The 57,671-nt window shown below is 41.3% G+C and carries 58 protein-coding genes and 3 pseudogenes (2 of these 61 running past the window's edge); 6 read left to right on the top strand and 55 right to left on the bottom strand.

From position 1 onward, the window contains the following. From AABM38_RS14795 to AABM38_RS14815, 5 genes are all read right to left on the bottom strand, one after another. Window positions 1-663, bottom strand: the 5' portion of a protein-coding gene (locus AABM38_RS14795) for a CoA transferase subunit A (RefSeq protein ID WP_423410752.1). 30 nt of this gene lie to the left of the window's left edge; only the first 663 of its 693 coding nucleotides appear in the window; its start codon is at window positions 661-663; its stop codon lies beyond the left edge, outside the window. Window position 664: 1 nt separating this feature from the next. Continuing rightward, on the bottom strand, window positions 665-2,026 hold the full coding sequence (locus AABM38_RS14800) for an aspartate aminotransferase family protein (RefSeq protein WP_423410753.1): 1,362 nt from the start codon (window positions 2,024-2,026) through the stop codon (window positions 665-667). Window positions 2,027-2,250: 224 nt separating this feature from the next. Further along, a complete protein-coding gene (locus AABM38_RS14805) occupies window positions 2,251-3,231 on the bottom strand; it encodes a S66 family peptidase (protein WP_423407124.1) in 981 nt (326 codons plus the stop codon). Between the two features lie 66 nt (window positions 3,232-3,297). Then, window positions 3,298-4,764 (bottom strand): NAD(P)/FAD-dependent oxidoreductase, encoded by a 1,467-nt coding sequence (locus AABM38_RS14810; protein WP_423407125.1) that lies wholly within the window; start codon window positions 4,762-4,764, stop codon window positions 3,298-3,300. A gap of 227 nt (window positions 4,765-4,991) precedes the next feature. Continuing rightward, the gene (locus AABM38_RS14815; RefSeq protein WP_423407126.1) at window positions 4,992-5,177 is read right to left on the bottom strand and encodes a YjcZ family sporulation protein; all 186 of its coding nucleotides are present in this window, start codon (window positions 5,175-5,177) and stop codon (window positions 4,992-4,994) included. 187 nt (window positions 5,178-5,364) lie between these two features. Between AABM38_RS14815 and AABM38_RS14820 the strand changes: the two genes are divergently transcribed. After that, the gene (locus AABM38_RS14820) at window positions 5,365-6,456 is read left to right on the top strand and encodes a GDSL-type esterase/lipase family protein (protein WP_423407127.1); all 1,092 of its coding nucleotides are present in this window, start codon (window positions 5,365-5,367) and stop codon (window positions 6,454-6,456) included. Window positions 6,457-6,527: 71 nt separating this feature from the next. Beyond that, window positions 6,528-7,133 carry a DUF502 domain-containing protein gene (locus tag AABM38_RS14825; RefSeq protein WP_423407128.1) on the top strand — a complete coding sequence of 202 codons (606 nt, stop codon included), beginning with the start codon at window positions 6,528-6,530 and terminating at the stop codon, window positions 7,131-7,133. A gap of 43 nt (window positions 7,134-7,176) precedes the next feature. Here the strand turns inward: AABM38_RS14825 and AABM38_RS14830 are convergent, their stop codons facing one another. The 4 genes and pseudogenes from AABM38_RS14830 to rsgA form a co-directional block, all read right to left on the bottom strand. Continuing rightward, a complete protein-coding gene (locus AABM38_RS14830; protein WP_423410754.1) occupies window positions 7,177-7,677 on the bottom strand; it encodes a PTS sugar transporter subunit IIA in 501 nt (166 codons plus the stop codon). Between the two features lie 21 nt (window positions 7,678-7,698). Then, window positions 7,699-8,142: a peptide-methionine (R)-S-oxide reductase MsrB gene (msrB, locus tag AABM38_RS14835; RefSeq protein ID WP_423407129.1), complete on the bottom strand. Its 444-nt coding sequence runs from the start codon at window positions 8,140-8,142 to the stop codon at window positions 7,699-7,701. Beyond that, window positions 8,142-8,680 (bottom strand): annotated as a pseudogene (gene msrA / locus AABM38_RS14840) (peptide-methionine (S)-S-oxide reductase MsrA). Before msrA ends, msrB begins: the two are co-directional and overlap by 1 nt. A 493-nt stretch (window positions 8,681-9,173) precedes the next feature. Further along, window positions 9,174-10,244: a ribosome small subunit-dependent GTPase A gene (gene rsgA / locus AABM38_RS14845; RefSeq protein WP_423410755.1), complete on the bottom strand. Its 1,071-nt coding sequence runs from the start codon at window positions 10,242-10,244 to the stop codon at window positions 9,174-9,176. A gap of 335 nt (window positions 10,245-10,579) precedes the next feature. Here rsgA and AABM38_RS14850 point away from each other — a divergent pair, with 335 nt between their 5' ends. Continuing rightward, entirely contained in the window at window positions 10,580-11,344 is a 765-nt protein-coding gene (locus AABM38_RS14850) for a DUF4397 domain-containing protein (RefSeq protein WP_423407130.1), read from the top strand. A 98-nt stretch (window positions 11,345-11,442) separates the two neighbouring features. Here the strand turns inward: AABM38_RS14850 and AABM38_RS14855 are convergent, their stop codons facing one another. From AABM38_RS14855 to ilvA, 17 genes are all read right to left on the bottom strand, one after another. Further along, a complete protein-coding gene (locus AABM38_RS14855) occupies window positions 11,443-12,024 on the bottom strand; it encodes a YpmS family protein (RefSeq protein WP_423407131.1) in 582 nt (193 codons plus the stop codon). Between the two features lie 35 nt (window positions 12,025-12,059). Beyond that, the gene (locus AABM38_RS14860; protein WP_423407132.1) at window positions 12,060-12,866 is read right to left on the bottom strand and encodes an SGNH/GDSL hydrolase family protein; all 807 of its coding nucleotides are present in this window, start codon (window positions 12,864-12,866) and stop codon (window positions 12,060-12,062) included. 125 nt (window positions 12,867-12,991) lie between these two features. Then, on the bottom strand, window positions 12,992-13,570 hold the full coding sequence (locus tag AABM38_RS14865) for an SCO family protein (RefSeq protein WP_423407133.1): 579 nt from the start codon (window positions 13,568-13,570) through the stop codon (window positions 12,992-12,994). Between the two features lie 106 nt (window positions 13,571-13,676). Further along, window positions 13,677-14,651 (bottom strand): nucleoside hydrolase, encoded by a 975-nt coding sequence (locus AABM38_RS14870; protein WP_423407134.1) that lies wholly within the window; start codon window positions 14,649-14,651, stop codon window positions 13,677-13,679. Between the two features lie 71 nt (window positions 14,652-14,722). Next, a complete protein-coding gene (locus AABM38_RS14875; RefSeq protein ID WP_423410756.1) occupies window positions 14,723-14,938 on the bottom strand; it encodes an ATP-binding protein in 216 nt (71 codons plus the stop codon). Continuing rightward, complete coding sequence (locus AABM38_RS14880; protein WP_423407135.1) at window positions 14,911-16,347, bottom strand: histidine kinase dimerization/phospho-acceptor domain-containing protein; 1,437 nt, start codon at window positions 16,345-16,347, stop codon at window positions 14,911-14,913. Before AABM38_RS14880 ends, AABM38_RS14875 begins: the two co-directional genes overlap by 28 nt. 221 nt (window positions 16,348-16,568) lie before the next feature. Then, complete coding sequence (locus tag AABM38_RS14885) at window positions 16,569-17,411, bottom strand: DegV family protein (protein WP_423407136.1); 843 nt, start codon at window positions 17,409-17,411, stop codon at window positions 16,569-16,571. A gap of 278 nt (window positions 17,412-17,689) precedes the next feature. Beyond that, complete coding sequence (locus AABM38_RS14890) at window positions 17,690-17,941, bottom strand: DUF2535 family protein (RefSeq protein ID WP_207499688.1); 252 nt, start codon at window positions 17,939-17,941, stop codon at window positions 17,690-17,692. Window positions 17,942-18,102: 161 nt separating this feature from the next. Next, on the bottom strand, window positions 18,103-19,104 hold the full coding sequence (hypE, locus tag AABM38_RS14895) for a hydrogenase expression/formation protein HypE (RefSeq protein WP_423407137.1): 1,002 nt from the start codon (window positions 19,102-19,104) through the stop codon (window positions 18,103-18,105). A 2-nt stretch (window positions 19,105-19,106) separates the two neighbouring features. Continuing rightward, complete coding sequence (gene hypD, locus AABM38_RS14900; protein WP_423407138.1) at window positions 19,107-20,216, bottom strand: hydrogenase formation protein HypD; 1,110 nt, start codon at window positions 20,214-20,216, stop codon at window positions 19,107-19,109. Then, on the bottom strand, window positions 20,200-20,424 hold the full coding sequence (locus tag AABM38_RS14905) for a HypC/HybG/HupF family hydrogenase formation chaperone (protein ID WP_423407139.1): 225 nt from the start codon (window positions 20,422-20,424) through the stop codon (window positions 20,200-20,202). The genes hypD and AABM38_RS14905 overlap by 17 nt, the downstream gene beginning before the upstream one ends. Before the next feature lie 2 nt (window positions 20,425-20,426). Continuing rightward, window positions 20,427-22,709 carry a carbamoyltransferase HypF gene (hypF, locus tag AABM38_RS14910; RefSeq protein WP_423410757.1) on the bottom strand — a complete coding sequence of 761 codons (2,283 nt, stop codon included), beginning with the start codon at window positions 22,707-22,709 and terminating at the stop codon, window positions 20,427-20,429. Beyond that, on the bottom strand, window positions 22,694-23,353 hold the full coding sequence (gene hypB / locus AABM38_RS14915) for a hydrogenase nickel incorporation protein HypB (protein WP_423407140.1): 660 nt from the start codon (window positions 23,351-23,353) through the stop codon (window positions 22,694-22,696). Before hypB ends, hypF begins: the two co-directional genes overlap by 16 nt. Beyond that, entirely contained in the window at window positions 23,316-23,723 is a 408-nt protein-coding gene (locus AABM38_RS14920; protein WP_423407141.1) for a hydrogenase maturation nickel metallochaperone HypA, read from the bottom strand. Before AABM38_RS14920 ends, hypB begins: the two co-directional genes overlap by 38 nt. A gap of 428 nt (window positions 23,724-24,151) precedes the next feature. Beyond that, entirely contained in the window at window positions 24,152-24,907 is a 756-nt protein-coding gene (gene tatC / locus AABM38_RS14925) for a twin-arginine translocase subunit TatC (RefSeq protein WP_423407142.1), read from the bottom strand. Window positions 24,908-25,035: 128 nt separating this feature from the next. Next, a complete protein-coding gene (locus AABM38_RS14930; RefSeq protein ID WP_335375584.1) occupies window positions 25,036-25,239 on the bottom strand; it encodes a twin-arginine translocase TatA/TatE family subunit in 204 nt (67 codons plus the stop codon). Between the two features lie 171 nt (window positions 25,240-25,410). Then, window positions 25,411-26,679: a threonine ammonia-lyase IlvA gene (ilvA, locus tag AABM38_RS14935; protein ID WP_423407143.1), complete on the bottom strand. Its 1,269-nt coding sequence runs from the start codon at window positions 26,677-26,679 to the stop codon at window positions 25,411-25,413. Between the two features lie 164 nt (window positions 26,680-26,843). On the opposite strand from ilvA, the gene AABM38_RS14940 reads away from it, so the two are divergent. After that, a complete protein-coding gene (locus tag AABM38_RS14940) occupies window positions 26,844-27,065 on the top strand; it encodes a hypothetical protein (RefSeq protein ID WP_335431584.1) in 222 nt (73 codons plus the stop codon). A 108-nt stretch (window positions 27,066-27,173) separates the two neighbouring features. Here AABM38_RS14940 and AABM38_RS14945 read toward each other — a convergent pair whose 3' ends face one another. The 25 genes and pseudogenes from AABM38_RS14945 to AABM38_RS15065 all read right to left on the bottom strand — a co-directional run bounded on the left by AABM38_RS14945 (window position 27,174) and on the right by AABM38_RS15065 (window position 52,843). Next, entirely contained in the window at window positions 27,174-27,905 is a 732-nt protein-coding gene (locus tag AABM38_RS14945; protein ID WP_423407144.1) for a lysophospholipid acyltransferase family protein, read from the bottom strand. 115 nt (window positions 27,906-28,020) lie between these two features. Continuing rightward, window positions 28,021-28,506, bottom strand: coding sequence for a dihydrofolate reductase (locus AABM38_RS14950; protein ID WP_423407145.1), 486 nt, complete (start codon window positions 28,504-28,506; stop codon window positions 28,021-28,023). After that, complete coding sequence (locus AABM38_RS14955) at window positions 28,503-29,297, bottom strand: thymidylate synthase (RefSeq protein ID WP_423407146.1); 795 nt, start codon at window positions 29,295-29,297, stop codon at window positions 28,503-28,505. The genes AABM38_RS14950 and AABM38_RS14955 overlap by 4 nt, the downstream gene beginning before the upstream one ends. A gap of 147 nt (window positions 29,298-29,444) precedes the next feature. Continuing rightward, window positions 29,445-30,146 (bottom strand): anthrax toxin lethal factor-related metalloendopeptidase, encoded by a 702-nt coding sequence (locus tag AABM38_RS14960; protein ID WP_423407147.1) that lies wholly within the window; start codon window positions 30,144-30,146, stop codon window positions 29,445-29,447. Window positions 30,147-30,364: 218 nt separating this feature from the next. After that, window positions 30,365-30,943, bottom strand: a complete 579-nt coding sequence (locus AABM38_RS14965; protein WP_335375591.1) for a TerD family protein — start codon at window positions 30,941-30,943, stop codon at window positions 30,365-30,367. A gap of 50 nt (window positions 30,944-30,993) precedes the next feature. Next, a complete protein-coding gene (locus AABM38_RS14970; protein WP_423407148.1) occupies window positions 30,994-31,611 on the bottom strand; it encodes a TerD family protein in 618 nt (205 codons plus the stop codon). Window positions 31,612-31,720: 109 nt separating this feature from the next. Next, window positions 31,721-32,824 carry a toxic anion resistance protein gene (locus tag AABM38_RS14975; RefSeq protein ID WP_423407149.1) on the bottom strand — a complete coding sequence of 368 codons (1,104 nt, stop codon included), beginning with the start codon at window positions 32,822-32,824 and terminating at the stop codon, window positions 31,721-31,723. 4 nt (window positions 32,825-32,828) lie between these two features. Then, window positions 32,829-34,466: a YceG family protein gene (locus AABM38_RS14980; protein ID WP_423407150.1), complete on the bottom strand. Its 1,638-nt coding sequence runs from the start codon at window positions 34,464-34,466 to the stop codon at window positions 32,829-32,831. Window positions 34,467-34,991: 525 nt separating this feature from the next. Further along, entirely contained in the window at window positions 34,992-35,792 is an 801-nt protein-coding gene (locus tag AABM38_RS14985; protein ID WP_423407151.1) for an HAD family hydrolase, read from the bottom strand. 6 nt (window positions 35,793-35,798) lie between these two features. After that, window positions 35,799-36,896, bottom strand: a complete 1,098-nt coding sequence (locus AABM38_RS14990) for a cysteine protease StiP family protein (RefSeq protein WP_423407152.1) — start codon at window positions 36,894-36,896, stop codon at window positions 35,799-35,801. Continuing rightward, window positions 36,889-38,253, bottom strand: a complete 1,365-nt coding sequence (locus tag AABM38_RS14995; RefSeq protein WP_423407153.1) for a phosphoribosyltransferase family protein — start codon at window positions 38,251-38,253, stop codon at window positions 36,889-36,891. Before AABM38_RS14995 ends, AABM38_RS14990 begins: the two co-directional genes overlap by 8 nt. Further along, window positions 38,198-39,394, bottom strand: a complete 1,197-nt coding sequence (locus AABM38_RS15000) for an HpcH/HpaI aldolase/citrate lyase family protein (RefSeq protein ID WP_423407154.1) — start codon at window positions 39,392-39,394, stop codon at window positions 38,198-38,200. Before AABM38_RS15000 ends, AABM38_RS14995 begins: the two co-directional genes overlap by 56 nt. A gap of 80 nt (window positions 39,395-39,474) precedes the next feature. After that, window positions 39,475-40,263, bottom strand: coding sequence for a TerC family protein (locus AABM38_RS15005; protein WP_423407155.1), 789 nt, complete (start codon window positions 40,261-40,263; stop codon window positions 39,475-39,477). An 88-nt stretch (window positions 40,264-40,351) separates the two neighbouring features. Beyond that, window positions 40,352-40,933 carry a TerD family protein gene (locus AABM38_RS15010; RefSeq protein ID WP_335375601.1) on the bottom strand — a complete coding sequence of 194 codons (582 nt, stop codon included), beginning with the start codon at window positions 40,931-40,933 and terminating at the stop codon, window positions 40,352-40,354. A gap of 109 nt (window positions 40,934-41,042) precedes the next feature. Continuing rightward, entirely contained in the window at window positions 41,043-41,621 is a 579-nt protein-coding gene (locus AABM38_RS15015; protein WP_423407156.1) for a YpjP family protein, read from the bottom strand. A 353-nt stretch (window positions 41,622-41,974) separates the two neighbouring features. Next, complete coding sequence (locus AABM38_RS15020) at window positions 41,975-42,751, bottom strand: class I SAM-dependent methyltransferase (protein WP_423407157.1); 777 nt, start codon at window positions 42,749-42,751, stop codon at window positions 41,975-41,977. An 85-nt stretch (window positions 42,752-42,836) separates the two neighbouring features. Then, the gene (locus AABM38_RS15025) at window positions 42,837-43,271 is read right to left on the bottom strand and encodes a BrxA/BrxB family bacilliredoxin (RefSeq protein WP_423407158.1); all 435 of its coding nucleotides are present in this window, start codon (window positions 43,269-43,271) and stop codon (window positions 42,837-42,839) included. Window positions 43,272-43,346: 75 nt separating this feature from the next. After that, window positions 43,347-45,059 (bottom strand): dihydroxy-acid dehydratase, encoded by a 1,713-nt coding sequence (gene ilvD / locus AABM38_RS15030; protein WP_423407159.1) that lies wholly within the window; start codon window positions 45,057-45,059, stop codon window positions 43,347-43,349. A gap of 247 nt (window positions 45,060-45,306) precedes the next feature. Then, entirely contained in the window at window positions 45,307-46,434 is a 1,128-nt protein-coding gene (locus AABM38_RS15035) for a conserved virulence factor C family protein (protein WP_423407160.1), read from the bottom strand. Window positions 46,435-46,662: 228 nt separating this feature from the next. Then, window positions 46,663-48,545: pseudogene (locus AABM38_RS15040) on the bottom strand (ABC-F family ATP-binding cassette domain-containing protein). Beyond that, entirely contained in the window at window positions 48,542-49,186 is a 645-nt protein-coding gene (locus AABM38_RS15045) for an HD domain-containing protein (RefSeq protein WP_423407161.1), read from the bottom strand. Before AABM38_RS15045 ends, AABM38_RS15040 begins: the two are co-directional and overlap by 4 nt. A 302-nt stretch (window positions 49,187-49,488) precedes the next feature. After that, window positions 49,489-50,127, bottom strand: coding sequence for a DegV family protein (locus AABM38_RS15050; protein WP_423407162.1), 639 nt, complete (start codon window positions 50,125-50,127; stop codon window positions 49,489-49,491). Between the two features lie 52 nt (window positions 50,128-50,179). Next, window positions 50,180-50,338: a DegV family protein gene (locus tag AABM38_RS15055; RefSeq protein WP_423407163.1), complete on the bottom strand. Its 159-nt coding sequence runs from the start codon at window positions 50,336-50,338 to the stop codon at window positions 50,180-50,182. Between the two features lie 264 nt (window positions 50,339-50,602). Next, window positions 50,603-51,133: a hypothetical protein gene (locus AABM38_RS15060; protein ID WP_423407164.1), complete on the bottom strand. Its 531-nt coding sequence runs from the start codon at window positions 51,131-51,133 to the stop codon at window positions 50,603-50,605. A 21-nt stretch (window positions 51,134-51,154) separates the two neighbouring features. Further along, on the bottom strand, window positions 51,155-52,843 hold the full coding sequence (locus tag AABM38_RS15065; RefSeq protein WP_423407165.1) for a formate--tetrahydrofolate ligase: 1,689 nt from the start codon (window positions 52,841-52,843) through the stop codon (window positions 51,155-51,157). A gap of 184 nt (window positions 52,844-53,027) precedes the next feature. Here AABM38_RS15065 and metA point away from each other — a divergent pair, with 184 nt between their 5' ends. Beyond that, the gene (metA, locus tag AABM38_RS15070) at window positions 53,028-53,936 is read left to right on the top strand and encodes a homoserine O-acetyltransferase MetA (protein ID WP_423407166.1); all 909 of its coding nucleotides are present in this window, start codon (window positions 53,028-53,030) and stop codon (window positions 53,934-53,936) included. 39 nt (window positions 53,937-53,975) lie between these two features. Here the strand turns inward: metA and AABM38_RS15075 are convergent, their stop codons facing one another. Further along, a complete protein-coding gene (locus AABM38_RS15075; protein ID WP_423407167.1) occupies window positions 53,976-54,668 on the bottom strand; it encodes an AIM24 family protein in 693 nt (230 codons plus the stop codon). Window positions 54,669-54,681: 13 nt separating this feature from the next. Then, entirely contained in the window at window positions 54,682-55,359 is a 678-nt protein-coding gene (locus AABM38_RS15080; protein ID WP_423407168.1) for a class I SAM-dependent methyltransferase, read from the bottom strand. 130 nt (window positions 55,360-55,489) lie between these two features. On the opposite strand from AABM38_RS15080, the gene AABM38_RS15085 reads away from it, so the two are divergent. Continuing rightward, on the top strand, window positions 55,490-55,708 hold the full coding sequence (locus AABM38_RS15085; protein ID WP_423407169.1) for a DUF3892 domain-containing protein: 219 nt from the start codon (window positions 55,490-55,492) through the stop codon (window positions 55,706-55,708). 29 nt (window positions 55,709-55,737) lie between these two features. On the opposite strand, the gene mntR is transcribed toward AABM38_RS15085, so the two are convergent. Next, window positions 55,738-56,160 (bottom strand): transcriptional regulator MntR, encoded by a 423-nt coding sequence (gene mntR, locus AABM38_RS15090; RefSeq protein ID WP_423407170.1) that lies wholly within the window; start codon window positions 56,158-56,160, stop codon window positions 55,738-55,740. 70 nt (window positions 56,161-56,230) lie between these two features. Further along, a pseudogene (locus AABM38_RS15095) lies at window positions 56,231-57,671 on the bottom strand (DNA topoisomerase III); it runs 736 nt beyond the window's last position.

The following is a 57,671-nucleotide window of genomic DNA, read 5'->3' on the forward strand; positions in this document are numbered from 1 at the left end:
TTCTGAAGGAATAACCATATCGACAAAAACTCCAGGTGTCACAATTTCCTCGGGATCAAGGCTGCCAAGTGGCACGATTTCCTCAGCCTCAGCTATAGTGAAATTCCCTGCCATAGCGACAAGCGGGTTGGTATTTCGTGCACTTTTATCAAATACAAGATTTCCATACGGGTCAGCCTTCTTCGCATAGACGATTGAAACTTCTGCAGTCAGAGCTGTTTCGACCAAATAGTCCCTGCCGTTCAGATTCATTGTCTTTTTGCCTTTTGAAACAAAATCATGGTCGACACCTACATCGGTTAAAATAGCACCAAGGCCCATTCCCCCAGCCCTGATTCTTTCTGTCAATGTTCCCTGAGGCGAAAACTCCACTTCCAATTTCCCGTTAGTCATCAGCTCGCCGGCCACTGGGTTAGAACCAATATGGGAAGCGATGATCCTCTTAGCCCTTCCCCGGCTGACAACTTTTCCAATTCCGATTTCAGGGAAACCAGTATCATTACCAATCAGTACTAGGTTTTTAATATTTTTGTCAAGAATACCGTCAATAAGGCTCGGCGGTGAACCGACTCCTCCAAATCCACCAAACATCAATGTCATACCATCGTGAAAGTGTTCCATCGCCTGCTCCAGTGTTCCAATTTTACCAAATGGGTTTTCCATGTTAATTTTCAACTCCATTTCCTTCTGGCAATCCTAGTATTTTATATGCTTCAGCAAAAGTGGATTTCAATAGCGAAACCAATTCATCAATTTCTCGTTTTGTAATTGTAAGAGGTGGTGAGATGATAATCGCATCCCCAGACAGGCCATCGAGCCCTGCACCAGCCGGATAAAGCAGTATCCCTTTATCTCTTCCGGCTTTTACGAGCATGTCGGTTAGTTTCACGCTTCTTTCGAACGGTAACCTTGCTTCAGGAACCTTGACGAATTCCAGTCCAATCAGCAATCCCTTCCCCCTTACTTCACCGATAAAAGGGAACTGTGACTTCAGTTTTTTAAGTTTATTTTTCAAATACACCGCTTTTGAATCTACATTTTTAAAAATCTCGTTTTTTTCCAAATACTCAAGTACGGCAAGCGCGGCTGCGCACGATTGCGGATTGGCACTGAGTGTATGACCGCTCATCACAATTTTTGAACCGTTAATTATCGGTTCCATGACACGGTCGCTCGCCATTGTCGCTGCGATTGGCGCATATCCAGCTCCCATTCCTTTTCCCAGGGCCACGATATCAGGAATGACACCCCACTGTTCGCAGGCAAGCATCGTTCCCGTCCTTCCGAATCCTGTCATTACTTCATCAGCAATGAACAAAATATTGTTTTCATCACATATTCTTTTAATTGTTTTATAGTAGCCTTCCGGCGGGGAAATTGCGCCGCCTGCAGCCCCGATGACAGGCTCGGCGATGAAGGCAGCTATATGGTCAGCTCCAATTCTTTTAATGGCAGCTTCAAGTTCACTCGCACACATATAACCACATTCTGGAGGAGTGCTTTGATAAGGGCAGCGGTAGCAATATGGTGGTGATATAGAAGGGAATTCTTCAAGCAGGGGAACAAACCTCGCCCTTCTTCCGGGATGCCCTGACATCGACAAAGCTCCCAGAGTAATTCCATGGTAGCTGATCCACCTTGACAAGATTTTTGTTTTTGACTTGATCCCCTGTTCCTGCCAGTATTGAATGGCAATTTTCAATGCCGTTTCAGTAGCCTCTGATCCGCTGTTTACAAAGAAACTCCAATTCAGGTCGCTCGGCATGCTATCTGCGAGTTTTTGTGCCAGCCTTTCTGCGGGCTCACTTGTGAATTGTGACCTGTACACAAATGAAACTTTCTTTGACTGTTCATGCATAGCTAAAATGATTTCTTCCACCCCATGTCCGATATTTGCTGTAACAGCCCCGGAAGAAGCATCAAGATATTGTTTTCCATCTTTGTCAAAAAGGTAGACTCCTTTGCCATAGTCAATTTCTGGGTAGCTTTCATCCAGGGCAGGTTTGATCAAGTAGGACGGCTTCATATTCTCACTCCATTTCACCGCAATCGAATTCAAAAAGTTTGGACATTCTGTAAATTGTATGAAATGAAAGCCTAAATCTTTCATAGAGATCAAAAATTTAGCGATGACATGCAGGATTAAAACCTTTTTAAAGGCTCCATGAGAAAACCTCGTTCCTTGGATAAAAACATATAAACCCAAACGCAAAAAGACACCTTCAAAAGGTGCCTCAGCTTTGTTTAGGATTATTCTTTTTGCTCAATAAAAATTTCAGTCTCCCTATCGTATGCTTTTACCGAAGCAAAAGCTCCAATTGGTACTGTTGCGAAAGGTTGGACATGGCCAAAATTCACGTTTGCAATTACAGGAATATTCTTCAATTCTTCCTTGCTTGTGATTATCTTTTTTAACGCTTCCTCTGTGATATTAGAATTCTTTTGGAATCGTCCGATTAACAAAGCCTTTATGGATCCTGCATCAGGAAGGTGCAGCAATGATTGAAGATCTCTGTCAAAGCTCCGTGAATGGCTTTCTTCGTCATCCTCAATAAACAGGATGCTGTCTTTAAGCGAAGGCATGAATTCAGTTCCCTGCAGGAGGTTCATTGTACAAAGGTTCCCCCCGATAATCTTTCCCTCGGCTTCGCCCTCTTGAAGGATTGTATACCCGCTTTGTTCGTGAAAGACCCGATTTTCCTGGTCGAGATACCATGCGTCGTCAGACCAAACTGCTGAAGGATTTAATTCATAAGGAGCATCATTGGTAACAGCATCCAAAAATGATTCAAGCGTGTATTCAAATCCATGTTTTACGCCAAAGCTGGACAGGTGAGGACCTGAATAAGTCACCAGTCGTGTTTTTTTAAAGATAGCCAGCTGTAAAGCAGTTATATCGCTGAATCCGCAGAAGACTTTTGGGTTTGAAGCGATCAGGCCATAATCTAAATATTTTAAAAGCTGGTTGCAATTGTAGCCGCCAATCGCTGTTAAAATACCTTTTACATTTTTATCAGCAAATGCCTCATGCAAATCCTCAATTCTTTCTGAAATCGACGAACTGAAAAACTCATCATGTGCCTCTGCATTTTTTCCGAAAGTCACCTTGAATCCCAGATTCGTTAACCGGTCTACTGCCAGGTTAATTTGGGCTTCCTTTAATATGATCATGCTTGTCGATGGTGCAATAATCCTGATTTCATCCCCGGGTGATAATTTAGGTGCAAACATTGTTACCCCGCCTCTTCTCTTTTTATATAGTAATTTTACCAAAGAAGAGGCAAGGTGTAAGTAAGTTTAAACCAGGACTGGTTCCATCCGCTTATTTGTTTTTGACTTTTCAATAATATCTGTCGCGATCCATACACCGCATGCACTTGCCTGAGCCAGACCTCTTGTAATTCCTGCTCCGTCCCCTCCAACATACAGGCCATTTATTTCTGTTTCGAACCTGTCATTGAGCTTTGGTCTGGCAGAATAGAATTTTGCTTCCACACCATAGAACAAAGTGTGTTCTGATGCGAGACCAGGAGTGACTTGATTCAATGCTTCAGTCATTTCAATCAAGCTCTTAAGTGTATTATAAGGAAGGACAAGCCCTAAATCTCCTGGAACAGCTTCCTTCATCGTCGGCTCTAAAAATCCCTCTTTGATTCTCTTTTCTGTGGACCTGCGTCCCTTTAAAATGTCGCCATATTTCTGGACAATCAGCCCGCCATTTGAAAGACTGTTGGCCAAACGTGAAATTTCGTGAGCATACTCATTCGGCTTATCAAATGGTTCAGAGAATGTGTGCGAAACGAGCAGCGCAAAATTAGTATTTTGGCTGCCTAATTTGGGGTCTTTATAAGCGTGTCCATTAGCCAGCATGATTCCTGAATGATTTTCTACTACTACATGGCCAGAAGGATTGCTGCAGAAAGTCCTGACCGTGGTCCCAACAGATGTATTAAAAATGAACTTGCCTTCATATAAATGCTCATTAATTTCTTCCATAACTACATTTGATGTTTCAACCCTAACCCCGATATCGACCTGGTTGTTGATCATCTTTAAGCGTCTTTTTTTGAGTATCTGCGTCAGCCACTTTGATCCGTCTCTACCTGGTGCAATAACGACTTTATCCGCAAAGATTTTTTCTCCATTCTTGAGTTCAACACCCAAGACCTTGTGACCGTCCTGAGTTTGTTCAGTAATAAGGTCCTCAATCTCTGTCTTGAAGGCCATTTCGACTTTTTCTTTTAAGTATTCAAAAATATTCTTTAAAATTTCAAGATTTTGTTCGGTTCCGAGATGGCGCACCTGAGCCCTTAGCAGCTTCAATCCTGCAGCATACCCCCTGCGTTCAATATCACGGACTTTGTCTGTCATTGGATCTGTTATGTTTTCTGTAGCTCCATGTTTAAGATTGATTTGGTCTACGTATTTAATTAGTTCAACAACCTTTGAATCAGGAAGATAATCCGTCATCCAGCCGCCAAACTCGCTTGTTATATTAAATTTACCATCAGAATAAGCACCTGCTCCGCCAAATCCATTCGTAATTGAACAAGCTGGCAAACAGCCCGCAAAATCCTTTTTCCCTGCAGGCGGCGGGCATTTTTCAATTTTCTTTTGTAGAATCGGGCAGTTTCTTTTATAAATATCGTGTCCTTTATCGATAAGCAAAACGTTTGCTCCAGGCATTTTTAATGTTAATTCGTAGCATGTAAAAATTCCTGCTGGTCCTGCTCCAACGACGATTACATCATAGTTCGTATTCATTTAAGTATCCCCCGCCTAATTGTTTTTTGCTTAACCCTTGGTAAATATAACAAAAACGCTGTATATAGTCAACGCAAATCACGAACTTTTAACAAAACCAAGGTTTGAACGTTCGTGTTTTATGAGGAAAACTTTATATTCTTAAAACTAAAAAAAGACTGCCCGTAGCTGCGGCAGTCTCTCATGATCAAAATGATTCTATATAGTTTTTTCAGCGTTCTGCCGAATTACCAGATGTGGGTGCAGCAGGCGCCGATGATGATTAACAAAATGAACAATACTACGATTAAAGCAAAACCACCATAACCATAGCCGCATCCAACTCCAGCTACTCCTGCATAAGGGTAACCTCCATGGCACATAGTACCTTGCACGCCTTGAACTGGCATAGGGGCATTATCGTATCCGTACATTAAAACCACTCCTCGTTTGTTTTTGAATTGCTTTCCCTTTACGTTATGATATGGGTACTTGACCCGATTGTGCATTAGCCTATTTTTTTTAATTTATGAATTGTAAAAATAATTTAAAAAACTCTTTTCTTTAGTAAGGAAATAAGGTAAATATGTGATATGCAGTTTTCGAAGGAGTTATCTCATCATGAAAAGTACTAAAATAAAAATCTTAAGTGTCATGATTCTGACTGTTGTTATCTATATAATGATTTTACAATCTGAACATTATTTATCAGAGGATCTGAACGTATACAAAAAGATTGAGGCAGGGGAACCGTTTAATTACTTAATAATCGGTGACAGCATCGGCAGGGGATCTGGCGCGGAAAGAAAGGAATTGCGATGGTTCAATCAGCTTGAGGTACAAATAAAGGATTATTCGGGCTCAAGAGGCAGGCGCCATTTGGTGGTCCAAAGCGGCGCAACGGCATTCGAAGGACTTTACAAAATGCAAAGCTCCCCAAAACTACAGAATATGGACCTCATTTTTATCGTTTTTGGTGAAAATGACAGAAAATTCATGGATCCAGAGGAATTTACTTTTTTTTATGAAAAGCTTTTAAGGAGTGCAAAAGAGCTTAACAAAGGCGCAGAGATCATTACAATTGTCGAAAGTCCTTTGAAGCAAGAACCCTTTGCGGACGCAATTAAGAGGATTTCTGTACACTACGGGGCTAAATGCCTTGATATGAGAATCCCTTTTAAGGAATCTGGAATGCTTACCGAGCATCTCACTTCCGATATGGTCCACCCAAATGGGAATGGATACCGGTTATATGCCAATTCTGTCTTCGAATTAATCAAAAAGAATATAAGGAACGAAACGGACATTGCGAATTACCCAAAACCTATAACCAAGAATGATTATTTTTATTTGGCAGAAAAAGCAGATGTTGCAGATCAAAAAGGCTTTAAATCTGATATTGGAAGCTATGTCAGCAGAAAGCCTGGAGATTACCTAGAATATGAATTCGATGGTCCAATCATTGGGGTAAATGTAATCCGGAGTGAAATCGGCGGGATGATGAATGTCTACATAGACGGAGAATTTGTCAGAACCCTTTCTACCTGGTGGCCATTTTCGCGGGAACGGCACTTGTATATTGCAAGCGGCCTGGAGGATGGACACCACTTAGTCAGGTTCGAAGCGACTGAAGATGTGTCTATAAGAAACACATCACACAATTCATTGCTGCAAATTATTTCAATCATCGTGGCAAAAGAAAAAGAAAGTTAATAATATTTGAAATTGAAATATACCCTGAAAAAGAGTATGTTACTTCCATAAAAAAGAATAAGGAGAACCACATGAAAAGTTTATTGAAAAATTTTATCAATGGGATTCTGACCATCGTTCCAATCATTCTAGTTGTCTATGTAATATATAAAACCTTCATGTTTTTAGACAGCCTGCTTGGAAATGTGCTGAAGCCACATTTCCAGGATAGTTATATTCCTGGGATCGGTCTCCTGACTACTTTGATCCTGATTACCATTTTAGGATGGCTATCCACCCGCTTCATTACTGGAAGCATTATTAAACTGATTGACAGACTGCTTGAGAAAATCCCTTTTGTTAAAACAGTGTATTCAGTCATAAAAGACACGGTTCATTCTTTTCTTGGTGACAAGAAGTCCTTCTCAAAGGTGGCATTGGTTACTGTTCCAGGAACAAAAATGAAAAGCCTTGGCTTTATCACAACCGAAAATTTGGAATCCTTCTATGAACCATTATCCGAGCATGTAGCTGTGTACATTCCCCAAACATTCCAGGTAGCCGGTTTCACTTTCCTGATCCCGAGGAATGAAATTGAAATTATTGATGTGAAGCCTGAAGATGCAATGAAGTTCATCCTTTCAGGTGGAATGACTTCAAAGAATGCTGAAAACACAAAAAGTGAAAATAGCCGCTGAATGGACAGCGGCTATTTCCTTAATCGGGGATTTTTCGAACCGTTTACTTAAAAGTCACTTCCAAGATCGGAGTGGACCCTCTTTCTACTTTCCCTTCGGTTAATAAGTTTAATGAAGCCGCCTGATCAGTGTTGGTAATGATGATCGGTGTTACAGTGCTTTTCGCCTTCTCACTTATTGTGGCCATATCGAAGCTTACCAGCTTGTCTCCAGCCTTTACAGAATCACCCTGCTGAACATGGGTTTCAAAGCCTTCACCCTTTAACGAGACTGTTTCCAATCCAATGTGAATCAATATTTCCGCACCATTTTTAGCTCTGATGCCAACTGCATGCTTAGTCGGGAAAATCTGCATGATCTCACCATCTACGGGTGATATAACAATGCCTTCTGATGGCTCAATCGCAATGCCATCCCCCATCATTTTTTCAGAGAATACTGGATCTGGTACAGAATCGAGATTGACAGCATTGCCGCTCAGCGGTGCAAGAATCTGTATTGTTTTTACTGGTTCTTCTTTCTTCCCAAACAATTTCTTAAACATGACGTTCATCCTTCCAACTTCCTATTTATCTTGATCCTGGAATAGCCTTAGATACTCCTCATAGCCTTCTTCCGCAAATTTCTCCTTTGGCACAAACCTTAATGCAGCTGAATTGATACAATAACGAAGTCCCGATTCACCTGGACCGTCATCAAAGACATGTCCCAGATGTGAATCAGCCGTTTTGCTTCTCACTTCTGTCCGAACCATAAAATGGCTTAAGTCTTTCTTTTCAATGACTTCTTCCTCTTCGATTGGTTTTGTAAAACTCGGCCATCCGCAGCCTGCATCAAATTTATCACGTGAACTGAATAATGGCTTTCCTGAGACGATGTCAACATAAAGACCCTCTCTTAAGTCATTCCAATATTCATTTCGGAATGGAGGTTCCGTTCCGTTATTTTGGGTTACTTCATACTGCATTGGAGTCAGCCTTTGCTTTAACTCCTCCTGGTTTTTCTTCATTATTCTTTTCCCCCCCAGTGCCTCTGGATAAATGCTTCTCTTCCGGAACCTTTTTGATATGAATTGTACCTTTCCGGATTTTTTTATAAAATCCCTGGTGGTAGGTCTCTGCAGGATAAAATTCTTTAGCTGGTAAAATCTCCGTTACGATCGGCTTTGAGAACCGGCCGCTTTCATTCAGTTTCTTTTTCGATTCTTCAGCTTGCCTCCGCTGCTCTTCACTATGATAAAAAATAGCGGTTTGATACGATTGGCCGCGATCGTAGAACTGGCCTCCTGCATCTGTAGGATCGATTTGCTGCCAAAACAGTTCAAGCAGCTTACCATAAGGATATACAGCTGGATCAAAAGTGATCTGAACTGCTTCATAATGTCCGGTTGTATCTGTACAAACCTCTTCATATGTAGGATTTACTGTCGTGCCGCCAGTGTAGCCGGATTCAACACTTATAATCCCTGGCTGCTGGTCAAATGGTTTAACCATACACCAAAAGCAGCCTCCGGCAAATGTGGCAAGCTCCCGGTTATCCTTTTCCATAATCACACCTCTTCCTTTAAGGCTTCTTTCGTATAATGACGAAAAAGCACTCTACTCAAATACTTATTCCCTATTGTATAACTTTTAAAGCAAAAAACACATTCAGAAGTCTTTTTCTAACACATCAAAAAAACCTCTTCCGTAGAAGAGGATACAGACTGTAGACAAACTCGATTAAAGCGAGCTTGTCTGCAGTTTTTCATATTATGTGGGGAGTATAAAAGGTCTGTTCATTTCCGTTCCGGTCGCTTCGCTTTCCGCGGGGCTGGCGCTGAGCCTCCTCGTCGCTTCGCTCCTGCGGGGTCTCACCTGTCCAGCTGCGCCCGCAGGACATTGAATAGCTTCCTCGAGCCTGCCCACGCACGATGGAAATGCGTTAGCATTTTCGGAGGAGTCTACGCGCCTTCCACTCCAATCAACAGGTTTCAATAACTGATTTGTTACCTGTATCTTTGTCGACAAGCTCAAACATTTTCCGAAGAAGAGGTTAAGTTTATTTTCCTTTGAATTTGGTTTTTTGGCGGATTTCTTTATTGATGTTTTTCCAATGGCGTTTTTCATCGGCTTGTGCCTTTTTATCGACCTTCCTGTCTATATAGGCAAGCTCTTTTTGCAGCTTTTTATAACTGCTGAACCGATTCTCATCCAACACCCCTTCATTGATGGCAGCCCTTATCGCACATCCTGGTTCGTTATTATGGCTGCAGTCACGGAACCTGCAGGAAGAGGAAAATTCTTCAATATCTGCAAAGCTTTCGCTGATTCCCTCATCACTTTGCCAAAGCTGGACTTCCCTCATTCCAGGTGTATCGATAAGCACGGCGCCGCCGGGGAGCTGGATCATTTCGCGGTGTGTAGTCGTATGCTTTCCTTTATCATCGTTAACCCGAATTTCCTGGACTACCTGTTTTTGAAAACCAGTCAGAAAGTTGACCAGACTTGATTTCCCTACACCCGATGACCCGATAAGGGCTACTGTTTTGCCTGGGGATAGGAATTCCTTCAATTCCTCGGTGCCTGTATTCTCCAGCACACTTACGGCTATCACAGGCACACCAAGAGCCACAGCAGCTACCAGTTGGATTTTATCATCGAGCTCAGCTGTTAAATCTGCTTTACTTAATATGATTACTGGATTTGCTCCGCTTTCCCAGGCAAGAAGCAAGTATCTTTCAATTCTTCGCAGGTTCAAGTCATCATTCAATGAATTGACGATAAAAACTGTATCTATATTGGCAGCAACAATTTGCTCTTCTGTTACCATGCCTGCAGCTTTACGTGAAAATTTGCTTTTTCTCGGCAATATCCCGTGGATGGCGCCTTTCTTTTCTCCTGGTGATGTTTTTATCACGACCCAATCCCCAACAGCGGGCAGGTCTTCACGATTTACAGCATCGTAAGTCAGCCTGCCTGCAAGAGTACACAAATATTCACCCTCATCCAGCCATACCCTGTACAAATGCTTATGCTCTAATGCAATCCTCCCAAGCTCATATCCTTTAATCTTAAATTCTTCAAAATGACTTTTAATTTCTTCTGTCAAACCAAATTGTTCAAGTTTCATCATTATTATTTTTTTCCTCCATCATGCTTATAAAATATAAAAAACCACAGGCACACACAGCCCATGGTTTTAAGCATGTAGACAAAAAGACATTAGTCAATTGATCCGCTTAGGTTAGTGGGCTGTGCAATCAGTAATAGTCAGCTTTAAAACAATTGATAATTTTCTCATTGCACTCCACCTGCCTCTCGTTTAATTAATTATAGTATATGGAAATTCATTCCTGTTGTAAAGCCTATTTTTTAATGAAAATTGCGGTTTATGACTCATTCACACCTGACATGCCCATTTTGCATAATTTAGAGTGGAGAACGAACACATTAGGAGTGAGGGGTATGGCTCATAAAAGAAACCAAAATGATTACTTGCATAAAGCTACTATGTATTCATTATTGGCTGACTATTATAAATACCTAGATCCAAATCTGCATGTCATGTATTATCATAAACACCTTCGAAACATGAAGAAAGCAGTCCAATTAATACGCTCAGACACAGTCCCTGCACGACCGGAAACCACAATCCCAGGCAGGCTGCGTTTTTTGCATGCTGCTCCTGACGTGAAATTAGTTGATATCTATATCAATGGAAGCAGAGTTCTGCGCGACTTTGATTATAAAAATAACAGCAGCCACATGCAGCTTGCTCCAGGGAAGTATCAGGTAGATATCTATCCTGCCGGTAAAACGGTATCGACGATCATCAGCAAAAAAATCACAATTGAGCCAGCAAGAATTTATACGGCCGCTATCAGTGGTCCTGACACAAAGTTAAGATTGCTTACTTTTGAAGACCAGCCAATGACACCAATCGGTGAATCAAAGGCAAGGTTTATCCACCTGTCCCCGGATGCGCCAGCAGTGGACATTGCAGGTGAAAATGGAGGAATTATTTTCCCGAATGTTTCATTCAGGCAAGCCACGACATATTTAGGCTTGACTCCAATGACTGTCACACTCGAGGTAAGAGTAGCTGGTACGAAGAACACTGTCATGACGATACCTGATGTTAAGCTAGATCCGAATAACTCATATTCAATAGTGGCTGTCGGGACGGTAAAAGGTGAACCGCCTCTCGAGGTTTTGCTATTACAAGGCTGATTGCCTAAGGCCGGACCACCGGCCTATTTTCATTTCCAATTCCTTTGACAATATAATCACTTTTTTACTATAAAAAAAGACACTCCACACAGGAGCGCCTAATTAGCAGGAACGAACAACGTGAATTTGATGTTGTCTTTTATAAGATCGAATTCATTTACCTTTACCTTAATGTCACTTTTAAGCTTAAGCCTCTGCATAGATACATAAACTCTTTCCTCTTCTGGCTGTATACTGACTGCTTCAGGAAGGTCGTAGCTGTCGCGGACAAATTTAAGCACTGTTGAAACTGGCAGGCGCAGACGGCCAACAGAAATCGATTTCTGATTCAGGACCAGATCCCCGTTTTCCAAAGCTTTTGGTTCAAATGTTAGTCTTAATTCCAATTCTTCACTGAAAAGCGGAAAGGTTCCATAAAGTTCTACTTCATCAGTAAGCAAAACCTGATAATCGATTTTGCTGTTCTTTCCTTCTTCTTCAATATAATGATTGATCACTCTGTTCAAATCACGCTTATTTGTTGCCACTTTGAAAGCGACATCCTCCGAATCCTGGATGTTTTTAACCGGCTCCATCTTTGAATCTTCAGCAGGTGACGCGATCAGGATATACAAAAATAAAATTACTGCGGCGATAAGCCCTAATGATATAAAAAAACCAATCTTCCATTTGTTTTTCATAAAACTATTAACTCCTCTTCCCTATCTATTTGCGGTCAATTCTCTTGGGAATCAACCACTTCCTGACTCAGGATTCCATATACCCTGTCTGCAATCAATTGATAGCCGCGGTCATTTGGATGAAAATAATCAGTATAAAGCAAGTTTTCTTCATTGTTAAGGAAAATATCATGAATATCGACAAAATAGGCATTACCATCCTGATCGACCAATGATTGACTTTGTCTATTCCATTCGTCTACAATCTGGTTCATTTCTTTTACATCAGCAAACCAATTGTAAAACGGATTATAAAGTCCAATCAAAACGATTGGAGCCTCTTGATTCTGCTTTCTGATTAAAGTGAAAATTGATTGCAGCCGCTCCTTAAATATCTGTTGTTCAGCTTTGAAAAGATTCAATTTCAGGCTGGAAAAATTCTCTTTCACCACCTTCATCAAGTCGTTACCGCCGATCGTCAAAATAATCAAGTCAGCATCCTCGATAGAAGCATCTATTTCTTTGCTTTTTAGCCTTTTCAGCAGCTGGTCTGCCCTGTTACCTCTTACTCCAAAATTTTCGAAATTCGCATTCCTGATGGTCTTTTCCTGTTCAAGCTGCTGAGCTAAATAAGGGATATAGCCTCCTGAGTTGGTACTGTCACCCACTCCCTGTGTAAGCGAGTCTCCGGCAGCCACTATATGTAAATCCTTCGGAAAAAATGAAGAAGGCAAGGCATCCTTCAATTCCAATCCAGTTTCCTTAACTTTATTAAGATTCCCTTTTTGCAAGCTCTCAAACGAACTGCAAGAGACTAAAACAACGGCCAGAATAAAATAAAGTAAGGTGAGTTTTTTCTTCAATCCAGTTCACCTGCCTTTAAACGTATTCCTATTATAACAAATACGTCCCAACCTAAAAATTTTTATGGACATTGTTCTTATATTAAACAAAAACAAAAGCAAAAAAAACAGGCCAATTTGATGGCCTATTGCAGTGCTTCTATATCTTCTATGATTTGTTCGAAAGGAACTTCTTTCAGGCCTGTATAATATTTCCTCATGTCACCATTCTGATCTACAAGATAAAAATCAGTTCCATGAATAACCTGGTCACCTGATTGTGGTTTTTTAACAATCGTCTTGAAATTTTCAAGTGCGAATTTTTCTATTTCTTCCTGAGAGTAGCCAGTTAGGAAATGCCAATTCTTGAAATCTACATTAAACTTCTTGCCGTATTCAGTTAAGACCTCCGGCTTATCTACAGTAGGATCCACACTAAATGAGACAATTTCGACATCCTCAAGGCCTTTTTCTTTTATCATGTCTTGAAGCTTTGCCATATTAGCCGTCATCGGAGGACACACGTCCGCACAATTAGTGAAAACAAAATCAGCTACCCAGACTTTCCCTTTAAGATCCTTTTTGCTAAAAGGCTGACCATCCTGGTCGGTAAACTTGAAATCTTCGATCGGATAGTTCTTGGCATCCTTTAGTCCGCTATTTCCACATCCAGCAGCAAGTGCTATCACCGCTGCTAAAACAAAAAATAAAATACCCTTTTTCATACAATCACCTGCATTCTCTCTAATTCTGTCCACAATCATTCTAGCAAACGTTTTTGAGAGAAGAAAGAAAAAGATATGCGAAAACAGTCAAAATAATTGTCGCGACTTAATGATTGCCCTCAGTACTTTTGGAGTTTTTCATCGTTTGGAAAAAATCCTTTATGAATTCAGGATAATTGAAATTAACAGCCACTTTATGAAACGGGAATTCAGCTTTGTCTTCCATGTTCCTGAAATCTCCAATGCTTTGGCCAAATGCTTCGCCAACATTCACGATGACTTTTACTGGTACATCTCTGTATATGATATGATCTTCATTAACAACCGCCCAGAGAGTAAGGACATCATGCAGCGGGGCGCCAGTCAATTTAGGAGTCCTACTTTTATAGAATTTATAGTAGTAATCAAACATCGGTTTTACAAGTTGTCCAACCTTGCTTCCGACAGCGTGATAATAAGCATCAAGCTCATTGATCAAAGCGGGTGTAACAATTGAGCCGCTAGTCACATTGAGAGGAATGATTTTCACCCTTCTTGCTGTCTGATTCAAAACTATATTGGCAGCATACGGATCACCATAAAAATTCGCCTCTGCAACGGGTGTTACATTTCCTGGTTCATTGAATGCGCCGCCCATCAGGTAGAATTCCTTCACTTTTTTCATCGTCTCAGGATACAGGATAAAAGCTGTAGCCAGAGAAGTAAGTCTGCCAACATTCACGATGATGATTTCATTAGGATTTTGTTCGATGACATCCTTGATTCCATGGAAGTTCTCAAGCGAGAGATCTATATCCATTTCCGGTATTATAGGGCCTAAACCTTCTGTCCCATGAACGTCTGGATAAAATTGCGGCGGATTGCCGGTTAGCGGCAATTCTGCACCAGCGAAAACAGGAACATCACGAATGCCAGTAAGTTCTTGGATATAGGCTGCATTCCGAAGGGCGTCCTGTTTGGAAACATTTCCATAATCAGCCACAACACCAACAATTTTAATTTCTTTATTGAAGAACGCATATAAAATGGCTAGATTGTCATCAATCCCAAAATCACTGAAGAACAGCACTTTTTTTACCATAACTGACACCCCCTTTTTATGTATATTGAGGGTAATGAAAAATGATGGCAAAAATTTAAAAGCTCCTGGATTTACTCAGACCCTTCTATTAATAATGGGACCATGATCTCAAAGGTTGTACCTTCACCTTTTTTGCTGGATACCTTAATATGCCCTTTCATCCGTTCAACAATCTGGTAACAGACCATCAATCCCATGCCCGTACCACGTTCCTTCAGAGAATAAAATGCGGTTCCCAGTCTTGAAAGCTCATCCTCCGTCATGCCAATGCCAGTATCCTGAATAATGAAAACACCATATGAACCTTTTTTTCCAAAATCAAACTTAACTTGCCTCCGTTCTTCATCGCCTCTATGCCATTTTTCAGGATATTGATCAGAACCTGCTTTAATTCATTCTTATTGCCCCTGATTTTCATATCTTCTTTAATTTCAGTATGTAAAGAAATATTCTTAGACATCATTGCATATGAGGTCATCAAATCCATCACTTTTTCTGCCATATCCCTGCTATCAATAACCTCCAGCTTGTCAACATCAGGTTTTGCCAGACTCAAATAATCATTTATGATGGTTTCCGCTCTGTTTAACTCCTCTATCATCAGCTTTAAAAACATATGCTCTTCATCACTCATGTCTTTTGCAAGAAAAATTTGCAGAAAGCCTTTGACGACTGTCATCGGATTTCTGATTTCATGTGCGACGGATGCAGCAAGCTGTCCAATCGCATTCATTTTTTCCGCCCTCTGGAGCTCCTGCTGCAGTTTGGTTCTTTCGAAAATATCCTCCATCGTATTAATGGCTTCTTCTAAAAGCAGCGAATCACTTTCATTCATTGATGATTGTCCCAGTTGCTTAGACGCCGCGGAAACCCGTTCAAACAATTGCGAAAGCTGAGCAGCCATTTCATTAAAACGATCACTTAACAAGCTAAGTTCCGACTGGTCTTGAACTGGGAGCCGGACATTGAAATTGCCCGTGCTGATTTCCTTGATTCCATAAAACAAATCATTTACGGGCTTCAGCACCCTTTTCAGTCCCCAATTCAAAGTAATAAAGACCAGAAAAATAATGACAGTCAATTCTATCAGCAAAATTTTCAGTATTTCCGTTTGATTGTTTCTGATGATCGCAGCCTTTGCATCGATGCCAAGAATGGCAACCACATTTCCCTTCTCATCCATAATAGGAGAAAAGGAGGAAATCCATGACCCATATTGATCTTTGAAAATCCCTGTGCTTGTAATCGTTTTTCCTTCCTTTGCTTTTCTGAAGGCATCCATGAATTCGTTCCCCGCATCATAATACATAAGTGATTCGAATGAATACTCTTTGTAAACGTCTGATGCTGCCAGAATATATACTTTATTATTAGGATAAATATCAGGCAAAACCAGATAGGCTCCGAGAAATGAGGCATTGTTGTTATTTACCATTGTAAGAAGTTTCACCAGACGCATACTGGCAGGATTAGCGTTATTTTTCATTTCTGCCGCTATCTTTATATCAGCAGGAGAAAGTGTAGAAGACCAAAGGCCAGCTACTCCTTCTACCCTGTCTTTCATGTGGGATTCCATCTGTTTAGCCTGGAGGTAAAAACTGCTTCCTATGGTCGACACCACTACGAGTGTGGTGATCATAAAGGAGAACAGCAATATTTTATTGAACAATGGCATGTTTTTTATATTAAGCTTCATAAGTGAATTGTCACATTCCATTCGTTTGAAAAATGAATTACTGTGAGTATTCGACGAAATCTTCTATAAATCCTGTTTTCAGCCTCAAAAGAAAAAGGTCCTGAACCCATAATGTTCAGGACCTTGCCGCTTTGGCTTTAAAAAATAATATAATTCTGTTTCAATCTATTACTCATTAACTTTAGCTATGCTATGTATTTATCAAACCGAAATGGAGAACCTTATTCAAAATAATACATAAACCCGATTGCGCCAACACCTGTATGTGTACTTATAATTGGTGTAGTGTCCTCAATGTCTATATCTTCATAACCTGTTGCTTCCTGGATTGCCTCCTTAAGTGTGGCGGCCAACTTCAAACCCTCGGCGTGAACGAGGCCAACACCTTTGATTTTCTTGCCTTTGACATCCTCCGAGAACTGGTTTTTTAGATATTTAACAACCTGCGAGTGGCTCCTCGCCTTGGAAACAGGTGTGTATTCTCCACCTTCAAGCGAAGCAATAGGTTTAATGTTCAATAATGAACCGATCAATGCCTTGCCTTTTCCAATCCTTCCGCCCTTCACTAAATTTTCGAGGGTATCAACCACTACAAAAAGACGAGTCTGTTCCCTGACAGCATCCAACCTGGTAAGTATTTGTTCTACACTCTTACCCGAAGATGCCATTTCAGCTGCCTCGAGCACTTGAAAAGCCAATGCTCTTGAAATAAATCTCGAATCGACTACATTCACTTTGGCAGAAGTCATTTGCGCCGCACTTTCTGCGGAACGAACCGTACCGCTCATCCCGCCAGTCATATGGATTGAAATCACTTCATACCCCTCGCTGCCCAACTGGTCATACACTTTAAGAAATTCCCCAGCAGGTGGCTGTGAACTTTTTGGCAATTCAGGAGAAGCTTTCATTTTTTCGATAAATTCCTTTGGAGTAATATCAACTCTATCTAAATAGTTCTCTCCATTAATGGAAATGGATAAAGGCACTACGGTAATGCCCATTTTTTTAATTAAATCATCACTTAAATCACATGTGGAATCTGTCACAATTTTGATTTTAGTCATAAATTCACATCCCTATCAAAAAACACTATATTTATTATACATTTTCTTTTTAAAAAAATAAAAATATTAGTTGCTATTACATCTATCCCCCGTGCTAACAAGATGTTTTGGGTACAGCCTATTGTCAATTTCCACCTATATCCCTCACTGGATCGTTATACTTTTTGGAAGACTCTTTATCAGATAATCACAAAGTGAATCCTAAGGGGAGAAATTCAGAGAAAAAGTATGCCTATAAAGAATAAAAGCGCCTATCCAGGCGCTTCAAAGGTAAACCATTATGCGTTATTTTTTAATTCGGCCGACTTAAATAACTGTTCGTAATCTGGCCACTTTATTGCTCTTTTTAAATATTCCTTGAATGAATAAAATTTCTTGGCGTTTCGTTCCTGATAGATCGATGTGATGAAAGTTTGCAAACGGACTTGGATCATAAAATAATAGGGGCTCTCTTCCTCCAATACAGGAATATCAACGACTTTAACCTTCTGTCCAACAACGTTTTTGAACTCTAGGCTTTTGAATAGCAAAGTATCAATCCTCTTTTACACCCGTTTGATTATATTATACCCCAAATCACGGTCGAAATGTGTCTGTTTGTGCGGATAATAAAATTTTTTTACTGTCCTTCTGACTTACTTTAAGATATTGATAACGGGGAGCCAGATAACCTGCTTTTTGTTTTCCGACATCAGCATATTCGGGGCAGCATCATCCCAGAAAGCCTGTTAAGAAGCCTTTTTGATCCAATTGGCGTCTCTAACAGGAGACGCCCTCGTTCTATGCCGGTCACTTCACCAATTACAACAGACTCTGCCCCCTCCGGAAATTCTTTTAACATATTCAATATACTGAGTTTCTCCTCATCAGAAACAATTAAGATCGCTTTACCCTCATTAGCTAAATACAATGGGTCAAATCCAACCAGGTCACACATTCCATGCACCTGATCCTTTACAGGTATACTTTCTTCTTTAATGACAATTTCAAGTGAAAAATCTTCAGCAATTTCTACTAGAGTAGTAGCAAGCCCGCCACGTGTTGGATCACGAACAATCCTTACCCCAATGGAATTTTCATATACTTTTGCAAGCATATGGTTTAGAGATGCGCAGTCACTCTCTATCGGGACATTAATTCCAAGTTCACCTCTTGAAGTAAGGACAGCAATTCCATGGTCACCGATTGTTCCAGTAATAATGACAGCATCACCTTCTTTAAAATGAAGGCTGTTGCCGCGTTTTCTATCCATGGCTCCTATGCCTGTAGTATTAATATATACACCGTCAGCGCTTCCTCGTTCCACCACTTTTGTATCACCGGCAATAATTTTCACCCCCGCCTTACAGGCTTCTTCCGCCATATCTACAGTAATTTTCTTAAGGTCGGCAATGGGAAATCCCTCTTCTATCACAAAGCCGCATGTCAGGAATAAGGGAACTGCACCACTTACAGCCAAATCATTGACGGTACCTGCAACAGCAAGCTTTCCGATGGATCCACCCGGAAAGAATAAAGGCTTTATCACAAAAGAATCGGTCGTAACGGAAATATTGCTGCCCGGAATCTCCAGAGTAGAAGCATCGTGCATCGACTCCGTTTTATTCCCAAATGACTTTACAAAGACCTCCTTGATCAATCTATGGCTTAACTCACCGCCATCACCATGAGCTAGACTGATTACTTTTTCCATTATTAACTCTCCCTCATGAATTGATAATGAGCAGAACAGCTTCCTTCAGCCGAAACCATACATGGACCAATCGGGTTCAAAGGCTTGCATGCCTTGCCAAATAAGCTGCATTCATTTGGAGATATCACCCCTCTGATCACTTCTCCGCACCTGCACTTTGTTTTTCTTGGTTCCCCTGGGTTAACCTTGAATCTCCTTTTCGCATCGTATTTGGCGAATTCTTTCTTCAAGTCCAATCCGCTGCCAGGAATGATTCCTATACCTCGCCATGCTTCATCGCTAAATACGAAATACTTTCGCATCCACTCCTGGGCAAGGAGGTTCCCTTTTTTGGTCACAATTGCTTTGTGATCGTTTACGATTTTTATCTCATTGCTGATGGCCAGATTAAGAAGTTTGTAAATTCCACTAAGCAATTCGGCTGGCTCAAATCCCGTAATTACTCCTGATATCCTATATTCCTCCGCTAGATAGCTATAAGAATCCTCCCCTATAACGATAGATACATGTCCTGGAAGGAGAAAGCCGTCGAGCTGAATTTCCCCAAGATCAAGCAAATGACGAAGAATGGGTTCAACAAGCTTTGTTGTCATCCACACACTGAAGTTTTCGAGTCCTTTTGATACAGCTTCTTCAACCAGCAGTGAGAGGATCGGAATCGTCGTCTCAAACCCTACGCCTAAAAAAACAATTTCCTTTTCTGGTCGTTGCTCAGCAATTTTTATTGCATCAGTTGGCGAATACAATACACGGATATCCTTTCCTGCTGTCTTGGCGGACAGCAGTGTTTGTTTAGATCCCGGCACCCTCATCATATCTCCAAAGGTGCAAATGATTCTTCCCTCCCCTTCTGCCAATGCAATCATAGCATCAATAGACTTCTGGTCTGTGACGCAGACAGGGCAGCCTGGGCCGGAGATTAAATTAACTTCATCTGCTATTGCCTGTTTAACCCCTGACCTAGCAAGTGCCATTGTATGTGAACCGCATACTTCCATAAATGCCGGCTTTCTGCCATGTATCCTGAAAAATTCCCTGGCCTTTTCCTTTACAGCTTCAGCCAAAGGCCTGCAAATCTCGGTACTAGAAGATTGCTTAAGGAGTTCTAACATCTATGAGATTCCTCCATTCCGCGACGCTTTGTCTAGCGTATTCCTCATCAATGATTGACATTGCCTGTCCCGCGTGTAAAATGACATATTCACCAAGTTTTACTTCCGGAATAAAAATGATTCCCACCATAGTAGTCGTTCCCAATACATCAACTACCGCAGTAAATTCATTCTTTTCTATCACTCTTGCAGGAACTCCGACACACATGATCATTTCCCCCTCTTTGCAGCCGCCACAATTAATTGCCCTAAACTCAAGCCCCCATCATTACACGGAATATTCCGATGTGAATACACCTCAAATCCCTTTCCTGCAAGTTCAGCCTTCAATCTCGTAAGCAAATATTTGTTGTGGAAACTCCCGCCTGATAAAACAACCTTCCTTGTGCCAGATCCCTGTTTTAATTTCAGCTTTTCCATCCCGGAACTAATTGCCTGGATTATCGTTTCATGAAATCTTATACATATCTCACCGACTTCTTTCCCATTTAGGGAATCACTAGAGATCTGCTTAAGCATCAAGCTAAAGTCATATCTTAATAGCCCATTTATATCTTTAATCTCATAAGGATATACAGAGTCAAAGCCAGTATCCTCTTTGGCAAGCTCTGAAAATTTTATTGCCGCTTCTCCGTCATATGTTGAATATGTGCAAACTCCGCATATTGCGCTAACTGCATCAAACAGCCTGCCGCACGTACCAGCCAGCGGACTATTGATTTCCTTTTTAATCATGGCCTTCAAAATATTCAGCTCATTTTTTTTCTCAGGAAAAAGTTGTCCAGAAATTTCTTCTCCTTCACTACCTAAAAGACTCATTAGCATGGCTGCAGCATTCCTCCATGGTTCTCTTATGGCCTTTTCTCCTCCTGGCAATGGCGTGTAAGCCAGTTGAGCCTTCCTCTCAAACTCTGATTCATTGCCATAAAGAATCTCAAACCCCCAGATCTGTCCATCTGAACCATAGCCGGTACCATCTAGAATTATCCCCAAAACATCTCCATCGAGTTGATTATCAGCCATGCAGCTGACCATATGAGCATGATGATGCTGAACCTCGATGATTTCAGTGAAAGGATAATCTTTTACTAATTTTCTCGTATTAAATCCAGGGTGCAGATCGATGGCTGCAGTTTTAAATGGAATTTGGATCCAGCTTAATAAGTGGTCCAGTTCTGATTTGTAATAATCAATCGTTTCCATATTCTCCAGATTGCCAATATACGGACCAACAAAGATTTGATCGTTCCTGCCAATGGTAAAAGCAGACTTCTGCTGCCCGCCAAATGCAACGATTCCATTTACATTCGCATTAGAACTCAAAGGGTCCGGCACATACCCTCTTGACCTCCTAAGAAAATCTCGCTGCCCTCCTGATATCTGAATTACTGAATCATCAACCGGGTGAAGAATCTCCCTGTTATGGGTTAAATAATAGTCAGCTATTTTATTTAGGTAATTGATCGCTTGGTGATCATGGTATAAAATTGGCTGTCCAGAAGGATTGGCACTGGTTATGACTAAATAATCCAATTCACTATGCTTTAAAATGAGATGATGAAGCGGTGTATATGGCAGCATAACACCTACAGTAGACATTCCTGGCGCAATTCCTTCAGCTAAATAAACACAAGGGCGTTTTCTTAATACAACTATTGGAGCTTCGGGACTTTCAAGGATATTTTTTTCTTCATCGCTGAACATCGCGATTATCTTTATTGCATGCAGATCCCTGGCCATGACTGCAAGAGGTCTTGCTTGGCGCAATTTTCTTTTCCTTAATAGTGCGACGGCTTCCTCATTACCAGCATCACAGCAGAGGTGATAGCCTCCCAGACCCTTGATGGCAATAATCGCGCCTTGCTTTAATAGCTCGGCTGTTTTCCGAAGCGGATCCGCCGAGATCATTTCTCCATCAGAGTTTAAAAGTGTTACTGAAGGTCCGCACTTTTCACATGCGATTGGCTGGGCATGATGCCTTCTATTTATTGGATCCTCGTATTCTCTCTGGCAATCAGGGCACATCGGGAAGGATTTCATTGACGTATATGGCCTGTCATACGGAAGTTCGTTTATGATCGTATAACGCGGTCCACACTGTGTACAATTAATGAACGGATAATGAAATCGTCTGTCATATGGATTATCCAGCTCTTCAAGGCATTCCTCACACACTGCTGAATCCACTGGCAAAACCAGCAAGGAAGACCCAGAACGCTCACTGGGAATAATAAAAAATTCATCGTAGCCAGCTACTGTTGCCGGTTCAACGATTATTTTCTCGATTTTGGAGAGTCTGGGAGATTTGAATTCCATGTCAGATAAAAAAGATAGTATATCCGAATCCTCTCCTTCGATATGAATCTTCACTCCGTCCATATTATTCTGGACTGTCCCTTTTATCCGATGTTTTTTTGCTAATTGAGAAACAAATGGTCTGAATCCGACTCCCTGGACTCTGCCCCTGACTACTGCCTTCAATGCTGATAGCATGATTGATAAGCCTCTTCGATCCAGCCATACCATCGATCGAGCCCTTCTTTTGTTCTTGCCGATACAGGAATGATTTTCGAGTCAGGATTTATCCCTTCCAGATCTCTCACTGCCTCGTCAATTCTAAAATCGAGATAGGGCAGCAGATCTATTTTATTTAATAGAACCAACTCGGTCCTCCTGAACATTACCGGATATTTAGGAATCTTGTCATTGCCCTCTGGCACACTTAATACTGCAACCTTATGCTTCTGCCCAAGGTCATATCCAGATGGACATACAAGGTTTCCTACATTTTCAATAAATAATAAATCGGTATTCTCAAGATCGAACTCAGGAAGTGTTGCTGCAACCATCCTGGCATCAAGATGGCATCCTCCATGTGTATTGATTTGAACTGCTCTGGCACCAAGAGCCCTGATCCTGTCTGCATCTCTCTCAGTAGATAAGTCCCCTTCGATAACGGCTATACGATATCTATCAGATAAAACCCTGATCGTTTCTTCTAATAGCGTTGTTTTACCTGCCCCTGGTGAACTCATTAAATTAATAACTAGCGTTTTAGTGGACATGAACAAATCCCGGTTATATTCCGCTGCGATATTGTTATTTGTCAGAACGTCTGTCCGCAATGTAATTTTCATTACGATTCCTCCCTTCGTATGATAAAACTTGAAGGTTTTCACCAGAGATAATTTTTCCAGAAGGCATGTCACAGTCTGGGCAAAAAGATATCCGATTGTCAGGAACGTACTTTTTCTGACAAACGACACATTCGGCAACAGCCTTTTCGATCTCGATGATAAGCTGGGAACTATCTGAAAGAAAATGCTGATTTTGTACCTTGAATACCTCAAATGCCATCTTCAGGGCATCCGGCATTGCATTGCAGATTTCCCCTACGGTCAGTTCTACCTTTTCAATTTTTATGATTCCATATTTCACCGCATCATCCTGAATCATCTGTAAAATGTCATACATTAAAGACATTTCATGCATAAGATCAACCCTCACAAAGAACCTTCTGTTGCCGATTGGCTCAAAGACGAATCATCCTTAAGTTATAAGTGTTCTTCTTTAAATCCTATGCCTGTTCCTCATTAGAGATGTGAATGTTTCTTTTTATAGAGTACAAAAAAGCTGCCAGATTAAAATCTGACAGCTGAGCTTGTCGACAAAGATAAAGATCACAGATCAGTTATTGAAAACCTGTCGACCTTCGTTTCAGGCGCGAAGACTCCTCCGAGAATGCTAACGCATTTCCATCGTGCGTGGGCAGTTTCGCGGAAGCTAATTAATGTCCTGGGGGCTCAGCGCCAGCCCCGCGGAAAGCGAAGCGCCTGGAACGGAAATCAACAGACCTGTTTTAATTCCCACCTAAGATTAAAAAATGTAGACAAGCTCGCTTTAATCGAGTTTGTCTACATTCTGGCAGCTTGCTTTTATATTTCTTCTTCCATGTCACCATATTGCTCTTGCGATTCATGTTCTTTCTTCAGTTTCCGTCTAAAGACAACCTTAGAAAGGTTAATACTGATTTCGTATAGAAGAAGAAGTGGAATCATCACGAGAAAGTCTGACATGAAATCTGGTGGAGAAATGACAATTGCAATTACGATAAGGACGAAGTACGCATACTTTCGGATTTTAGTCAGCACATAAGGATTGATTACCCCGAGTGAAGTTAAAAACATAACGACGACAGGAAGTTCAAACAGAACACCAAATGGGATTGTCATGTTCATGATGAATTTAAAATATCGGTCGGCCGTAAAGTTCGTTACAAGCATATCTCCGCTTAATTCTACAAGGAAGTTCAAGACATTAGGAAAGATAACGAAATAACCGAATGCGAGACCGACTACAAACAAAATGAATAGTGCTGGAATGTAAGATAATGATATTTTTCTCTCATTCGGCATGAGAGCCGGTTTTACAAACAGCCAAATTTGCAATGCCAAAACCGGTATTGTTCCAGCAATCGCGATAATGGTGGCCAGCATAAAGTAAATCCATATGATATCACTCGGACCTAAAACAATCAGCTTTACATCCAGGTCACGAACAAAGTAATGATAAATATCTTCTACGAAGTAAAAACCCACTCCAAAAAATACAATGAATGCTACCACCGAAATAATGAGCCTATTCCGAAGCTCATCAAGATGATCTACAAGATTTAATTCTTTATCTTCCATACCAATCCCCTGCCAATTCCATTTGCTGCTTTTTTTTAAATTGTTGAAGTAAGGCATAAATTCCAAAAGGACTAGCTTTGTAAAAATGCCTTAAGAAAAAAAGATGTAAGATAAAAACATCTTACACCTTATTTAGTGATTTTCGAAATTTCCTTTTTTTCGTCTTCAAACTCTTCCATAACGTCACTTGTCAATTCACGAGTTGATTTCTTGAATTCGCGAAGAGTCTGGCCAAACGCACGGCCTATCTCAGGAAGCTTTTTTGGTCCAAAAATAATCAATGCTAAGACAAGGATTAAAATTAATCCAGGAACTCCGATGTTTGATAACATATCAACATCTCCTTTTCATATAGTAAATCTACTATGATTATAGTACTTTTAATCCCCAGTTTGGAGAAATGCAGTGAAAGTTCATAAGAATTTCACAAAGTATGCCAAAACCTAATGTTATTTCACAGTTCCTATTTTATATTATCTTTCCTTTATTATCTATTATTAATATTATACCAATAAATTAAACAGCTGATTGTCCTTGTTTAATTCCATGAATGAAAAGCCTTTTCTTTCCATACTGGCAATCAGCCTAGTGTAATCCTTCTTATCTTTCAGTTCGATGCCGACTAGTGCAGGGCCGCTTTCTTTATTATTTTTCTTCGTGTATTCAAATCGTGTAATATCATCTCCAGGGCTTAGAACGTCATCAAGGAATTCTCTTAAAGCACCTGCGCGCTGAGGGAAATTTACAATAAAATAATGAAGAAGGCCTTCATAAAGCAGGGAGCGTTCCTTTATTTCCTGCATTCTGCTGATATCATTATTTCCCCCGCTTATAACACAGACAACTGTTTTCCCCTTGATTTGATCCTTTATCATGTCAAGAGCGGCAATAGGCAATGCTCCTGCTGGCTCAGTTACAATCGCATGTTCATTATATAATTCTAATATAGATGTACAAACCTTGCCTTCAGGAACCTGAACTAGATCTTCGACATTTTCCCGGCAAATCTCATATGTTTTACTGCCGACACACTTAACTGCAGCACCGTCAACGAAGGTGTCAATGTGCTCTAGTGGAAAAACACTATTGTGATCAAAGGCTGCGCGCATCGAAGCTGCTCCGCCTGGTTCGACCCCGATTAACTGTGTAGAGGGAGATACACTTTTTATGTATGTACTCAGGCCTGCCAATAATCCTCCGCCGCCAATGCTGGCAACGACAAAATCTACTGATGCCTGGCAGTCATTCATTATCTCAACTGCAACAGTTCCCTGTCCGGCAATAACTTTTTCATCATCGAAAGGGTGTATAAACTCTCTGTTTTCTCTTTCTGCACAGACTCGTGCCTCCCGGTAAGAATCATCAAAAGTATCACCAGTCAGGACGATGTCTACATACTCACGCCCAAACATTTCTACCTGGCTAACCTTTTGACCTGGAGTTGTTGCTGGCATATAGATCTTCCCATTAATTCCAAGCTGCCGGCAGGCGTATGCTACACCTTGAGCATGATTGCCCGCACTTGCGCAAACCACTCCATTTTGGAGTCCCGATTCCCAAAGAAGTTTCATGGCATAATAAGCGCCACGTAATTTAAAAGATCTCACATGCTGCAAATCTTCGCGTTTCAAATATATTTCTGCTTCGTATTTTTCTGAAAGCCTCTGGTTAAATTGTAACGGTGTATGGGCAACAATGTCTTTAAGATGCCTATAGGCTATTAGAATATCCTCAACATTCACCCATTTTTTCTTTATAGTTTCTTGTTCCATATTGTCACCCTCACTTCTCCAAAAATATTAATTCGTCCATTATAACATGTTTTTTTGAAATCCTGATCGAATTTTTAAAATATTTAAAATCTTACCGTGTCTGATTGAATAGAATGGTAGTAAACTAACATATAATAAGGAAAATTTGTTGGAGGGAATAATGAATGGAATTTTCATTGAACAGTTATGATGGGGCTCTGCCTGTAGAAGTAACGGTGGATGAGGACAATGGGAGGTACATGATCCGCAAAAGTGACACGAGCGGTGAATTCTTCAACAGTCCCGTGGAAATGGTAAAATGGATTCGCGCAAATTTTCGTCCTGATGATTTTTGTATCCCTGCCGAATTTACACAGATGATGGATAGCCTTGCTCAATTCGAATAATTGAACGATGAATTTCATCCAGCCAAATTTCCTTGCACTTAATTAGAAATTAGACGGCAGAAAACCCCTGCATTTATTCATATTTGCAGGGGTTTTTCACTGTGAAAATTATGATGCGATCCGCTTTACCTTCCTCGAGTCGATAATGATATCACGAACAAAACCAGCAAGTTCGATTAACTCTTTATCCTTATATTCATGGCTGTAAATAGGACGGCAAATGGTGACTGTAATTTTCGCTGGTTTAATCAGCCTGCCATTTTTCTCAAAAACATCCGCTGTTCCCTCTATCGAAATAGGAACAATCGGAACACCAGAATCCTTTGCAAGCCTGAAGCCCCCTGCCTTGAAAAGTCCAATGGGCCCGCCCTTGCTTCTTGTTCCTTCAGGAAAAATGACCAGAGAATGTCTATTTTTCAATAATTCTACCCCAGACAAAATCGACCCTGCTGCTTTTTCACGGTTCTTCCGGTCAATAAAAACGCACTGAATAGCTTCCATCCAGGAAGAAAGAATGGGTACCTTCTTAACTTCTACTTTTGAAATAAAGCCAAAAGGTTTATCAATACTGCTAATCAGGACGGGTATATCAAAATCCCCCTCATGATTGCTTGCAAAAAGAACAGGACCATCCGGAATATAGTGGCTCCCTTTAACGTTTACTTCAGCCCCAGCTAATGCCAGGAATGTTTTAGACCAATTTTTAGGTGTCTCATGAATAAGAAGATTTTTTTGTTCAAGCTGCAAATCTGCCGGCAACTTTTTTATTCGTGAAAGCTTGGGTATACTGCAGACGAGATAGCCGCCCATATACAAAAAACACGCAATTAATCGAAGCATTGTTTCCTCCTAAGGTTTTTCTGTAGACATTATAATGGATTTCAGCAGGTAAAACTATATGAATCGGAAAATACTTCATAAAAAAACAGCCCATTTTGCAAGGGCTGTTCATCCATTATTTTCGCGTATAGATCAAGAACTCATAGTCATATGGATTTTTATTATCTTTCAAACCTTTTTCCCTGGTTTCCAGCTGCCATTTATCGATGTCAAATACAGGGAAATATGTATCCCCTTCAAACTGCTCATGAATCATCGTGAGATACAGCCTGTCCGCTTTAGGCAGGACTTCCTTGAAAATTTCTGCACCGCCAATGACAAAAATCTCGTCAGCCTTTTGTCCTGCGTATTCAAAGAATTCATCGATTGAGTTCATTATTACACAGCCCTCAGGACGGAACGACCCATCCCTTGTTATGACGATATTCTCCCTTCCTGGAAGAGGCTTTCCAATTGAATCATACGTTTTTCTGCCCATAGCGATTGGGTGTCCCATCGTTACTCGCTTAAAAAACTTCAGATCCTCAGGAAGTCTCCATGGGAGCTCATTATGAAGTCCGATTACGCGGTTTTCATCCATTGCCCAAATAAGAGAAATCATACACTTACAACCCCTTTAATATGTGGATGTGCTTCATAATTGACCAGCTCAAAATCTTCAAATTTAAAATCAAAGATTGATTGTACATTAGGGTTGATTTTTATCTGTGGCAATGGTTTAGGCTCGCGTGTAAGCTGAAGCTGAACCTGCTCTAGATGATTTGTATAAATATGAGTATCTCCAAATGTGTGGATGAATTCCCCTGGTTCAAGATCGCAAACCTGTGCAATCATCAAAGTAAGCAGTGCATAGGAAGCTATATTGAATGGAACTCCTAAGAATACATCAGCCGACCTCTGATATAGTTGGCAGGAAAGCTTGCCATCCGCAACATAGAACTGGAACATACAGTGACAGGGTGGCAAAGCCATTTTATTAATTTCGGCAACATTCCAGGCATTGACGATCATCCTTCTGGAATCTGGATTTGTTTTGATTGTATGGATTAATTCTGATATTTGGTCAACCGTCTCCCCATCTGCCCCTGCCCATGATCGCCACTGATGGCCATACACAGGTCCAAGGTTCCCATTTTCATCGGCCCAGTCATTCCAAATGCGGACACCATTGTCCTGAAGGTATTTAACATTCGTATCCCCGTCAAGAAACCAAAGTAGCTCATGGATAATAGATTTAACATGTAGTTTTTTTGTGGTAAGCAAAGGAAATCCATCCTGGAGATTAAACCGCATCTGATAACCAAAGGTGCTGATTGTACCGGTACCTGTCCGATCCTCTTTCTTTACACCGGTTTTCAATACATGTTCACATAGTTCTAAATACTGTTTCATGAATTACCCTGCCTTTCAGACAACCATTTATTCCTTCTATTTTAGCAAATATTAATTCGAGTCGAAACCCACTCACTTAAAACAAAATATTTTTTATTGATTAAGCTGATAAAAAAGAAAGACCGCATGAAGGATTTCATACAGCCCTTAATTTAGACTTTTAATATATTGATAGGTTTGGGGTGCGGCCTGCTGTAAAAGCCGGGTTGGCATGCCGCCAATGTAGAACATCGCAAAGCTTTCTGCGAAATACTCTTCCGGATATTCCAGAAAATACGCCCGCCCTGGGAACAACAGGCGGCTTTCTTGTCGCCAAATCTTTAAAAATTGGTCTTCCTCTCTTATTCCTCCATAAACATGGCGGTCAAGCGAATGAGCCAATTCATGCAATTCGAGATTGACAGAGCTGTGTCCCTTACCCTTATCGCTGCTGCCAATTTTCACAAGCACCGTCCTTGATCCGCCAATCCCTGGTACTTGGTCCCAGGTGCGATTAGTTGTGTAGCCTCTGGGAATGACACCCTTCAAATGCCGTGCTGAAGGATTATCCGTCAAATTCCCTTCAAATAATTTGACTCTAATATTATGATTAACAGCTTTTTGCAGCATTGAATCAGGCAGCATCGCAATCCTGTTAATAATGCCAGCAGCCTCTTCCTGGTTAAAATCATCTTCAGGCAGGACGATCATCTGTCCTACGAGACTGACAGTTTCCATATCTATTAAATGAAATAAAATGGAATGTTTCGGGAATTCATTGAGAAAAATGCCATCCATATTTGCGTTTGAGCTTCCGAGCAGAGTAAAGGAAAGTAAGATAACAATGAAAACCTGTGCTATTTTCCGCATTGATTATCTCCCTTTCCTGAGGTGTAATCCAGAGAAGTAAAATAGGGCCCGATTAAGGAAAACCGAGGGTAGTAAACTATTAAAATTATAACATATGGAGCCTTGTCTGTTTGCTGAGAATTTTAGGAAGGGACCTGACACGAAGAAGTCACTAACAGAAATGACTTGTACGCAAAAAAATAAACCCCATTCAATAAAGAATGGAGTTTGTCTATCATTTAAACATCTAGCCCAAAATTCCGGCATAGTGCAGCTAGTCCACCTGAAAAGCCGCTGCCGATTGCGTTAAATTTCCACTCGCTGCCGTGGCGGTATAATTCGCAAATGACAACTGCTGTTTCAACAGAGAAATCTTCACCAAGATCAAACCTCAGAACTTCCTGCCCATCTTCTTCATTTACCACTCTGGCAAATGCGTTTGAGACCTGGCCAAAGTTTTGACTTCTTTGTTCGGCGTCATGGATTGTGACGGCAATGGCAATCCTGTGGACATGCGATGGTACCTTGGAGAAGTCGATCATGATTTGCTCATCGTCCCCGTCGCCTTCACCTGTCCGGTTGTCCCCAGTATGCTCGACACCCCCGCTCGGATGCTGAAGCTGATTATAAAAAATGAAGTCGGAATCCTGCTTGCACTTTCCATTTTCATCTGCTAAAAAAGCGGAGGCATCAAGATCAAAGCTGCTGCCGCCGGTATAGCGATTTGTATCCCATCCCAGGCCCACAATCACACGCGTCAGCCCTGGGTTCGTTTTTGTCAGATCAATCCGTTGACCTTTTGACAGGTTGATTCCCATTCCATTCACCCCTCAATTTAGTAGCAAAATTTTTTCATTAAATAAACATATTAAGTATAAGAACGAACTACTTCGCTTAATCCCGAAGCAGTTGTTCCAGTGCCGACAGCCGCGAACTTCCACTCATTGCCATGACGATAAATTTCACCGACAATCAAGCTTGTCTTGCCGCTGTAGTCTTCAGTTAAGTTGTACTTAATTAATTCCTGATTGCTATTCGGATTCACGACCCTGATAAATGCATTGCGAATCATGCCAAAATGTTGCTTACGCTTTACTGCATCATAAATATTTACGACGAATACTAGCTTTTCAACATGACCGGGAACTCTGCCAAGTTCGATTGACACTTGCTCGTCATCTCCATCGCCATCCCCTGTTAAGTTATCACCGGAGTGAATGACGCTGCCGTCCTTGCTTTTGAGGTTACCGAAGTAGATTACATCGTTATTATTTTGCAATTTATCATTTGCACCAAGCATGATGACAGATGCGTCACAGTCAATGTTCGCTCCGCTGCCTCCGCCTCCGAACAGACCGCCGAACAGACCTCCGCCTCCGCCGCTCTTTTGGACAGGGTCCCAGCCTAGACCTACCATAATTTTAGAAAGTCCCGGATTTCCTTTTGTTAAATCAACGCGCTGACCTTTTTGTAAGTTAATAGCCATTTCCTTCACCTCTTGTAAGTATTTTAGTAGATTTATTTATCAGGCTCTTTTCCGATTTTTTACTTTAATGGGCGATTACGGAAAGAGCCATAAAAATGAGCAGTGATTTTTATTGCTGCTTCATTTTTTTAAAATTTTCCTGGAGCTGCATCAAGCGTTTTGTACCTTCTTCTCTGAGTCGCTTGTTTTCTTCCTCGATGGACTTTGTTTCCTGCATGCCCTTCATGATGATATTCCAGCTTTCTTCGATTGTTTCAATTTTAATGCTCGGAGCACCTGAAAGACGGGCAATATCAACACTTTGGCTAGAGATGTTCTGTGCATTCCTTACAAGCATCTCATTTGTGCGGCGGTCAAGCTCATTCATGGAATCTGCTACAAGTTTCTGTCTTTTGGCTGCCACAGCCTGAATCAAGCCGTTCTTGAAAATAGGAATTGTTGTAACAAACGCTGAATTAATTTTCCCGATCAGCTTTGTGTTACCTCGCTGCAGCAGCCTGATTTGCGGAGCCGTCTGCAAGGCGACCATTTTAGCCATTTCAAGATCATAAATTCTTTGTTCTAGCAGCTCAATTGCATTACGAAGAGTATCAAGCTGCATGGATGCCATCTGGTCACCTGCAGCAGCCTTTGCTTCAAGCTGCGGAAGTTCGTTGGATTTAAGTTCGTTCAGCTTAAGTTCGCCAGCCACAACATACTTTTCAAGCGTCATATAAAATTGATAGTTTTGATCATACATACGTTCCAGCATGGTTGTTGATTCAACCATCTCACTTTGGTATTTGGAGATTTCCACATAAACATTATCAATCTCCCTGCCCATTGTCTGGTACTTGCCGAAAAGCTTTTCAACAAGCTTCTCGCTTTTTTTGAACAGCTTGCCAAACAAACCTCCAGATGTTTTCTCAAAATCCTTCTTATCGAAGCGATCCATGATTTTGCCAAGCTGCTTCAAAAGTTCTCCGGAATCTTCAACCTTAGTCGTCCGCATATTGCCAAGGATCTGGTCAGAAAATCTGGAGATTTCAACTGCTGGCTCTTTACCAAACTCGAGGATTTGAATCTGGTCACGCTCATCAATGCTGCGTGCAAGATTTTGTACCTCCGGCTCGTTTCGGAGGGCAAGCTTTAAATCCGAAACCTTCGCTTCGGATAATCTATCGTCAGGATTCGCAGTTGCAAGGCTGATATCTTGATTCTGTGTTTGGTTCATCAAGTCAATCTCCCCTTAAATTTTTTAATATACCTTGAAAAAGAACTTTCTTTATGATCGATGGTTCTTTGAATTCCTGTTCAAAAACCACATCCTCGAGCCAATGTGAATCAAAAGCACTTCCATCGATAAAATTCTCGATATCATTATGCCCAGGAGGATTGTATATGACCAGGTCAACGCCAAGCTGGTTCATCAATAACAACAGTGCGGCATCAGATCTTGTCATCGTCCCATTAAGTTCATTGTTGTATAAAATCAACTTTGGAATTTCCTGGGAATAATCGAACTTCTGCAGCATCTTTAAAATATTTTCCGGCACCTGCATAGCCTGGGTGAAAAGATAAATTCTTAACTCCTCTTCATTTTCATGATGCAGCGGCTTTATTTTAGGACGAGCGCACAGGTTTTTGATGGCTGCTGCCAGACCCTTCTGGAGACCCGTTGGCAAGTGATTATACTTCCAATAATGAGTGTCAGCCATCTTATCGGGATCTAACAGTCCGTCCATCCCTAATGCATTTCGATAGTGAAAGCGGAAATCACTATTGGCACCTGATGAAAAAGGAAAGCTCTTGATGAGCACTGCATTCTCATATCCCATTAAGGCGTGAAGACGATCCCAATATTCCCGGCGGCTCCTGCTGACGCCATTAATTTTTGAGAAGAGGGCAGGAATTTTGACTGTCCCATTCTTCACTTCAAAATTCGGCCGTATCATTGATTTTTCCCTGGCAAGCAAAAACAGTTCATCATAGGTTGTCTTCAAAGTTACGGAAGATGGCTCATAGTCTCTTAGCTGCCACGGCTTATAAAGGCCCGAGCCCTCATGGTTCAAAATGTTCTCGATTTCTCGGGATGCCCTGTAGGCAACCGTTGCCGTTCGCTTTCTCTTTTCCACTGGAAAGGGCTCAGCAACCTTCTTTTCAGGAAAAGAATGAACAAAAGATTGCTCTTTTTGAGGATCTGAAAGTGAAAACACATCATTTCCTTCAGGAGTGAAAGAAACAATATCACACCCAATTTTCATTAGGAAATAAAGGAAGTACTGATGGCTTTTGTTGAAATTGCCATACCATAGGAAGCCTGGCATGTTGTTCTCAGGATTTACATTCTTTAATGGTGTCTCAAGATGATTGTACGACCACTTAATGACATCAACTAGAATTCTTCGTAACTCTGGGCTCTTCAATCCGCCTTCCTCGGTGCCGGCAAACAATTCGACCATACCGATTGCTGCCTCCCTGATTTTCCTGTGAATAAGCGAATTGCTTGAAGATATAATCAATTTTTCGCCATCCAGGAAGGCGACAAACCGATTTATAGAAAGATTCTGTTCTTTATTGATATTAATAATTTTTTGGATTGACTGGAAATGTGCATTATCAATTGTTTTATCTAGTGAATCTTCACTTAATAAGCTAAGGCCATGTTTTTGCACATAATCAAACAGCTGGTTATAATATTCATCTTCGTCAAGAGGTATGCCAATGAACCTGGCAAGGACCTGGCCAATGTGCAGGGCTGTCCCCTCTTTCCTAAAAAGCTGACGCTCACTTGCCTTTTTCTCGACAATGCTTAACCAATTGTCATATGTAACAGGTAATGTATGTATTTGTAATTGGTTGATTGATGGATACATAAAATCACTTCCTACTAAGAGAGAAAGTCAAATTTCCCATTTATAAACATAGGCCTCTTTTGTTCCCCATTGTTTCCGACTGTGAGAGAACAACAAATAAAAGTTACAGCCTTTATTTACCATCATAACATACATAAAGCTCATTTTTCCCGTTTTGTAATAGCTAGTACGGATGAAACCGTCTAAAAGTTTCATAAACCCTCAGAATTACAGTTTTTTCACCTTTATTCTTGTCCATGCATATAGTTGAGTACCACGATCAGGAAGGTGGACTTCACATGCGTTTCTTATATAAAAGGCCCCCCGCAGAAGAACTGCACATGGAAATCCGGGATGTCCGGCAGGCAATGTGCTCCGGTGGCCTCGTTCTCTTTGACTTGCTCTTCTATTCATTCATATTTGCTCTTTTGATCATGCCGGTGCATGCAGGATTAGTTCATTTTGGCACCTTGTTCTTATTCATGTACGGGTCATTTGCATGTCTGTTTTTTATAGTCCGGAAGGCAATGCATAAGCTCAGCAATTTTAAAAATTACCGTTGATTATGACTCTTATTTTTTCTAGTATTTCCTCTCCAGCTAACGCCCCTCGCTGCTCTGTATCAATATAAGTCAACAATCCATTGTCATTGGCAAGTTCGCCATGAGCAGGGATAAAACTGTGGTCACATTTTACCAGGAGGTCTTCATCCAAAAGGGAGTCTCCTGCACCAATTAATGTGCTTATTCCTTCCCTCTCTTTTACAAAGGATACCGCTTCTCCTTTGCTGATTGGGTTAGGCATAAAATAAAGTTTCCGCCCCTGGTAGGAAACTTTCCAGCCATATGCAGAGGCCGCTCTCTTAAATTCCCATATCTGATGAGGTTCAAGTTTTTCCTCGAGCAGATAATATAGGAACAGGCCCTCTGCAGATTTTAGTTCACCATTGACATGGAAAAAATCCTTTTTTAGTATTTCCTTCAATTCTTCAATAGAAGCACTTTCCTTTTTCAATCTTTCGGAAATTCCTTCACGCCAATCTGGAAGAGGATTTCCTTCATACAAGATCTCGGCTCCATTAAATGTGATTGCATACTTTACAGGAATATGCTCCTCAAATATAAAAATTCGCTTAAACTGATTCGTCGTTCTGGTCGTTACTGGCACAAGCAATAGATCCTGCGAAATTTCTTCGAGCTCCTCAAACGCTTTCTGTGTCATGAAGGCAATAGACTTGCCTTCCTTTTTTTCGACCGCACGCAGTTGGCTATCAATAGATGGACCTAAATCTTCAAGTGCCTTCCTTGAATAAATGATGGTCCTGTCCAGGTCGGTTGCAAACATCATGATGCCTTACCCCTTTAACTGCTTTATTAGGCCGCAGCAGGCATAATCCATATTTGGATAGTGCACGAGCTCGACCTCTTTCTGTTTTGCAAGCAATAATATATGCTTGATATCCGGATTGTGAAAATCCTTGATGAGGATCTTCCAGGGAACTCTTCTCAAAAGCACTCTTGTCGTCTCCCCAACACCAGGCTTAATTAGGTTAATATTTCCAATCCCATACTCATAGGCTATTCTTTTCACAATCTCCAGCCCTGTAAAATCTGCCTTTTTCCGATTCACCATATTCCTCCTTGCTTCTTCTTCCGCAAGAAGGAATATGGAGGGAAACTCCTGATTGATTGTTTCAAGAAAGTCCTTTGAGACATCAATATCTTCAAATTCTTTATAGTATTTTGCTCCATGAAAATCGTCAGGCTTTATGAACTCCTCATTCAGCACTGTCCTGCTGATCAGGCCTGAAACAGTGGAATTCAGGCATGCGCTTGGGAGCAGGAAATCCTCTCTTGTCCCGTAAATGGTTGAGCAGCATCCCGGATCTGCAAGAACAGCGATATTGTCATCAAGAACAACTCCGTTTTTATCCTGAAATTCCTTACAAGATTTTTGCAGCTCACGTGAAATTGCCCCTTTTCCAGTCCAACCATCGATAAACTGAATCTCCATCCCCTGATGCCTCGCCAAGATATAGCGGAGTGCATTTTCATCCACTCCTTTTCCCCTGATTATTGAAATGCTGTAATGAGGGAGGGTATCTCCATATTTATCCAAAATATATCTTTTTATCAATGCGCCAATTGGGGTGCCAGCACGCGCCAATGATACTAGAACAACATTCTTACCCTTGCTATGATAGATTTGCTCAGCCACTATACCTGTATATAATGCAACTCTCTTTTTATGTGATTCGAGCAGGTCCCAGAAAAGGTCCATATATTCCTTGCCCGGCTTCTCTTCAATAGGAAGCGATTCACTGTAATGGCCGCCAGCTTGAATTTGTTTCTCTCTGACCCCTGACGAACCTTCCAGGTTAATGCCAGATAGGTCCTTTAGAAGAAAAGTGACATCTTCTGCTTCATAGGAACCGAACAAAACATCATTCATTATTTTTCACCATCCTGCTGTGAAAGAAGACCAGATTAATCGTTTGGATGCCAGTTCTTTGAAACTCCTTCAGCATAGGTTCCAGCCATTCATCCGGAACCTCTCTTTCGAAGAAAATAAAAACTTCTTCGTACTGGAAGGGAGCGACATTATACAAGTAATGCTGAATCTCTAAATCTTCCGGATTCGGGAATGCCATTCCGTACCTGGCCCCATAACCTTCCTTGTTCACGATGTGGATGGGACTTCTGGTTGTTGACTGGTAGCTTACATCCCCCCGCATCAGTGCAGCCGTTTTCATTGGGAAGTACATAAATTCTCCTGTGCCTATACACAATACCCTTTTTCCTTGTGACATTGGGGAAAGCTTTGCTGCCACATCCAAAAGAATTTCATCAAGTAAATTTCTTGCTGTTTCATCCATTCCAAATCTTCCACTGGAAGCAGCATATGGGATTTCTTTTAGTTTGGCCCCGTGAAATCTTGAGCTTGGCACGGGTCTTATTTGATCGACGTAATGCTTTTTCACCCTTTGTTCAGGTATTCCAAATGTCTCATGGTCTGCATTCAACTCAGATTCTGGTGAATGACCCGATATGGTAAATTTCCCTCTTAATAGACTTACACAATTGATGTTGATTCCTAGTTCATCTTCAAGCTTCTTAAATTTGTGTACATCTTCGTCAGAACGCCAATCAAGAATAGAAACAACTGAGTAGACATCACGCGGAAATTCCGCCTGGATGGAACGGATAATATTAATGGCCGTCTTCCCTGTGGACATTTCATCATCTACCAGGACAATTTCCCTTCTATTATCTAATAGATTCCTTGAAATATAGCAGCGGTGAGAAGTGGCGTGTGAATGCTCTTCTTCGAACGTAATAATAGGATCTTCGTTAGAGATCATCTCCCTTGTGGTGTGAAAATAATCCGCCTTCTTGAATGCGGAAAAGAATGCTTGTCCAAGGGCAGTCGCGGTCTCCGCAAATCCAATGATAACAGGTGACAGCTCTGAAGGTATGAATGCTTCTGGCACATTAGGATTCTCCTCTGCAAATTCCGCCTGAAGATTGAACTCCTTGCTTAGTTCCATACCTGTCGTCTTGGCTGCATATTGTGCTGCAAGGAGCGAGCCAGTTAGCAAACCCTTAGAAGGGATTATAGGCAAATGTTTTCCTAATATTTTGCTCACGAACAAGAAGGAACGTTTTTTATTCCGCCGTGCAGCCATGATAAATAAATCCTCTAACGGGAGGCTATACGGATTTTCATTAATTTCTAGTTCAATCGAAAGGTTATCAAGAATTCGATATGCATATTTCTTGTTTGAGTAAATCGATGTTTGTGATTCCATCTTGAAGCACCCCATATACCTGTGATTTCCGTAAAATCTTTTGTGCCCAGTAATAGTGCGGTTTTATTTCATTCATTTTATTGGCAAAGGCACTTTTCCTAACGCCATTGTGGTTATCTGCCTCATCCACTATACTTTTTGCGTCAATGTATTCTTCGTAGCTGACAGCATTCAATGCATGGACTGTTTTAATGTGACTCGGATGGATAATCGTTTTCCCAGTCAGCCCATTTGCTATGTCCATCAAAATTTCCTGGATCAAGCCATCCATATGCCGGTCGATCAATTCAGCACGCCATTTTAACCCTTCTTGGCCGAATGCAGTTTTAAATGGAGTCTGCCTCAATTGTGGTTTTAACATTCTTTGTGTAGAAGAGAAATACTCCCAAACTGGACCGGAAACAACATATGGACTGTCATAACGGAGGAACACATTCACGATATCTGAAATACAGTCACGGATTACGCCTATGTCCCATACTGTCGTATCTGCATTTCTTCTGATTCCATATAATCCGCTGAAATCCGTTGCACCAATCCTGACATTCAAAATCAGCTCCCGGTAGTCGTCCACCACAGATTTGATGGCAAGCAATTCTTCCAGCCTTGTCTCTTTTTCTATGATTCTTTTTGTTTCCAGGATGGGCATCGCATATAAAAGTGACCCATCAGCATTTAAGTTCTTAATATACTTTAAAATCCCCTTGCCTGAAGCAGGTTCGAATTTAGGTATGACGATGCCAGTGAGCACATTAAATGCATCCCCTGCTAATTCTGCAAGATGTTGAAGTTGTTCCAGACTGCGGATTCTTACAAAAATCAAAGGCAGCTCATCTTCTGAAAAAAAACCTTTGCCAAGTGCTTCTTTAAGGTGCTTCAATTCCGCCACCAATTGCATTTCTGCTTTATCCACTTCATGGTCGGCGATTGAATCTTCAAGACAAATCACCATCGATGCAAGACCATCATGCTTCTTTACCAGCAATTCCTGATGAATATTTTCTCTGGTAGCAGGCATGTAAAGAGTCGCACCAAGGGCAAAGGCTAATACTTCCCGATCTGTATATTTATTAAATTTAGTTGGTTTGATGAAAAACAGGTTTTCCAATTCTTTTTCATATAAATTTGAAAATAATTTCACGGAAAAATTCCCCTTTTGGGCGTTATAGATAAAAAGAAAGGGAGCAGACCTAGGTCAGTTCCCTAAAAAAATAATATTTTTTATTGTACGTTTTTCTGCTGCTCATTTTCTTCCGCTTTTTTCTTATTCATATAGTGGACAACGAATGTTGCTCCGAATGTTACAAGTAAAAGAATGAAGAAGTAAATGTGATCAATATGGAATCCGAAAACGCCTGCAAACATTTTTGCAGCGATGATCAGGATTAAGATGTAAGCAGTCGTTTCCAGCTCAGGTACGCGTTCAATCAATTTCAGGAATACACCGGCAACTCCACGCATCATCAATACGCCAAGCATACCGCCGAGCAATAACACCCAAACTTCCTGGCTGATACCAAATGCCGCGAGAACACTGTCAACAGAGAATGCAATATCCATTATTTCAACAGCTGCGACCGTCCCCCAGAATGTGCCGAATAAACGGATAAGAAGCCCGCCCTGCTTAACACCTTCAACTTCTTCGATATCTGGCTCTTCACCTTTTCTCTTATCCATGAAGTATTTAATTGACAGCCAGGCAAGATAGCCGGCTCCAATTACTTTTACCCACCAGAATTCGATCAAATAAACACCAATGCCAATCGCGATAAAACGGAACGCATAGGCTCCAAGCAAACCGTAAAACAATGCTTTCTTTCGCTGTTTCTCCGGTAAGTGCTTAACCATTACAGCCAAAACAAGTGCATTGTCGGCCGACAATAGACCTTCCAGGATCACCAGCGTACCAATCAATCCCCAGCTGACCGGATCCGTTAGAACTCGAACCCACATATCCCAATCAAAAAACTGGGCATAAGTATCTATAAATCCTTGTAATATTTCAGGCATTCTTGTAGTTCCTCCCACTATGTTGAATATATTCTCTATAGAAAGACCCGGCATCGGCCGGGCCTATCATAATCTCACTTATATAATTTTACCCTACTTGCAGCCCAAAGTCTGTAGCAAGTGCTGCCAATCCGCCTTGGTAACCGCTGCCGATTGCGCTGAATTTCCATTCGTTGTTATGGCGGTAAAGCTCTCCGACAACGATTGCTGTTTCGATTGAGAAATCTTCCCCAAGATCATAGCGGATTATTTCTTCATTCGAGCCAGCGTTCAAAATTCTCACATATGAATTAGACACTTGGCCAAAGTTCTGGCGGCGAGCTTCGCCATCATGGATAGTGATAGTAAAAGCAACGCGTTGAACTTGTGCTGGAACTGCTCCAAGATCTACGGTGACTTGTTCATCATCACCATCTCCAGCTCCGGTACGGTTGTCTCCTGTATGTACGACAGAACCATTTCCGCCAGTCGTATTGTTGTAAAATACAAAGTCAGCTTCAGAAGTCACTTTGCCATTATCTCCCAAAAGGAAAACTGACGTGTCAAGGTCAAAATCATTGCCGCCATCATATTTATTAACATCCCATCCGAGGCCGACTACTACCTTTGTCAAACCAGGGTTTGTTTTAGTCAGATCGACTTTTTGGCCTTTTGATAAACTGATTGCCATTTTTTCTACCTCCAAAAATTTATTTCGTTAGTTTTTACGTTTTAATTAGAAGAAAGGTTTCATTTTGCTATAAATATTTTTTCACAAATCCTTTTTAAATTCAAATATATCAACTTTTCCACTTAGGCGGTGTGTTTTTGGCCCAGAAAATTGTTCCCAGTTCATAATGTGTCTGGAAACTATCATGATAAGTATGGTAATGGAAGTTAAACCAGAAGCCATCTTTTGGCGGCTGGTCTCGCCTTACGTGAAAACGGATGATGTCTTTGCCATTGTCATCAGTAATGTGGAAAATCTTCTCTGATTCCCCTCCACCCGGCATCTCGGTGATTCGAAGAGAATTTAATCTTTCTCCAGGATACTGGACAGCTACCATCTCAATTGCCTTTTCAATATTGGGCAGGATCGTTTGCCGGAACTCGTCCTCAATTACTGGTCCGATCTTTTTGCCAAATTTCTGAAACGATTGCATTTCAGCTTCCTTCATTGCCCTGTCTATAAATTTATCCCTTTCGGCCTCCTCATCAAGAGGAGAATCAAAAGTATCATAGTATGAAGTTTCAGCAGATGCAGATTTTTCAGCCCGGTCTGTTGTTGTCAGGAATCCATTCGCCTGGGCAGGTGAAACCATCCCAAATGTAAAGATAGAAATCAGGACGACTAGCGATTTGCGAAGCCATGCTGGCATGTGGATCACTTCCTTTATGTATTAGAAATTTGATTTTCAGTTAAACTATTTATGCTGTTTTCATTTTAAATTACTGCTATTTAATGTTCTTATAACAAAATATCCGAAAAGAGTAAAAAATATTTATAGCATTATTATAACTTGTTTATACGTAAAATTGGGTAAAGGGTTTCAAATTTTTCAAAAATGGTTATAAGGAAATATTAGGGCATTCTTTTCGTGTATTTATAAGGAGGTTAAATTGATGGAGTGGGGTATTGTTGCAATAAGTTTCATTATGCTTGCCTATTTTGTGTATTTGTCAATAGCAGATTAAAAAAGTAAGGTCATAAAAAAGAGTGAGGGAATTTCCCTCATTCTTTTTCGATAACTCCAAAATGGAATTTTGCTGATTTCCGGCGGTTTACTTTAAAGCCAAATTCATCAAATCTTGTGCTTCGAAAATGATCCTTAAGAATGACACGTTTCTTCGCTACCCGAAGGGCATGATCCATCATCTCTTTAGATAGCCCCTCATAAACGGCAAAATGGCTTAATCCTCTGATTCCGTCTGATTCAAAAATCGATTCATCAAACATGGGATCAAAATAAACACAGTCAAAGCTGTCATCATCCAACTTTTTCAAAAAATCATGTGAATATTCATTTACAACATTTATGTTTGCCATCGCCTGATTAATGGCTTCGTAGCCGGAATCCCAGCTTTTCAAGCCAGTTTTAACAAGATAAGACAGTTCCGGCCGGGCTTCTACTCCCGTTACATAACCTCTCGTTCCAACTGCATAACTAGCTACAATGCTGTCTGACCCAAGACCAAGTGTACAGTCGAGAAAGCTCATTCCTGCTGCCAATTTCCCACTCTGAATGAGAGGATCGTTTTCACCATTCATCAGCCTTTTAATTCGGAACATTGCAGAATTCGGGTGAAAAAAGAATGGCTCTTTTTCTCCGAACGGGTAAAGTTCCAGACGTTCTTTGCTAATAACAAGGCAATGATCAGAGAGCTTTTCTTGTATTGCGAAGATCGATCTTTTCTTTCTTGGAACAAATTCCGCATTTAAATCATCAGCAATTTTTCTGGCGTGGGCAGTTATTTCTTCATTCGTCCTGCCCGCTGTTGTCACAAACACCCTTAACACCTCAAATCATATTAAAAAGACATAATTATCCAGAGGAAAAGAAAAAGGACGTCAAATGACATCCTTTCAGAAAACTTTAGCAGTTCGCTTCAAATGCAGAAATCAAGTTATCCATAATTGCTTCCATCGGCTGGCCTTCGATATCATGGCGTGGAATGAAATGAACGACTTCTTTCCCTTTTAACAATGCCATTGATGGTGATGATGGCTCGATGTCTGTAAAATAGTCACGCATTTTAGCTGTAGCTTCTTTATCCTGACCTGCAAACACTGTTACAAGATGATCAGGCTTCTTTTCACTTCTTAATATTGCCTGTGTAGCTGAAGGACGAGCAAGGCCAGCAGCACATCCGCATACAGAGTTAACCACAACCAGCGTAGTTCCTTCTGTGTTCTCAATGAATTTTTCTACTTCTTCAGCTGTCAGTAATTCTTGAAATCCAGCACGTGTCAGCTCTTCACGCATCGGTTTTACCATTTGTCTCATATATTCTTCATATGCCATTGACATTAAAGGATCCCTCCCTACAATAATACAGTTTTAGCATACTATATTTTCAATGTTCAACGCAATAAAAGAACAATATCAAGAATGGACAGGATGCTCTGCCACTGTTTCTTCAAATGAATCGGTAACTGCTCCTTTTGATGAGCAGGATACTAACCTTGCATACTTTGCCAAAGTACCCCTTGATGGCAATGCTGGAGGGTTCCACGTCTGTTTCCGGACAGCAAGCTCAGCATCACTTAAATCAACGCTTAATAGCTTTTCCTCACTATCTATGGTGATTAGATCTCCATTTTTTATCAGGGCTATCGGTCCGCCTACCTGAGCTTCAGGGGCAATGTGACCGACTACAAGTCCATGGCTTCCTCCTGAAAATCTTCCATCTGTCAGTAGGGCTACACTTTCTCCAAGGCCTTTTCCAACAAGGATGCCAGACAGGGAGAGCATTTCTGGCATTCCCGGTCCCCCTTTAGGTCCCTCATACCGAATAACCAGGACATCCCCAGCGACAATTTGGTTTGCCATAACCGCTTTTGAAGCTGATTCCTCATCATCAAACACTTTGGCAGGCCCCGTCATACTCTTTACCTTTAAGCCTGAAACTTTGGCAACTGCCCCATTAGGAGCCAGATTTCCTTTAAGAACTACTAACGGACCGTCTTTTCTTAAAGGTTCGCCTACTGGGTGGATTACTTGCTGACCTGCTTTTAAATCAGGAAATTCCTTCAAGTTCTCTTCGAGCGTTTTTCCAGTAACGGTCAGACAGTCGCCATGCAGCAAGCCTTCTTTTAATAACAGCTTCATTACCGCAGGGACACCGCCTGCTTCGAATAAATCCTGCATCACATACTTGCCGCTCGGCTTTAAATCAGCAATATGAGGTACTCTTTCTTGTAGTCTATTGAAATCCTCAAGTTTAAGATCAACCTCAGCACAATGGGCAATTGCCATTAAATGGAGGATGGCATTAGTGGATCCGCCCAGTGCCATGACAACTGTAATCGCGTTTTCGAACGCCTTCTTCGTTAAAATCTGTCTTGGACGGATGTCTTGCTCAAGCAGTTGATAGACGGCCTTACCTGCTGTGAAACAATCATCGTGCTTGGCTTCTGTTTCTGCCGGATTGGAGGAGCTGCCTGGCAAGCTCATTCCAAGGGCTTCAATAGCACTCGCCATTGTGTTCGCAGTGTACATTCCGCCACAAGAACCGGAACCTGGACATGCATGGCATTCGATTTTTTGAAGCTGCTCATCGCCAATTGCACCCTTGTTGTATTCACCGACCCCTTCAAAGGCAGAAACAATATCAATATCTTTCCCATCCAATTTCCCTGGTTTGATTGTCCCGCCATAAACGAATACAGATGGCAGGTCAATCCTGGCAATTGCCATCAAGCATCCTGGCATATTCTTATCACAGCCTCCGATTGCAACAAACCCATCAAGACTTTCACCCTGTACAACCGTCTCAATCGAGTCTGCGATCAAATCCCTGCTTGGCAATGAATAACGCATGCCATCTGTACCCATCGATATCCCGTCAGAAACTGTAATTGTATTGAAAATAAGCGGTGCGCCACCTGCTGTTCTTGCACCTTCTTTTGCCTTTAAAGCTAGTTTATCAATATGTATGTTACATGGAGTTACTTCGCTCCAGGTACTTGCAATGCCAATCATTGGCTTTTTAAAGTCCTCTGTACTAAAGCCAACTGCCCTTAACATCGCCCTATTCGGCGCCTTTCTCGCATCATCACTGAATACATGACTCTTTATCCTTAAATCCTTTTCCATTGGATCTACCTCCCGATTTTTTATTCATTACAATAAACCTTTTTAAATTCAATTGCAATAATTTTCGAAAAATTATAATAATGTAAGCGAATTCATTTATATATTAAGAAAAAGTACCTATTAGTTCATTGAAAAAAGCAGATCAAAATTTTAGAAATTAGATCGTCTTTCGTTTTTCTTAGTGACTTACGAAAAATAGCCAGGATGCAAATTGCACCCCGGCTGTTTTGTTTACATAATAATATTATTACTTTCTCGCTTCGGTCATCTGCTTCCATACTGATCCTTTTGCTTCCTCACCCAGTTCAATTCGGACTATTGCCAATTTCACCTGCATGCTAACTTCAAATTCCGGATCATTTTCAGCTTCTTTTAGAGCAGGGAGTGCTCTTTCGTCTCCAACCTCATAGAGGAACATCGCAGCACGCCAGCGTACAAGCTTGCTCGGATCTTTCAATGCCTCCATCATTTCATCCATCGCTTCAGGATGGCCAAGATCAGACAAGCAGTCCCCAGCGGTCCTTCTCACTGTGACAGTTTTATCCTTTAATGCTTTATATAGCAGCGGCAGCGCTTCTTTTTCCTCGATCATACCGAGATAAACTGTTGCCAGCCTGCGAATGGATGCCTTCTCATCATGCAGCGCTTTTTCAAGCAGTTGCAAATCCTCAACAGTTGGATCCTCCATTTGCTCTAGAAGCTGGTACCTTATACGCCAATCTGGATCATCCAAATCGTCTGCTTTAATTCTTATTTTTTTCTTCGCAGATTTTATTTGTGTTTCCTGCGCAGGATTTTGTGCAACCATCACAAGCTCCTTCAGTCTATCAGGAGGATAGGCTGCGAGAAGTTCTTCGACCACTTCATTTCCTACCTGTTCAAATTCGCCGTATCTGACTCCAAGCTCCTTCCACCTGCGGACCATAACGATATTATCCTCAGGAGACTGGACTTCTCCAATGCTCTTTACAAAAAGATCAGGAAGGCCGAAGCGCTTCTCTTCAGTTCCATCTGTTAATTTAACTTGCATCGGAATACCTTTGTACATCTGAACTTGAACTTTAATTTCTCCAAAATGCTCATTTATTTTTGGTGTGCCATCGCTTGACTCCTCAGTTTCCTGACCAAAGGCTTTTCTCACCTCAGGTAAAATAGCCTGCCAGTCAAATTTCGCATTCCTCTCTACTGCAAGGAAATCTGCTACATGGTAAACACCTTTCACACCTTTGATGTCGAGTATATTAACAATAACATCAGGTGCTCCGGCTGCAGCATCCTTCTTGTAATTATTGCTTTTGCCCATAGGAAGCTCTTCATCCAGATTTATTTTCATTGTATTCGGACTCGGTGTTGGTTCAATCGATAAAATTTTCACATTCCCACCCCTTTGTAATTATTAGGAATGAAGCCATTTTAACATAACATAATGTGGATAGCATCGAGAGTCACTTATCATGGGTAAGCAATTTTAAATACACCTTCCAGCTAAATTCAACAATTCCTGTGTTGATGTATTAAATATAGTTACATGTCGTGGATTTCACCCTTGTAACAGAAATACTGACTCAGAAGGTCCCATTCACGACCTTTTGAGTCAGCCTTTTTACTCCTCTTCTGCAAGTTCACTTAAATAACTCCATCTTTCAATCAAATACTCAAGCTTTTCATTCAGCTCAGCCTCTTCATTTACCAAAGCCTGTCCTTTTTCAAAATCGCTGCCGATATTCGCCATCTCACCCTGGATTGCTTCAAGACGATTTTCAGTTTCGGCTATCTTATCATCAATTTCTTCGTACTCTTTTTTATCCTTGTAGCTCATTCTCTTTTTCTTCGGCTTTTCAGCAGGTTCTGCTTTTTCTTTCTTTGAAACAGCAAGATCAGCTGCTGGCTTTGGACGCTTTTCAAGATAATCTGAATAATTGCCAAAATAAAGTGCTGTTCTGCCTTCGCCTTCAAGCACCAATACCTGATCAACAACCTTATCAAGGAAATAGCGGTCATGGGATACACTTATGACAACTCCGGGGAAGTCTTCAAGATAGTCTTCCAATACAGTCAAAGTCTGGGTGTCAAGGTCATTCGTCGGTTCATCCAGGAGCAGGACGTTTGGTTCTTCCATTAATAGTTTTAACAGATACAGCCTGCGCTTTTCTCCGCCTGAAAGTTTCCGGATAGGAGTACCATGAGCATAGGGAGGAAACAGGAATCTTTCAAGCATTTGCGCAGCTGAAATGGTCTTCCCATCAGTCGTATGGACAATCTCCGCCGTTTCTTTCAGGTATTCTATCACTCGCTTATTTTCATCCATATCTTCGTTTTCCTGTGTATAATAAGCTATCTTGACGGTTTGTCCTGTAATGATTTCCCCTGAATCCAAATGAATTCTGCCAGAAAGGATATTCAGCAAAGTTGATTTACCTGTGCCATTTCGGCCAATGATTCCCAATCTGTCGCCACGCTTTACCAGCAAATTGAACTGATCTAGAATGACCTTGCCATCATAATTCTTGGTAGCATCTTTTAATTCCAGCACCTGTTTACCCAGTCTGCTTCCACTAAGTGAGATTTCCAGTTTTTCAGATGACTTCACATTTGAAACCTCGTCGTCAAGCTGATCAAAACGCTGGATCCTTGCCTTTTGTTTGGTCGTTCTGGCTTTGGCTCCCCTTCTGATCCATTCAAGCTCCTGCCTGAATAAGTTCTTCTTTTTTCAAAAGATGCAGCTTCATTTTCTTCCCGGATTGCTTTGGCTTCAAGGAAACTCGCATAGTTCCCTTTATAGCTATATAACGATCCTCCGTCCAACTCAAAAATTCTGTTCGTCACCCTATCCAGGAAATAACGATCATGCGTCACAAGTAAAAGGGATCCTGAATATCTCGATAAGTAGTCTTCAAGCCATTTTACTGTTTCATAATCAAGATGGTTCGTAGGTTCATCAAGTATTAACAAGTCTGGTGATTCTATTAAAACTTGCGCCAGTGCAACACGCTTCTTCTGTCCACCTGATAGCTCATGCATTTTCTTCGAGAAATCAGTGATACCCAGCTGCATTAAAATCGACTTTGCTGCTGTATTTGCATCCCATCCATCTGAGCTGTCCATCTGTCTCTGCAATTCAAAAAGTTTTTCCTGCAGTACATTGTCTTCAGGCTTGCTGACCAAATCAGATAGAACCAACTCATAATCCCTCATCAATTTGAGGATTGGCGCATCCCCGCTGAATACTTGATCAAGGACCGTCCGCCCTGGTTCCATTTCTGGCTGCTGTGAAAGATAGGAAATTTTATAGTCTTTTGCAATTATGATATCTCCTGAATCAGGCTGGTCGATGCCTGCGACAATTTTAAGCAATGAAGATTTTCCTGTACCGTTCACTCCAATAAGACCAACTCTTTCACGCTCACCAATCGTAAAAGAAATCCCTTTGAATAATTCTTTTTCCCCGTATGTTTTCGTCACGTTCTCAATCGTGATCATCTTCATGCCTTACCATTCCATTCACTGTAAAATTGTGCAAGGAAGCTTTCCATGAATGCATGCCTTTCCTCAGCAAGCTTCTTTGCTTGTTCAGTATTCATTTTATCTTTCAGCTTCAATAATTTTTCATAAAAATGATTGATAGAAGAACTATCGCCACTACGATATTCTTCCATGGTCATATCTTCCCTGACAGAAATGCCAGGATCGAAAATCGGGTGTCCTTTCTTGCCCCCATATGCAAATGTCCGGGCAATCCCAATCGCCCCAAGTGCATCCAGGCGGTCTGCATCCTGGACTATTTCAGCTTCAAGGCTGTTAAGTTCAATCTCTCGGCCCCCTTTAAAGGAAACCGTTTCGATACAATTCTTTATTAAATCGGCAATATCGCTCTCAAGCTCAAGTTCTGACAAAAACGAATCCAGCTTAGACCATCCGGCTTCTTCTGACTCGTTCAACTTTTCATCAGGTATGTCATGAAGCAAGGCTGCCATTTCTATAATGAACCAATCTCCTTTTTGTTCTTTGCTCCATATTAAACGGGCATTCTTCCTGACTCTGTCAATATGGTGCCAGTCATGCCCGGATGAATCCTTGCCTAATTCTTTTTTTACAAATGCCTCTGCGGCTTCAATCTTCTCTCTCATTTACTGCACCTACTTTCCTTCGGAAACTATTTTACCATATAGAATGCAACCGACTGTAGATATGTATTTTTACCATGGAAGAACGGATTTGCATAGGAGTCTAACCTATAGAAACATTCATTCCCCTGTTTTCTTGCCATACATTATTCCAATGGACATTGTTGTATCATTCATTGCCCTATTCTCCTGTTATGCCTTGTTCCAGAGGGCCTTATTGAATCTTGCACCGCCCGATTTTCATGCCACTCATATTCTAATGTAGATTTTTAATATTTCCAAAAAGAAAAAGTGCCAATTGGCACTTAAACGTTTGCGTTATTCCAGCTGATACCTATGGTATGTTCCCCAGCATGAACGCCGATGACTGCTCCTATAGGGCAGCTTTTGAATTTAATAGATGGAAATTCGTTTTCCAGCTGGGATTGCCAGTCGTCCGCTACCTCTTTATGCAGACCGTAAAGGATATAAACTTCTTTAACCTTATGCTTTTCTTGGGATGACCTTAAATAATCGAACATTTTTTCCCGTGCTTTTTTGTCGCTTCGCACTTTATCCTTTGTATTTAAGCCGCCGTCCTCGATACTGATGATTGGTTTAATGCTCAGCATGCTGCCAAGGTAAAACTGTAATCCTGACATACGTCCGCTTCTATGGAGCTGCTGCAGGCTGCCAACCATTACATACGTTTCATTTGAATCACGCAATATCTCCAGCTTTTCCTTAATCTCTTCAATACTTGCACCTTCTTCTGCCAATGCAATGCCCTTCTTTAATTGGGATGTCAACGGAAATGTTAATATCTTCGAGTCGAATGTAATTACAGGGACATCTACTGATTGAGATGCCTGTACGCTCGAAGCAACTGTTCCGCTTAGCTTGGCAGAGACAAGAATAGAAAAAACCGCATCATAATCTTTTGCCAGCTGCTCGTACAATTCCATGAAAACCCCTACAGGTGGCTGTGATGTCTTGGGTGGTGTTTTTAAGCTTTTTTTATCTTTCGTATAATTCTTCAGCAGTTAAATCTTTCCCATCTAAATATTCTACATTGTCTAATACTATGGTCATTGGCACTTGATATACATCAGGGTGATTTCTTAGTTCTTCATCTAAATAAGCTGTACTGTCAGTTACCCATGCGATTTTTTTCAAACGCTCTCCTCCTTTTATAAAATGGCTGTGTAAAACTTGTCTGTTGATTTCCGCTCCAGGCGCTTCGCTTTCCGGGGGGCGTCAGGTGAGCCTCCAGGAGTCTTCGCGCCTTCCGCTCCAATCAACAGGTGCTAAAAAATCAACATTGTACTTTAACACAGCCTACAAAATAAATGTATTTCTTCATAGTATTACTAGATTATTCTGAAAACTACAGACAAATTCCTGCCTAACATGGCAGGAAACAATGATTCTATTGAATTTTTAAGACAATGAGGCTTTGAGCTTTACCAAGGATTGAATCATATAACCAATCATTTCTGTGAGATCGTCAATCTGATTCTCGTAAATGAGTCTGTTAAAGGAGATTGATGCTTTATTCTTTACATGGGATGAGTCCACTAAAGCGTGAATCTGGGCGATTTGTTCAATCGCCCGGCCAGATCCCCAAATCTCTTCTAAAACAGTATGAATCTTTTTGTAAAGACTTGATTCATTACGATGGATCAGTGAAAAGTGAATAACGACTATACATCCTGCAAGGTGCGTGGCATGCTTCAGGTCCATTAGCTCGGCAGAAAGATTTTCGAGACCCGCCTCGAGTGTCATAGTCGCAGTGACACCTGAATGTTCATCACCTGGCAGACAGCATGTTATTTCATATTTTCGCGACAGCTTTGCAGTGTTAATCCAGTCATTTCGGTCCATGACCAATATTTCGCCACTTAAATCTCTGTCATAAATTTCGCCTTCGATCACGACTTTGATATTTTCAAATGCTGTCGGGTCAAACATGAATTCCCACTCCTTCTTTACCTAAAAGAGACCTACTGCGTTTCCATCCTCATCGACATCCATATTAAGGGCAGCGGGAAGCTTAGGAAGTCCAGGCATTGTCATTACTTCACCTGTCAAGGCCACGATGAATCCTGCACCTACAGATGGCTTTAATTCTCGCACTGTAATCGTGAATCCGGAAGGCCTTCCAAGCTTTTGCGGATCATCAGAAAGAGAATATTGCGTTTTCGCCATACATACTGGAAGAACTCCCCATCCATAGGCTTCAAACTCACTAAGCTGTTTCTTAGCTTTTGGTGAAAATTCTACTCCATCAGCCCCATAAACCTGGCTGGCGATTGTCTGGATTTTCACTTCCAGAGGGTCCGACAAGTCATATAAATGGGCAAAGGTATTTTCGCTGCTGCTGATCACATCAAGCAATGTTTCAGCCAGTGCCAGACCTCCAGCTCCGCCCTTTTCCCACACTTCAGTCAGCGCAGCCGGAATTCCTGCATCTCCGCATAATTCCAGTAATGTATTTGTTTCAAGCTCGGTATCAGTTATAAATTTATTAATCGCCACGATATACGGAAGACCGAAACCGGCAATTGTCTCGACATGCTTCTTCAAGTTCGTAAAGCCATCTCTTAATGCCTGCACATCTTCTTTTACAAGCTCAGTTTTTTTCATCCCGCCATGCATTTTGAGGGCCCTTATTGTAGCGACAATCACAACAGCAGCAGGTTGGATTCCAGCAGTCCTTGCCTTGATATTAAGAAACTTTTCCGCACCCAGATCTGCCCCGAATCCTGCTTCGGTTACCACAAAGTCTGCAAGCTTCGAAGCCGCATCCGTCGCTATTACACTATTACACCCATGGGCAATGTTCGCAAAGGGTCCGCCGTGGATCAATGCAGGTGTATGTTCAATTGTCTGAACAAGATTCGGTTTTACTGCCTCCTTGAGCAGAAGTGTTAACGCACCTTCAACTCCGAGGTCTCCAACAGTGACAGGCTGCCTGTTATAATCATAAGCTACGACCATTTTTGCCAGCCTGCGCTTTAAATCTTTCAAATCGCTGGCAAGGCATAGAACCGCCATAATTTCAGAAGCCACTGTAATATCAAAGCCGTCTTCACGAGGAACTCCCTGCATGGGTCCTCCAAGACCAATGACAACTTTTCTTAAAGCGCGGTCATTAAGATCAAGCGCTCTTTTCCAAACGATCCTGCGCTGATCAATATTAAGCTGATTGCCCTGCTGCAGATGATTATCAATCAATGCTGCCAGAGCATTATTGGCGGTTGTAATTGCGTGAAGGTCACCAGTAAAGTGCAGGTTGATGTCTTCCATTGGAAGAACCTGTGCATAACCTCCACCCGTTGCGCCTCCCTTGATCCCCATTGTCGGTCCTAAAGAGGGCTCACGCATCGCGATCATTGTTTTTTGGCCGAGTCTGTTCAAAGCATCTGCAAGGCCGACAGTCACTGTGGACTTTCCCTCTCCAGCTGGAGTCGGGTTAATTGCAGTAACAAGAATGACCCTACCGCTTTCTTTCGTTTTAAGTTTTGCAAGAGCTTCTCCTGAGAGCTTAGCCTTGTATTTTCCAAACAGCTCGATTTCATCGGCATCGAGAGCGAGCTTAGCTGCAATTTCCGTAATTGGTTTCATTTTACTTTCACGAGCAATTTCAATATCTGACTTAACTTGAATATTCGTTTCCATCCACAATACCCCCAGATATTCTATATATGCTTACCAATTTATATTCTACCATCTCAACAAAGCGATCAGGATAAAAATATTCATATGACACAAAAATATCCCTTTAGTCAATTGCTCCGTCAAAGAATTCAGATTATAATAAACTTTATTACAATTCGAGCTGCTTTTTAAAGGAGGTTATCTCATGCCAATTAAAATACCATATCATCTTCCTGCAAGAGAGATTCTGGAGAAGGAAAATATTTTCATCATGGATGAAGGCCGGGCTGCACAACAGGATATCCGTCCTCTCAATATTTTAATCCTTAACCTGATGCCAGAGAAAGAGAAGACAGAAAGACAGTTGCTGCGACTGCTTGGGAATACTCCTCTCCAGGTGAATATCAATTTCTTAAAAACAGCTTCATATGAATCCAAAAACACATCAAGTTATCATCTGGAAGAATTTTACCAGACCTTTGAACAGGTAAAGGAAAAAAAGTATGACGGGATGATCATTACTGGGGCACCTATTGAACTCCTCGATTTCGAGAACGTGGAGTATTGGGAGGAACTCACGCAAATTTTAAGCTGGACAGATCAGAACGTTACCTCCACCTTGCATATATGCTGGGGCGCACAGGCTGCATTGTACTTCCATTATGGAATCGGAAAATACGAGCTTCCAAAAAAGTGCTCTGGGGTATACATGCATCATGTACTGGATAGGAAAGCGAAACTCTTGAGAGGGTTTGACGATGTATTCAAAGCACCACATTCCAGAAATACTGATGTATCAATTGATGAATTGATGAAAAATAAGGATCTTAAGCTGCTCGCCTCCTCAGAAGAAGCAGGGCCCTTAATCATCTCATCAGCTGATGGCAAAAGAATCATGATTACTGGACACTTGGAATACGAAGGTTCAACATTAGCCGAAGAATACGCCCGCGATAGAGCAAAAGGGATTTCAATCCATATGCCTGAATATTATTTCCCCAAGGATAATCCTGTTGAGACGCCGTTAAACAGCTGGCGGTCGCATGCACACTTATTCTTTTCTAATTGGCTCAATTATTACGTATACCAGGAAACACCATATGTTTGGGATTAACAGCAAAGAGAGGCATCGTGGTCGATGCCTCTCTTTTGTTTATGCTTGAGGAGCATAGTATACTTCCTCAAATGGCTGGACAACGACAAATCCTTCACCGCTGAATTTCATTTGTATCGATTCTCCGCTTCCTCGGCCAAGGAAGGTTTTTAACGAAATATCAGTGACGAAATCGGGCTGCAAATTCCCTGACCATGCCACTGTCGCATTTGGATCTGTATATACGGGATTATCCTCGCTGACAAGAAGTGTCAACGGTTCATAATGAGACGTAATTGCTACCATTCCTGTTCCCTCTAGCCGAACATTGAACAATCCTCCTGACAGCATTCCAGCCACTCGCCGCATCAATTTGATATCCCAGCTGATGGAAGGTTCGAATGCAAGAAGATCATTTCCGTTAACAAATATGGATTCGTTCTGAAGGTATAAAATCGATATTTTTTTCCCTTGGTCTGCCAAATAAAGCTTCCCATTTCCGGTTGCTTTCATGAGTGAAGTACCCTCACCTGTCAAAGCTTTCTTGAACATCTTTCCCAGACCATGCTCGAGAATTCCTTCTCGTTCAAACTTGATATTTCCTCGGTAAGACACCATTGCCCCAGCTTTTGACCACACCTGTCCATTCAAGTTGATTTCCAGCATTCTAGGAGTCTCAATTTCGAATAACCCTTCCCCTTTATCCTGCTGTTTTGTATTACTCACAAATTCCCCGATTGAATATCGACTCATTCCCTTTTCCTCCTTACTTATTCAGTTGAAACATAAAGACCCACATAAAGGAAAGTGATTGTTGAAGTTCGCTTGGCAGTGATCCAAGAACGAGCTGTTCCGCAGCCTTTTTATAAACCCCATACTCGCCGACCTTCTTCCAGCCATTTTCAACCGCTAGCCTTTCAAGTTCCCAGGGCATGATTGTATTGCAAATCACATCATCGCCATATAGTCTTTGAAAGCTATTAATTCTTGGACCCGCTGTCGGCCCTAAAATGCCAATGCAGGCAAAGCCATCTGGTTTCAATATCCTGGCAGCTTCGTTTAATGATTTATATGGGCTTATTGTCCATTCAAAGGAATTGATCGCCATAACCGCTTCAAATGCGTCACCCTGAATTCCGCAATTTGATAATTCCGCTTTATGAAATACAATATTTTTATTTCGGGGATTCTCCCGGGCTTTTTCCAGCATTTCATCCGAAACATCGATTCCTGTGACTTTATATCCTTCTTCTGCTAATTTCTCTGATCCAATTCCATCTCCGCAGCCCAAGTCGCACACAGCGGCGCCTTCTGGAACGTATTTTTTAATGAAAGAGACAATATCTTTCCTGCTTCCTGTTTCCCACATCCCCCTGCTTCGGGAGTTCCAGGACGATGCCATTCCGTTCCATTTTTTCTCTGATTCCAATTCCCAATTGAACATATCCTCTTGTTCACCTGCCTAGTTTCTATTAACTGCATCCTTAGTTATTTCGTGATAAAAACATAATTTCCTTTTTAGTTTATTTTTCAAGATAAAGTGCAAGACTAGAAGGATGAAAGGAGAGGATTTTATGGATCCAGAGCAATTAGTTGCGATTCACAAAAACCATGCCGGCGAGATCATCAGCTTCCAGACCTCAAGCGGACGGATTATTTCTTATCGAAAGGCTTTGAATGAAGCGGAAGCAGGAACCATAACTGGAGTTAATATCAATGAGACTGATGAGGGTTCTGCATCTTTGGTTTCCGCTGATGGGCTAGAGCTAAATCAATTTCCGGATATATACTAAAAAACACCTGACGGATGTCAGGTGTTTTTTCACTCTTCTTCATTCTGCTTCTGGATTGCCCTTAACTCTTCTACTCGGGATTCATCTTCTTCAAAGTATTGAACGAGGTCCCCAATCCTGTCGATTGCGTCCCAGCTTAAATGATGTTCAATTCCTTCAACATCATTGTAAATATTCTCATCCTTAACGCCAATCACCTTAAGTAATTGTTCCAGCAATTCATGGCGGTAAACCAATCGCTTGCCGGTCTTAATTCCCTTTGGTGTCAGCATCAGGCCGCGATATTTTTCATACACTAAAAATTGATCCTTATCAAGCTTCTGGACCATCTTGGTTACCGAGGAGGGATGGACGGATAATGCTTCTGCGATATCCGATACACGGGCATAGCCCTTCTCTTCTATCAAAATATATATTTGTTCAATGTAATCTTCCATACTGGGTGTTGTCATCCCTTGACCTCCAATGCTTAAACAATAGCCATATTAAAGTGTACTATAGAAGAACAGGAGTGACAAGGCGCTATCCTTCTTGCTTGATTGGCTGAATTGCTAAATCAAACTTTAATTTTTTTTCCTGCTCGTCCCAATATAGCATGGCGGCAAACGGTTTATCTTTTCCCTGGAAACCTTCAATGACATCCGTTTTACCTTCTGCTAACAGTTTTTTGATATTTTTTTGGGTAACCGTTTTACCAAGGATCTGTTTGGACAGCGTGAAATCACATTTTGTTTTCTGATAGTTAGAACAGCCATAAAAAGCCCCTTTATCGACTACCATCCCATCACACTTTTTGCATTTGCCGAGGCTCGTGCTTCTTCGGGCACCGCCGCTCTTCTTCCCAGGTACGAAGGCACTGGTCAATTCCTCTGAGAATGTCCAGCCCGATGACCCTTCAGATGTTTCAGCTACAAGGTGCTTTATCATTTTAGAGGTTTGGTCAATAAATTGTTTAGGTGACGCTTCCCCCTCGCCGATTTGGTGCAGCCGCTGTTCCCATTTTGCTGTCATTTCAGGTGAGGCAAGCACTTGTCCGCCAATGGCAGCAACGAGGATTTTCGCTTTGGCTGTTGCATAGACGAGATTCTTTTTAACATCAATATAAGCGCGGTCCTTAAGCATTGTAATGATACCTGCCCTGGTTGCTTCAGTTCCAAGACCTTCTGCCTTCATCAGTACCTTTTCGAGTTCTTTATCTTCGATATGTTTTCCAGCTGTTTTCATAAGTGTTATCAACTGGCCTTCTGTCAGCCTTTTGGGCGGCTGTGTTTTGCTTTCCTTTACTTCAGCTTTCACTACATTGCCGGTTTCTCCTTGTTGAACTGGCGGTAACTCAGGCTCTTTATCTGCTTCTTTTTGCGGAAGAACTTTCTTCCAGCCCTCTTCCAGCTGAACCTTGCCTTTTGAAATAAATTCAGCCCTGCCATCGACAACGGTTTTTATCGTTGTATACTCCGCGGCATATGGTCCATAATGAGCTGCTATCAAGGTTCTCGCAAGTAAGTCATAAAGCTTTTGCTCATCTCCTGACAGCCTGCTCAGGTTAGGCACCTGTTCCGTCGGGATTAGGGCGTAGTGGTCGGTTACCTTCTTTTCGTTCACATACCGCTTATTATTTTTTATTGACGATATCGGAAGAGGAAAAAAAGGTTCATAATCAGATATTGCCTGCAATTTGTTTAAAATTGCAGGAAATCCTTCAGCTTCTCCTGGTGTAACATACCTGGAATCTGAACGAGGATAGGATACAATTCCTCTTTGATAGAGTCCCTGCAGGATATCCAGTGTTTTTTTCGGCGACATTTTAAAACGGCGGTTCGCCTCAGCCTGTATCGCTGAAAGGTTGTACAATAATGGAGGAAGGAATTCCTTTTTCTCAGAATTCACTTCAGCAGCAATAGCCTCTTTCCCATTACAAAAAGCGGCAATCTTATCAGCCATTTCCTTAGAGGAAATTCTTGAA

This window comes from Heyndrickxia sp. MSNUG, from assembly GCF_049532715.1.
Classification (GTDB): Bacteria; Bacillota; Bacilli; order Bacillales; family Cytobacillaceae; genus Mesobacillus.

Excerpts from the sequence above, each read along its gene's own strand:
- AABM38_RS15050 (WP_423407162.1), bottom strand. The coding sequence starts at position 50,127 with ATGGAATTGTACGAGCAGCTGGCAAAAGATTATGATGCGGTTTTTTCT.
- AABM38_RS14985 (WP_423407151.1), bottom strand. The coding sequence starts at position 35,792 with ATGATGTTTGCAACCGACCTGGACAGGACCATCATTTATTCAAGGAAG.
- AABM38_RS14965 (WP_335375591.1), bottom strand. The coding sequence starts at position 30,943 with ATGGGAATCAACCTGTCAAAAGGTCAACGGATTGATCTGACAAAAACG.
- hypD (WP_423407138.1), bottom strand. The coding sequence starts at position 20,216 with ATGTTAGAACTCCTTAAGCAATCTTCTAGTACCGAGATTTGCAGGCCT.
- msrB (WP_423407129.1), bottom strand. The coding sequence starts at position 8,142 with ATGAAGAAAAACCAGGAGGAGTTAAAGCAAAGGCTGACTCCAATGCAG.
- AABM38_RS15065 (WP_423407165.1), bottom strand. The coding sequence starts at position 52,843 with ATGGAAACGAATATTCAAGTTAAGTCAGATATTGAAATTGCTCGTGAA.
- AABM38_RS14950 (WP_423407145.1), bottom strand. The coding sequence starts at position 28,506 with ATGATTTCTCTTATTTGGGCAATGGATGAAAACCGCGTAATCGGACTT.
- AABM38_RS14880 (WP_423407135.1), bottom strand. The coding sequence starts at position 16,347 with ATGAAGCTTAATATAAAAAACATGCCATTGTTCAATAAAATATTGCTG.
- AABM38_RS14960 (WP_423407147.1), bottom strand. The coding sequence starts at position 30,146 with ATGCGGAAAATAGCACAGGTTTTCATTGTTATCTTACTTTCCTTTACT.
- AABM38_RS14930 (WP_335375584.1), bottom strand. The coding sequence starts at position 25,239 with ATGTTATCAAACATCGGAGTTCCTGGATTAATTTTAATCCTTGTCTTA.
- AABM38_RS14885 (WP_423407136.1), bottom strand. The coding sequence starts at position 17,411 with ATGACTAAAATCAAAATTGTGACAGATTCCACATGTGATTTAAGTGAT.
- AABM38_RS15010 (WP_335375601.1), bottom strand. The coding sequence starts at position 40,933 with ATGGCAATCAGTTTATCAAAAGGCCAAAAAGTCGATCTGACTAAAACA.
- ilvA (WP_423407143.1), bottom strand. The coding sequence starts at position 26,679 with ATGGAACAAGAAACTATAAAGAAAAAATGGGTGAATGTTGAGGATATT.
- AABM38_RS14940 (WP_335431584.1), top strand. The coding sequence starts at position 26,844 with ATGGAATTTTCATTGAACAGTTATGATGGGGCTCTGCCTGTAGAAGTA.
- tatC (WP_423407142.1), bottom strand. The coding sequence starts at position 24,907 with ATGGAAGATAAAGAATTAAATCTTGTAGATCATCTTGATGAGCTTCGG.
- AABM38_RS14805 (WP_423407124.1), bottom strand. The coding sequence starts at position 3,231 with ATGTTTGCACCTAAATTATCACCCGGGGATGAAATCAGGATTATTGCA.
- AABM38_RS14815 (WP_423407126.1), bottom strand. The coding sequence starts at position 5,177 with ATGTACGGATACGATAATGCCCCTATGCCAGTTCAAGGCGTGCAAGGT.
- AABM38_RS15015 (WP_423407156.1), bottom strand. The coding sequence starts at position 41,621 with ATGCCAGCATGGCTTCGCAAATCGCTAGTCGTCCTGATTTCTATCTTT.
- AABM38_RS15075 (WP_423407167.1), bottom strand. The coding sequence starts at position 54,668 with ATGAGTCGATATTCAATCGGGGAATTTGTGAGTAATACAAAACAGCAG.
- AABM38_RS14870 (WP_423407134.1), bottom strand. The coding sequence starts at position 14,651 with ATGGTAAAAAAAGTGCTGTTCTTCAGTGATTTTGGGATTGATGACAAT.
- metA (WP_423407166.1), top strand. The coding sequence starts at position 53,028 with ATGCCAATTAAAATACCATATCATCTTCCTGCAAGAGAGATTCTGGAG.
- hypE (WP_423407137.1), bottom strand. The coding sequence starts at position 19,104 with ATGGAAAAAGTAATCAGTCTAGCTCATGGTGATGGCGGTGAGTTAAGC.
- hypB (WP_423407140.1), bottom strand. The coding sequence starts at position 23,353 with ATGAAAATTACATTGCGGACAGACGTTCTGACAAATAACAATATCGCA.
- ilvD (WP_423407159.1), bottom strand. The coding sequence starts at position 45,059 with ATGGAAAAGGATTTAAGGATAAAGAGTCATGTATTCAGTGATGATGCG.
- AABM38_RS14830 (WP_423410754.1), bottom strand. The coding sequence starts at position 7,677 with ATGTTTAAGAAATTGTTTGGGAAGAAAGAAGAACCAGTAAAAACAATA.
- AABM38_RS14825 (WP_423407128.1), top strand. The coding sequence starts at position 6,528 with ATGAAAAGTTTATTGAAAAATTTTATCAATGGGATTCTGACCATCGTT.
- AABM38_RS15045 (WP_423407161.1), bottom strand. The coding sequence starts at position 49,186 with ATGAGAGAGAAGATTGAAGCCGCAGAGGCATTTGTAAAAAAAGAATTA.
- mntR (WP_423407170.1), bottom strand. The coding sequence starts at position 56,160 with ATGACAACACCCAGTATGGAAGATTACATTGAACAAATATATATTTTG.
- AABM38_RS15005 (WP_423407155.1), bottom strand. The coding sequence starts at position 40,263 with ATGCCTGAAATATTACAAGGATTTATAGATACTTATGCCCAGTTTTTT.
- AABM38_RS14855 (WP_423407131.1), bottom strand. The coding sequence starts at position 12,024 with ATGAAAAACAAATGGAAGATTGGTTTTTTTATATCATTAGGGCTTATC.
- AABM38_RS15085 (WP_423407169.1), top strand. The coding sequence starts at position 55,490 with ATGGATCCAGAGCAATTAGTTGCGATTCACAAAAACCATGCCGGCGAG.
- AABM38_RS14955 (WP_423407146.1), bottom strand. The coding sequence starts at position 29,297 with ATGAAACAGTATTTAGAACTATGTGAACATGTATTGAAAACCGGTGTA.
- AABM38_RS14990 (WP_423407152.1), bottom strand. The coding sequence starts at position 36,896 with ATGAATGATGTTTTGTTCGGTTCCTATGAAGCAGAAGATGTCACTTTT.
- AABM38_RS14970 (WP_423407148.1), bottom strand. The coding sequence starts at position 31,611 with ATGGCTATTAACTTACAAAAAGGTCAGCGCGTTGATTTAACAAAAGGA.
- AABM38_RS15080 (WP_423407168.1), bottom strand. The coding sequence starts at position 55,359 with ATGTTCAATTGGGAATTGGAATCAGAGAAAAAATGGAACGGAATGGCA.
- AABM38_RS14865 (WP_423407133.1), bottom strand. The coding sequence starts at position 13,570 with ATGAAAAAGGGTATTTTATTTTTTGTTTTAGCAGCGGTGATAGCACTT.
- AABM38_RS14905 (WP_423407139.1), bottom strand. The coding sequence starts at position 20,424 with ATGTGTGTCGGAGTTCCTGCAAGAGTGATAGAAAAGAATGAATTTACT.
- AABM38_RS15025 (WP_423407158.1), bottom strand. The coding sequence starts at position 43,271 with ATGTCAATGGCATATGAAGAATATATGAGACAAATGGTAAAACCGATG.
- AABM38_RS14810 (WP_423407125.1), bottom strand. The coding sequence starts at position 4,764 with ATGAATACGAACTATGATGTAATCGTCGTTGGAGCAGGACCAGCAGGA.
- AABM38_RS14945 (WP_423407144.1), bottom strand. The coding sequence starts at position 27,905 with ATGCTTCGATTAATTGCGTGTTTTTTGTATATGGGCGGCTATCTCGTC.
- AABM38_RS14980 (WP_423407150.1), bottom strand. The coding sequence starts at position 34,466 with ATGTATCCATCAATCAACCAATTACAAATACATACATTACCTGTTACA.
- AABM38_RS14800 (WP_423410753.1), bottom strand. The coding sequence starts at position 2,026 with ATGAAGCCGTCCTACTTGATCAAACCTGCCCTGGATGAAAGCTACCCA.
- rsgA (WP_423410755.1), bottom strand. The coding sequence starts at position 10,244 with ATGAAACTTGAACAATTTGGTTTGACAGAAGAAATTAAAAGTCATTTT.
- AABM38_RS14820 (WP_423407127.1), top strand. The coding sequence starts at position 5,365 with ATGAAAAGTACTAAAATAAAAATCTTAAGTGTCATGATTCTGACTGTT.
- AABM38_RS14975 (WP_423407149.1), bottom strand. The coding sequence starts at position 32,824 with ATGAACCAAACACAGAATCAAGATATCAGCCTTGCAACTGCGAATCCT.
- hypF (WP_423410757.1), bottom strand. The coding sequence starts at position 22,709 with ATGCTATCAGCATTGAAGGCAGTAGTCAGGGGCAGAGTCCAGGGAGTC.
- AABM38_RS14995 (WP_423407153.1), bottom strand. The coding sequence starts at position 38,253 with ATGGAATCACAAACATCGATTTACTCAAACAAGAAATATGCATATCGA.
- AABM38_RS15060 (WP_423407164.1), bottom strand. The coding sequence starts at position 51,133 with ATGTTTGACCCGACAGCATTTGAAAATATCAAAGTCGTGATCGAAGGC.
- AABM38_RS14850 (WP_423407130.1), top strand. The coding sequence starts at position 10,580 with ATGGCTCATAAAAGAAACCAAAATGATTACTTGCATAAAGCTACTATG.